A 57671-nucleotide genomic window follows, 5' to 3' on the forward strand; every position below is an offset into this window, starting at 1 on the left:
GTTTTGGAGCAGTGACAATCTGACTGGTAATCCAACTCTTTTTGAAACCAAAAATATCCGGGAGTAGTTTTGGAGCAGTGACAATCTGACTGGTAATTCAACTCTGTCGAGATTGAGGACGACGGAGATATCGTTTTGGAGCAGTGACAATCTGACTGGTAATTCAACATGATGCCGATAACTACCGTAAATACTGCGGTTTTGGAGCAGTGACAATCTGACTGGTAATCCAACTCGTTATAGGCATCATCGGTCTAGTGCTGGTGAGAAGGGAATGACGAACGGTGGAAAGAAGAGAAAAACCCCGCGTGACCTTGGACAGTTAGCGGGGTAGTTCTGTAATTACGCTGCCCGACCATGGCGGGGCATCGCGTTATGTGAAGGATTATAGCACGGTTGAGTTTCATAAGCCGTGGCTGTTGCGTTTTGGAGCAGTGACAATCTGACTGGTAATCCAACAAAATATTCGTTTGGAGTTAAACCTTCTTTATATGAATGCTCAACATCCATGCTCTCACCATTGTTCATTGGTGATTCCCCAATTTTATCAAACATTTGTGCAATTGAAGATCTGTTTCCACCTATTCCATAATCTGGAAGGTTGGCAAAATACATTTGTGTATTTATTACCTCTTGATCATAATCCTCATCTGAAAATGGCAAACCAAACATTGGAGCCGCTTTAAACCCAATTTCTGTAACTTGTTGCATTTGATCTGGGGTTAAACTATTTAAAACTTCATTTAAATTCTCTTCTGTTAATTTTATACCAACTATTGAATCCAGTTTAGAGGCTATTGAATCTATTTCATCTTGTGTTATCTCATGTGGTTCTTCATTCACATCTAATTCAACATTTTTTTGTTGTTTGGCGGTTCTGCTTAAAAATTCATCTGTTGTTTCGCCATCTTCAACTCGCTGGTGATCTACATGTGGGCAATTACCTTTGCCTCTTTTTTCTGGGGGTGCTGTGCACCATGTAACCTGTCCATCTTTGGTTACAGCCCAAGCACCTTCAGCCATGTATATCAACCTTTCATTGCGCCAACCCCGTGATCATCAAATCACATTCAATTGGATTGTAATCTTGTTTTGCTTCCAATTCATTTATTATATTGAAAACTTCGTTGAAGTATGGTTCTTTACCCATACCAAATGCTATAGCAAGCCTTTCATTTAAACTAGAGAAAGATCCACTTGCTTCCCATGAAAAGTTATTTGGTTCCCAATGAAAGTAGCCATTATTACACCAAAACCATGTTTCAGGTATATCCTTGCTTAAATCCGTATCAATGAGCATGATACTATATTTTAAGCCAAATTTTTTACAGATTTTAATGAGTAATTCTGGTGATAATTTGTTTATAACTCTCTGAGCTTGTTGATATACGACATTTTCGTAATCAGCAGAAAATTGAACCAATGCATCATAGAATTCTCTGTTAAATTGAATAATTTTACCATCAATTTGTTTCATTTTTAATCCTAAAAACGTAACAGCATCTATCATTTAACTATTTAAATATCAACTCCTTGGAATTGCAACTCATCTTCTCCAACCCAATCATGATATATTTCTTTCAAATTTCCATATGGTATGGAACATTTATAATGTATTTCGCTATTAGATGCTAATTCTTTAATCTCTTTTAAATGAAGAAAAACACCTTTAGCATCAATTATTAAGCCATTTTTAGTTAATATATAATGGTCTCTGTTAATAAAAACTAACAAATCATCATCAAGAGAAAGATAACATGGTATGTTGTATTTAACCATGAAATTAAAAATTTCATTTATATCACTAATAGAATCTCTAAGTATTACATTAATCAAAAGCTCCAATTTACCACGACATTGTGGAGCTTTATATTCTGGTGGATACATTAAAGTAATTTTATCAACAAACTTGTTATCCAACAATATTTTTTCAATACGTTTTAATTGATCGTCATCAAGTATAGTAGGTACTACCTTTATGTACATCTATTTCTCCTTTAGGTGCAACCCAAATTATTCTATTTCGATGTAGCTGTTTACTTTTATATAAAAAAGATAATATATTATTTATAAAAATTCTGACCAATCAACCGTTGGGATGCTCTCAACAGTGTTGTTTTTGTTCTTTTTATTATCCTTTTCTTCAATATTAACTTCAATTTCAATATTTTTCTTTGGATATTCCTCAGGCTCTTCTATATAAAAATCATTATATCCATTTGCATTTGTTTCTGCATTATTGACGTTAGCCATTTCTTTTTTATTTGATTTATAAACTGATGGACCAATAATACTTTAGACAAAGAAAGCTCATAGTATAGGCAATGGACGGAGTAAGAATATCAAGGCAAGCATCAAAGCATTTCAATGATGCCTTCAAACGTCAGATTGTAGAGCTTCATATGACAGGCAAATCTGTGATCGACATATGTAGAGAATACGACCTTAAAGATTCCACGGTTCACGGTTGGATAAAAAGATATAAGGATTGTGGAAGACCCTGTCACAAAGTGCTTGACACCCGGGCGTATAATCACCCTATGTCAAAACGAACGGGAAAAATAATCATCCAAGCAGGAGCGAACCCTTGGCCTCATGAACTCAAGTCGGCTGAGGCCTTATCTGCTGCTGGCTACGCCGTTGAGTTCATCAAGAAAAGTGAGATAGATTACGAACACACTGCGGATATGTTTCTCAACGGAGTGCTATGGGAGATGAAAGCACCGACGGCCTCGCAGCTGAAAGCAATCGAACGAAATATTCGTCGTGGTCTTGATCAATCGTTGAACATAGTTTTCGACTCTCGCCGAATGAAGGGTCTGCCAGACACAGCTATCGAACGCGAAGTCAGAGCATGTTCCGACGGTCGCATAAAAGGTCTTGCACATCTTATCTACATCAACCGTAAGGGTGTTGTCGTTGACATGAAATAGCGTTTGCGGTTATTATTTTTGGTACAAAAGCTCTTGCACGGTGAGTCATCACCTACCGCGAGGGCTTTCGTATTTTATCTGCCACCCAGCGGACGCGCATCTGCCATAAGCTACGGCGCTTGAGTCTAGCGAGTTGTCCGCCTACCCATGCCACGCGGCTTGCTGTGCGCAGAGCCGCTTCGCGTCACTCCAAGCCCGCTTCGCGTCTTTCGCGGGGCTATACCAAACACCAAACCAAGCCACCCGTATAATTGATTCCATGAACCACGCTAAAGAATTCGGAAGTGCCTTGCTTGCAAAACGCGTTTTCGTAGTCATATTTTGGATAGCTGTAGTGGCAATTCCAGTTATAAGCACGCTTGTTGCCATCTCTCAGTTTCCTCCCGGCATTGATATTCCAATGCATTGGAACGCTCATGGTCAAGTAGACAGATCTGGCTCACCTTGGGAAATGTTTCCTATCTCGTTCATCATGTCCGCTTGCAATATCCTGCTGGCTCTCAGCTATGCATTCAGCGATAAGCTTTACGATCTCGGCCTTGTGCACGGAATCAGCCGGAAAGCGACACGACCAATCCTTTGCGGAACGGCGGTATTCCTGCTTTTAGTGTGGCTTGGGATTCTGGTTTTCTGGATGCAGCAGATCAGTCAAACGACGTTAATGTAATCAAAACCAAGCGCGGGATAGCGCCTTAATACCGGGTTCAATATCTTCTTCTGGAATGGCGGAGAACCCTATAAGTATGCAACTGCGCATTGTTGAATGATCGAGCATGCAATACTTTTGCGTGTTATACACCCTTACATTCTCTTTCATTGCCAACTCTATCAGCTCTTCCGGCGTTCTGCCGTCCAGTACATCTATAAGCACGTGAAGTCCGGTGCCGTTCTCGCGCACCGCAATTCGCTGCCCCATACAGCGCCAAAGCGAATCAAGCAGCGTTTCGTATTTTCTCTTGTTTAGCGATTGTATGCGGCGAAGGTGCCTATCCCACTGCCCACTATGCATGAATCGCGCGAGAGTTTCCTGCATAAGCCACGGAACAGCAGAATAAGAGTTTCCGAATTCATCTTCCCATTTCTTTAACAACTCTAACGGCAGTACCAGATAATTCATGCGAAGTGTTGGTGAAAGCGTCTTTGAAAACGTACCCATATAAATAACGCGCCCTTGATGGTCTAGCGATGCAAACGGCGGAGCTGGTCTTTCGCGATATCGAAATTCACGACAGTAATCGTCCTCTAGGATATATGCATCATTTTCTAGCGCCCATTGCACCATCTTATTGCGCACATCAAGGGGCATGGCTTGACATGTAGGAAACTGACTAGAGGGAGTAACGTAAGCAAGTTTTGCACCACTTTGCATAACATCTGAAAGAAATGTTGTCGTGCCATTATCGACGCGGCATGGTTTCACTTCAAATCCACTACGTTGAAAAGCCTTACGCGTTCCGTCGTACCCGGGGTCTTCCATCAGCACCGTGTCGTGTTTGCGATCGAAAAGCGCCATCAGGTTCTGCACGCTGGGCTGAGTGCCGCCCTGTATTATCACTTGTTCGGGTATGCAATGGATATCGCGCGACGAATTAAGCCGAAACGCAATCTCGCGCCGCAAAGTTATTTCACCTAGTGGGTCTGTGTATTCATTTATTATTTGCTTTTCTATACTCATTAGCACATCATCTGTGAAGCTGCGCCAAGCTGAAGTGGGAAACGTGCCCTTTTGCAAATTGCCGTATGTGAAATCGTAGGCGTAGCATTTCTTTTCGGGGGTTTGATTGTCAGATGTATCCGATTTCGGAGTAGCGTGCAGTATAGAGGCATCTTGAACAATGTAACCTGAACCGCGCCGACTGATAGCATATCCTTCTTGAACCAGCATGCGATAAGCGCTTTCAACCGTATTGCGCGAACAATCTATTTGTGTAGCCAGTCCGCGAATCGAGGGTAATTTCTGCCCGGCAGAGATTGCATTATTTTCGATTACCTTGCGAAAATGGTCGAAAATTTGCATGTATAAAGGGGCTGTCGAATTTTCATCAAACTGCATCTAGTACCCTTTCGAGTTATCGGGAAGCGCTAGTTGAGCAATAGTAGCGCTGGTTGAGCGCCCACAGCGAAACTGTCATGGAAGACGGTCAATTGTCCTCCGGAAACTTTAATCGCTCTGTATGAAACTGTCCCCATAACTTACAAGAAAAGCATCCCTTTAGATTATAGCCAGTATTCCCTACCATCATAGTATGAAAATGGTCTAATTATGCGAACACGCATCCACTTGACCATAGCTAATTTAAGGAACGGGTGCAACGTTTGCCCGAGCCTTATTCAAAGGAGAGGAAAAGAGAGGGGAAGTTTTGAAGCTAGGTGGCGTAGCCGCCATATGTGCTGCTGGTATTGTTTCCGTAACGGCTGCTTTTAGTGCCGTGAATGCAGAAGCTAAGGCTTTGCATCCGCCGGGAGCATTGCCTGAAGGCGGGTTTAACTCTCTTTGTATCAAATGCGGAAAGTGTATTGAAGCTTGCCCGTACAAGGCTATTCATGCGGCATCGTTCGAATACGGATCCAGCGTCGGACAACCTGTCATTAATGCGCGTGAACAAGCGTGCCGTCTTTGCGAAGATTTCCCATGTATAGAGGCGTGTCCAACTGGAGCTCTTTCGCCTGTGGGAGGAAGGCAAGATGTACGCATGGGGCGCGCCGTAATAGACGAGCAGACATGTCTTTCTTTCAAGGGAATGCGCTGCGAGGTCTGCTATCGCGCATGTCCGCTAATCGACGTGGCAATTAGCATCGACTATGGTGCGCGCGAAGGCGATGACATACATGCGCTGTTCCGACCAGTCATTCAAGATGCTTGTGTCGGATGCGGGCTATGTGTTGAGCGGTGTGTTGTTAGTGACCCTGCGCCGGCAATAACAATAGATCCGAATTAGCCGACTAGTCTGCAAATCAGGTAAGGGTCGGCAGGGCAAAGAGCGAAGGGCAAGTGGCACTGAAAGGCGCAAATAGCATTATAAGAGGAACCATAAGCACTACCAATGAGGGAGAGCAAGAGGGAAGGCGATCAAGGGGGCAATAATGGAGATCTCACGCAGGGCATTCGTTAAAACGACAGCGGTTGCGCTAGCGAGTGCAGCGGCTGCGGGAACCATGTCGGCACTAGTGGGCTGTTCGGCACCGTCTGGAAGCGGAACAGGTCAAACGACAGTGGCTGACGCTACGCGTACCGTGGGCGTTTGCCGTTTCTGCGGCTGCGGTTGCGGCGTAATTGTAGAGTCAAAGGACGGAAAGATCGTTGCTGTTACGGGCGATCCCGACAATCAATCGAATAGGGGACTTAATTGCGTTAAAGGCTATTATCTAGCCAGCGTTTTATACGGCGAAGATCGTTTGACCGAGCCGCTAATTCGCGATGACAAGAGCACCAAGGGCACCGATGGGGGTCTTCGCAAGGCTACTTGGGATGAAGCTCTCGAACTGGTTTCCAGCAAACTAAAAGAAACGTGGAAAAAAGATAAGAGCCGTCTTGCGTTCTGGGGAAGTGGGCAGCAGCCCATTGTTGAGGGTTACTGTACTGCGAAATTCTGGAAGGCAGGTCTGCTTTCCAACAACATTGATCCTAACGCTCGTCTTTGTATGGCTAGTGCCGTTGTTGGTTTTATGAATATTTTCCAAACTGATGAGCCTGCTGGTTCTTATACCGACATCGACGAGACTGATACCTTTGTTACGTGGGGCGCAAATATGGCAGAGGCGCACCCCATGTTATATTCACGCTTAACTGCACGAAAGATTAACGGAACTGGCGTTAAGCACTACGATCTAACTACGCTGAAGACGCGCACTTCTGCTAGTGCCGATAAGGTGCTTATGTTTAAGCCGGGTTCCGATTTGGCAATTGCTAATGCCATTGCCAACTATCTTGTGCAAAACAACCTATACGATCAGGCTTTTGTAACCGATCATTTACAGTTCAAGCAGGGTACCGAGAATATCGGAAACGCTTTTGAAGATGGCTACGATGCAAGCGATGTTGGTAAATCGGTAGACGCTGTTCAAAGCATTAGCTTCGAAGAGTATGCTGCACGTCTTGCGCCTTACACGTTGGAATATGCCGAGCAAATTTCGGGTGTACCAGCTGCCGATATCAAAGAATTGGCAGAGGTATTTGCAGACAAGAGTCGCAAGGTGCTCTCGCTGTGGACTATGGGCGTGAATCAGCACAACCGCGGTACATGGATGAATCATTGTATCTACAACATTCACTTACTGACCGGGCGCTATGCGAAACCCGGTGACGGTGCATTTTCACTGACCGGTCAACCCACCGCTTGTGGTACAGCGCGTGAAGTTGGCACGTTTAGCCACCGCCTTCCAGCCGACCTGCTGGTAGCGCAAGAGCCGCATCGTCGCTACACAGAGGCTATCTGGAATCTTCCCGAGGGATATTTGGATGCCATCCAGAAGCCCGGCATGCATACTGTGAAAATCTTCCGCGAAATGTCGAAGGGCAACATTGACTTTTTGTGGACGGCGCACAACAACTGGGCTGTTTCAATGCCAAACTTAACGCGCTTCCTTGGTAGGGGCGACAAAAAGGGCATCAACGATACTTTCATTGTGGTAAGTGAGGTTTATCCGACGCTTTCAACGCAGTATGCCGATGTTGTACTTCCGGCTGCCATGTGGGTCGAGCGCGAGGGGCAGTTCGGAAATGCAGAGCGTCGTACTGCGGTGTTTGAGAAGGCGGTCGATCCGCCGGGTAATGCCAAGTGGGATCTCTGGATGCTTATGGAAATTGCTGCGCGTACGCTTGATGGCGAAAAAATTGGCAGCAAGGGCGCTTTCGAGGCGCTGTTCGGCGATTGGTACGATACCGAGACGCACGATTTCAAGGGTGACCAGCGCGAAGTGTCTCGTAACATTTGGGAGGAATATCGCACATTCTCAAATCCCGATCTAAACGAAAAAGCTGCACTTATCAATAAGGAAGCCAAGCTGAAAATGGAGAACAAGCAGCTTGCGCCCTATGATGCCTACATCAACGACCATGGCTTAACGTGGCCCGTTCGTGAAGTGGACGGCAAGTGGCTTGCCACAAAGTGGCGTTTCTGCGATGGCAAGCAAGAGGACGGCTTCGATGAAATAGGCATCCAACAGTATGGCAAGCAAGACTTAGCGGGCGGTGTCAGCTTCTACAAGAGTGGAAACGCTCGTCCGTCTGTAGTGTTCCGTCCCTACGAGCCGCCGGCTGAAATGCCTAGCGCTGAATACCCGTTTGTCTTCTGCACCGGTCGCTTGCTTGAGCATTGGCATACGGGCTCAATGTCGCGCCGCATAGCCGAACTTGATCGTGCACTTCCCGAAGCGTTGCTCGACATGAATCCTGAGGATTGCGCCGAGCTGGGCTTAAAGGATGGCGACATGGTTCGTTTAAGTTCGCGCTATGGCGAGTGTGAGATAAAGGTATCGACGGCAGGGCGTACAAGTCCGCCACGCGGTCTTGTGTTCGCGCCGTTCTTTGCAGAAGAAGCTCTTATCAATTTGGTGGTGCAGGATGTTTACTGCCCGCTTTCAAAAGAGCCAGATTATAAGAAGACATGCGTTGCTATCGAGAAGCTGTAGAGCCGATAAGGGGTAAGGGAAATGAAGAAGAAAACTATTATCGCGGCGCTTCTGGCAGCAGTTATGTCGGTAAGTGTCGTAGCGGGATGCTCTAGTGGCACACAAAGCGCTGCTAGCGTATTAGATGGTCAGCCAGCACCTATGCCTGCGAATCATAACGGGCGCTACACAGATCTTGGACCTGATGGCTGCTATGGCTGTCATGGCGCAAACGAGAAGGCGAATCCGCAGCTTGTTGGCGCTGTCATAGTTCCTGAAGACCACTATTCTCGGGGAATGTACGCAACTATGAAAATTGATGCCGGCTACAACCAATGCATCACATGTCACCCGCAAGGCTAGCAGTTTCAGCGAACAAGATACAACGATATGTGAAATGAGGGGCTGACATGGTGATCTCATCGCTTGTGATTGAGACTGAACCTAAGAAGACGCGTAGTGTGGAACATGCACTTTCCGCCATGAATGGCGTGGAGGTGCATGAAACACAAGGCGAAAAGCTGATAGTTACGATCGAGGCTGACAGTTCTAACGCATCGCATGAAATCGCAAGTTCATTCATTGGGGTTGATGGTGTAACTGGCATCAGCTTGGTGTACTTGAATTGCGAAGACGAAGCATTGGGTGCGCAGGAAAGCGTCTAGTGCGCGAAGGAGTAGGCTAAGAGTGGCAGAGCAAGAACAATCAAAGGTCGGCAAAAAGGCGAAAGCTAAGTGGACTATCGCACGTAGATGCGTGCAAGTTGCTATGCTTGTCGTATTTTGTCTACCGTTACTCATAGCTGGGTGGAGCCTTTTTGGTGGTTCCATAGGTGAAGATGTTGCGGTTTCAACCCCTGCTCAAGGCATCTTTTTTGGAAGTCTTGCCGCATCGGAGGTTGCTGGCATATCTATACTTGACCCATTTGCTACCTTGCAAGCAGCATTGGCTGCAAAAACGTTTTCATTGGGTATGCTGTTAGGTATTCTGCCTGTGCTAATCGTTTATGGCGTAGTGCGTGGTCGCGCATTTTGCGGCTGGGTGTGTCCTGTAAATCTTCTTTGCGAAGGCGTTGACTGGCTTCGCAACAAACTTGGCATCAGCGTTTCTGAGCGTGTAATTCCGCGGCAAGCGAAGATATATGTTGCTTTGGGCATTTTGGTGCTTTCTGCCATATTTGCGTTCCCTGTGTTTGAAGCATTCTCGCCCATTGCGGCAATCAACAGAGGGCTTCTATTCGGCTCACTTGCCGGAAGCTTTACGCTGATAGCCATCGTTATAGCTGAACTTTTCTGGGCTAAGCGTGTGTGGTGTCGTGCTATATGCCCTGTTGGAGGTCTTTATCAAGTTATCGGCAAAGTGGGGCTTGTAAACGTGCGTATCGATCATGAGAAGTGCATCGATTGCGACGTTTGCAAGAAGGCATGCCTCGCCGATCCCGTAATACTTAATCCGGCACTTGAAGGTGTAGATGTTATCGTGCGCGCGGGCGACTGTATGGCATGCGGTGCATGTGTGGATGCATGCCCTACAGGGGCGCTGCGTATGGGTGTTGGGCGTGCGCGTAAACCGCAAAGCAATCAGAAGGCTAAGCCTGAAGACAAGGCTTCTGATTTTGCGAACAAAGAGGTTATTGTCGAGACGATCGACGCTGCTTCCGTAGAGTGATGTTCTGCGTAGCAGCGTCGGTATGTCTTGATGACAATAGCAAGGAAGGGCTGCGGTTTTCCGCAGTCAGAAAAAGTGGATGAAAGGAGAGGAGGAAGCATGAGAAAGAGGAAGAAGGCAGGTTTGGCGATTGCATCTATTAGTGCGATCGCATTGGTGGTCGGACTTGCGGCATGTGCGCCGCAGGCTAACACGACTGGCTCCTTCGAATCCGAGAACATGCCAGCCGAAGATCAATTCGGTGTCGTTGAAGCGGCGGAATGGGCAGGGCTCTACCCCGATCAATACGACACGTACATGAAGAATCTCGAGAATTCGCCGCAGTCTGGGAAGCATAACTACCTAGAGCTGTATCCGGCGCTCAATACCATGTACAAAGGCTACGCATTTGCGCTCGGCTACGATGAGGCATCGTCGCATCTCTACACGTTAGAGAGCGTCAAGAACACGCCGCGTACCGTCAAAAAAGAGCAGCTTGCGAACTGCATTACGTGTAAGACACCGCAGTTCACAGCTCTTGTGAATGCTGATGGCGACGAGGTTTATAAGCAGAAGTTCAACGATTTGATTGGCGATTTTACCGAGCCGGTTAGTTGCTACAATTGTCACACAAACGATCCGAAGTCGCTCAGTCTGCCAAATAAGTACTGGACTAACAGTATTGGTAAAGACATCGACAGGATTCAGATGAGCGCGCAGGTTTGCGGTCAGTGCCACAACGAGTACTACTTCAATCCCGAGACGAAGGCAACGACAAACCCATACAGTGGGCTTGCGGGCATGACTCCCGACGCTATTCTGAAGTACTACGACGATATGGGCTTTACGGATTGGACACATCCCGAGACAGAAGCCAAGATGATCAAGGTGCAGCACCCCGAGTTCGAGACGAACTACGGTGGAAAAATGTCACCGATGGCAAAGCAGGGTTATGCGTGTGCCGATTGCCATATGGGCACATCGGTAGACGACACGGGAGCTACGTTCACGAACCACAATTGGACGAATCCTACCCAGAACCCCGAGCTAATAGAGTCCAACTGCTCGACATGCCATGATGACATTACTGCTAAGGTTAGTGCCATTCAAGCGCAGGAAGAAGAGCGCGTGACGGCAATCAGCGAGAAGATTGCGAAATACGTTGGCGAGCTGGCGGCAAAGAAGGGTTCGCTTGACGCTGCCACCCTTGAGCGTGCACAGTACATTCAACGTGCGGCACAGTTCTACTGGGATTTTGTGATGGTTGAAAACAGCGAAGGCGCACATAACTCCGAGCTAACATGGAGCACACTTGACAAGTCCGAGGCGCTCGTAGATGAGGGCCTCGCGCTCCTTGCGTAAGCGAAGCCGAAACGGACATCGATTACAGAAAGGAGGTAGCACATGAGCGAGGATAACAAGAAGGTGAACGAAGGCGTAAACGAGACATCGGAAGAGGCTGTGGCTAACACCGTTGTTGTAAATGAAGGTGCAGATGCTTCACCAGAGAACAAGACTGAAGCTGCTCCTGCAGCACCGAATTCTAAGGCTGCAAAGCGTCGCAAGCGCGGTATCACGATAGGTGTTATCTGTGCGATAGTTATAGTTGCTGGTGCAGGCTTTTGGGTGTGGCACGAGCAACCTAGCTTCTGCAATGCTATATGTCACTCGCCGATGGACCCGGCGCTTGAAACCTACGAGGGCAAAAGTGGCGAATCTGGCGTTGACAAATGGGGCAACTCAGTTGAGGACATGGGCACCCTTATGGTAGTTCAACATAAGGAAAGTGCTGACATGGTGTGCCTTGATTGCCATGTACCTACCATCGATCAGCAGATGGGTGAGGTGGTGCATTGGGTTGGTGGCACATACGACTACCCGCTTAACGAGTGCTCTTTGACCGACCTTAACGCATACAGGAAACTGCCGAATGCGGATGAGTTCTGTCTGAATGAAGGCTGCCACAACATGACGCGTGACGATTTAGCGCGCGCCACCGGCGGTCAGAAGTATAATCCGCATGTTACTATCGCGGATCACAGACAGCTTGAGTGCAGCGATTGTCACAAGGCTCATCGCCAGTCGGTAATGGCTTGCACGCGTTGTCACGATGAGGCGAAAGTTCCAGAAGGCTGGCTGTCGGCGGAGCAGTCCGCAGAGATTACCAGCGCGAACTTCAACTCTTAGTACGGAAGCTATTTTTAGCTTATTTGAAAAGGCGGCATCATTTTGGATGTCGCCTTTTTAGTGGTATGTCGGGCTTGGCAAAATTGTCATGCAAATTTCGATACAACTGTCGCTTTCCAATAGTCTTCGGGCTGGGTTAGTCTATCATGAAGGAAAAACATCCTTTCACGGGCATTTTTATGCAAGATTTGTATCGAATGAAGCCAATTCATCTATTTGAAAGTGGGCGTGATTCTGATTAACGCGAAGATGAAAAAACGTCTGATTGCTGTATCTGGCGTAGTTGTGATAGCCATTGTGTTGGCATTGGCATTTGTGGGTTCTGGTACTGCTGCAAAGACTATGTCAGTAGCCGAAGCTGCAGAGAATCCGCAGGCTGGTCAAAAGGTTCAAGTTTCGGGCAATGTTGTACCGAACTCTTACGACACTTCGAAAAACGTTCTAACATTCAAGATATACGATCCAAATGGTTCACCCGAACAGCAGTTATCCGTGCGTTATGAAGGTGCGGCTGCATCTACGTTCGGAAACGACGTGACTGCCATATGCACGGGGCGCATCGGCGATGACGGAACCCTGATGTGTACCGAGCTTGTGACGAAATGCCCATCCAAGTATGAAAATGCCGACAGTGCACTTACGGTAGAGCGCCTTTTAGAATACGGCAATGAGGTTACTGGTAAAGTTGTTAAGGTTGCTGGAGAAATCGAGCCAGATACGATGAAGGCTGCGGGGCAATCAGAACGTTTCTACATTAAAGGCAACGGAGACGCTCGCATTGCTGTGGTATTTGATGGACCGCTGTCTGATGAAATTGTCAGTGGTGCACGTGTCGTTTTAACAGGATCGGTTGACGAGTCTGGTAAATTCCAAGCGACTGATGTCGCATTAGAAGGTTAGGCGCTTTTATGTCTATAGTCGGTCTGCTCGGTATACTTGTAGCTTTCGCTGCTTGCGTGGTTTCCTTGCTGTGCTTGGGAATAGCGCATGTTCAACATTTACGCATAGGCAAAGCATCAGCTGGTTCAGCTGAAGCTGCGCGTGCGCGTTCCGCATCCGACACGCTGGCATTTGGAGGTCGCTTGGCAGCTATAGTGGCTGCTTGCGCACTCACTTTGTGCTGCGCCGTGCTTGTATGGTGCTTTTTCTCAGGCGATGTAACGCTTGATTACGTTGTTCGCAACCGTTCTGACGCTACAGGTGAGTTGGCTTGGCTTTTCAAGCTGGCTGGTCTTTGGGCTGGTCGTGCAGGTAGTTTGCTATTCTGGGCATGGCTTATCTCGGTGTTTGGTGTCATATTAGTATTTGCTACTCGCAAAAATATCCGCCCTCTCGACAACGGAGCACTTGCTATTGCGCAACTAGTGCTTGTGGCATTTGTAGGAGTGCTGCTGTTCTCGCCCGACAACATGCCGTTTGCGCTTCTCGACCCAGCATACTTCGACGAAAATGGTCAGCTTAAAGCTCAGGCATCTGTATTAGGTATGAATACGCTGCTTGAACATTGGGCTATGGCTATTCATCCGCCTACGCTATTTATCGGATATGCCGGTCTGACCATTCCATTTGCATACGCCATTTCTGCGCTTATAGTAAACGACGATTCCGATGCGTGGGTTTGCGCCTCTACGCCTTATCTCATGTTTTCGTGGCTACTGCTAGGAGCCGGAATAGGGCTTGGTGCGGTGTGGGCCTATGTTGTGCTCGGCTGGGGCGGCTATTGGGGCTGGGACCCGGTTGAGAACGCTAGTCTTCTGCCTTGGCTTGTCGGTGTGGCTTTAATCCATTCATTTACGGTTTATCGCCAGCGCGGTGCATTCAAGCGCTGGTCGGTTATGTGCGCTTGTATCACTTTTTCGTTTGTGGTGTTGGGAACGTTTATAACAAGAAGTGGCATCGTGCAATCAGTACATGCTTTTGAAGGCGATTCTGTATCGCTTGTGTTGTTTGCGGTGCTTATCGTGGCATCATTGGCTGCAGGCGCAGTTGGGCTTATTGTGCGGCACAAGAGTTTCGGTGTTTCGACAACTAATAAGTCTGACACTCTTAAAGCTGCCTCTGTCTCTGCTCCGATTAAGGAAGAGAAGGAAGATGATATAGAGTCGCTAGTCTCTCGCGATGCGGCATATTACGTAAACAATCTCGTTATGGTTGCATTCGCCGTTCTACTAGCCTACATGACAGTTTCATCTGCCCTTCCAGCATTTTTGCCATTTGGAGGTCAATCTTTATCGGCAGGAACATACAACGCTATTGCGCGTCCGCTTGGAGTACTCTACTGCGCGCTAATTGCTGTATGCCCTCTGCTCGGATGGAGGCGTACACAAGGCAAGGCATTCTTTAAGAATGCGCTTATTCCGGGTGTATGTGCGTTGGTTGTGTTCGCAGTTCTTATGGCATATTTCTGCACCTATTTACTCCCAAGCTACGAGGCTATATTGGCTGGTGGAGGAAGTGCTGCAGAAGGACTGCTTGAGCAAGGAGCGCCCGCATACTATAACGCTATAGCGGTAGTGGGGTTCTTAGTAGCCAGTTTGCTGTTCTTCAATTCGGTATTTATGCTTGTAAAAGCGCTTCGCAAAGGTAGTGCGCTGCGCCCTAGGCTTTCGCGCATTGGCGGAGCAATTGCACATGCAGCTATGGGTATTATTCTTGTCGGACTTATAGGCTCGTCCATGTACGTGACTGAGACTAATCAATATCTTCAGTACGATGCCGATACCAAATCTGCCGAAACGCTTAAAATACAGGATTTTGAACTTGTCTACACTGGTGAAGATGTTTTCGAATCTGACAATGGCGACGATGTTGACTATGTGGTACATTTTGATGTCTATAGAGGCGGACAATATGTTGGAAGTGTGTCACCTGCTGTGCAAATGGTGAAGTCAACGCAGCAACAGAAGCTTGAGGCTAGTGTTATAGGATTTCCTCTGGAAGACCTATTCGTGGTCTATCGCGGCATGAGTGCCGATGGCGAGTATGCGATGGATGTGCGAGTAAATCCGTTAATCAGCTTCGTGTGGGTTGGTTTTGGTCTTCTTATGTTGGGAAGTTTGCTGGCTCTTTTCGCTAGGCGCACACGTCGGGCAGAAGTGGATACAGCGCATGCCTGATGCTATCCGTGTAGAGGGCGTTTGTAAGACCTTCGGAACACGAAAGGCTGTCGATGATGTCAGCTTCGTGCTTCCCGAAGGTGCATTTCTTACTATTTTTGGACCGAACGGTGCGGGCAAAACCACTTTGCTATCTATGCTTTCCACTCTTTCGCGACCAAGTAAGGGCACAATTTATATATGCGGAATTGATGCGAAGGAGGAATCCGAATCTGTTCGCGCATCTATTGGTGTGGTTTCACATAGCTCTATGCTCTATCCCGATCTTACGGCAGAGGAAAACCTTGTGCTGTATGGTCGTCTTTATGGTGTGCCCGATGTGAAAAATCGCGCGGTCAACTTATTAGACGCGGTTGGGCTCAAACATAGAAGGCTAGATCAGGTGCGCACGTTTTCGCGCGGAATGATTCAGCGTGTATCTATTGCCCGTGCGCTAATGAACGACCCTAAGGTTGTGTTGTTTGACGAGCCTTATTCTGGGCTAGACCCGCACGCTACTCAGGTGTTTGACAACTTGATATCAGATGTTCGCAAAGACCGCACGTTTGTCATGGTTAGCCACGACCTAAAGAAGGGAATGCAGCTTGCCGATCATGTGCTCTTGATGGCGCGCGGGCGTGCAGTATGTTTTGGTCGTAAAGATAAGTTAGAGCCAGATGAACTTAACCATCTGTATGAGCAGACGATCGGGGGCGGTGTTGCATGAGCCGCACGACCGATACACCATCGAAGGTTGAACGTAAGCATCCGTCTTCTTTTTCGCAGTACAAGGTGCTGCTTACTAAGGATTTGCTTCGCGAGGTTCGCACGAAAGAAATGCTTGTGTCGATGGGTGTCTATGCTCTGCTCGTAATTGTTGTATTTGGCGTGGCGCTCGGATTCGCTGCCCCGGGAACCGATTTTCTGGAAGTCTCAGGCGGTCTTTTGTGGGTAATGGTAGTGTTCACTTCGCTGCTTGGTTTGAATCGTTCGTTTTCGGTCGAGAAAGAGTGTGGGTGTTTAGAAGGTCTGCTGCTTGCGCCGATGGATCGAGGTGTAATCTTTCTAGCAAAGGCTACTTCTAACCTAATCTTTTTGCTTATTGTTGAAGTTATTGCGGTGCCGCTTTTCTGGCTATTCTTCTCATCTGTTGCCTTGCCAGCAGAAACCGCGCCGCTAATCGCGCTTCCGCTGCTTGTGGGTTCGGTAGGTATTGCAGGCGTAGGAACGCTTTTGTCAACTATTACTACTAATGTTAAAGGCAAAGATGTAATGCTGGCGCTATTGTTTATCCCTGTAGTATTTCCGCTGCTGTATGCTTGTGTGGCTGCTACTGTGGCAGTTCTTGTTGGGGGCGACGTTATGGCTGAATCGTTTGCCACACCGCTTGCGCTGGCAGCATTATACGATGTGGTAATGATACTTATAAGTTGGTTCCTTTACGATTTCGTCGTGTCATAATCGGGCTGTTGTTGCTCGGGAGGGGTGGACTATGGCAGATTCGAAAAAGCGGACAGCACGCAAACTGCCTGAAGCTGGGCAGTGGCCAGATGCGCTTTCACCATGGGTGATTGTGGCTGGCATTATATTAACTACACTCGGGTTTCTTATGGCATTTTTCGTGGTGCCGCCCGTCAGTGGAGCTACAGTGAACGGAGCTGAACTTGTTGGTGACACGGTAGTTTCTAACAAGCTGCTCATGTCGCAGAAGATTTTCTATTTCCATATGCCGGTGGCTATAACGTCGTTTGCGGCACTTGCATTTGCAGCTTATTACTGCGTAAGGTTTCTTATTACGCGCGAACTCCGATTTGACACTTGTGCGCGCATTGCGATGGAAGTAGCGCTGCTATTTACTGTAATGACCATGATTACAGGCGAGATGTGGACGCGTTTCGAATGGGGAGTATGGTGGACATGGGATCCGCGCCTTACCACTTATCTTATCTTGATGTTAATTGTGATTGCCTACATTGTGCTTCGAAATATGGTCGATGATCCTATTAGGCGTGCCGCTTTCGCATCGGTTGTGGGTGTGATTGCATTTATAGACGTGCCAATTTGCTTTATGGTTACTCGTCTTATTCCGTCATCGGTGCATCCGGTGGTCACGCGCGCAGGTGGTATGACACCCGAGATGGGGCTTTGTATAGCACTTGTTGGAGTTGGCATGATGTGTGTGGCATTCGCTTTGTACAGGGCGCGCTTTCGGCAGGTGAGATTCGCGGAACGAGTGGATGCGCTGAAGGAAAGACTTGATGATTAGCTTGTATAAGTGGCAGCCTTTTGTTGAGAAAGGGAATACAAAATGAACCCCGTTTTGGAAGAAATATATAGCACGATAATTCCGTCCGCACCGTATCTGATTGCAGCTTATGCGCTGCTATGGGTTGCGCTGCTCGTCTACATTCTGATAATTGTGCGCGGTCAGAAGCGCGCCGAGAAACAGCTCGAACTCATTGAAGAAGATGTTAAGGGTCGGACGCTTTGAAATACTTTGTTTGTGTCGGATGTTAGGATTCGCCCTCTGATATGGGTTTTGTTGTTAAAATTCGTACAGCAATAACAGTGTTTAGCAACAAAAGAACGGAGCGATTATGAAGCAATTTATAGCAGAGGATTCATTCTGGGAACTTTTCCCCGATGCTCAAATTGGTATAGTCGTTGCGCATGGCATGAAGGCAGATAATAAGCTAACGGAAGATAAGAAAAAGGAATTGAGTAAGCTTCTTGCAGAGGCGAATCATAAAGCTGATCAGCATTTAGAATCCAATACGATCTCGCAGAATAAGGTGGTATCTGTTTGGCGAGATGCTTTTCAGAAGTTCAAAACCAAGAAAGGCGCTAGATGCTCAATTGAGAATCTTCTCAAGCGAGTATTAAAAGGCAATCCTGTTCAAAGTATCAACCCTGTTGTTGATGTATACAATACTGTATCTTTAACTTATGCCCTGCCAGTTGGCGGTGAAGATATCGATTCAATTGAGGGAAACCTCCGGTTGCGCATAACTGAAGGAGGCGATGCCTTCAAGCCTTTAGGGGAAGATGAAGATGCTCCAACTTTGGAAGGCGAGCTTTGCTATATGGACGATGCTGGCGCGGTTTGCCGTTGTTGGAACTGGCGGGATGGAGTACGCACCGCGCTTTCCGATGATTCCCAAAAAGCATTTCTAATCATAGAATCGGTAGATCCTTCTCGTGCAGCCGATCTTAGTGCCGCATTAGAACAGCTTGCAGATATGGTGAAAGAGTATTTAGATGCTGACATTTTCGCGAAAGAAATTATTACATCTAAGAACAGGAGCATGATAATAGACGATATGTCATCCTGATGAGTCATACATGCTGATATGCTGGGCAGATGAAAAAGGTTATAAGAAATATACTTATATCTGTGCTAGTAATTTGCGTTGTAGTTTTTGCTATCTTTTTCGTAATAAGTCAATACGTAGTGAATTCTACTCGCGACAATGTGCACACCATTGCTCAGATAGAAGAATCGGGAGAACATGTAGACGCCATTTTGGTGTTAGGTGCTAGCGTATATGTTGATGGCACTCCGTCTGATATTCTCGCAGATCGTCTAGAAGTGGCATGCGATCTTTATTTTGCTGATGTTGCTCCTGCAATAATCGTATCGGGAGACAACACAGATTCCCACTATAACGAATCGGATGCCATGAAAGATTACTGCGTGGAATTAGGAGTGCCTGCTGGCAACATTTATGTGGATCATGCGGGTTATGACACGTATGCTTCTGTCTGGCGCGCTAAGTATGTTTATGGGGCACAAAGCGTGGTTATAGTAACGCAGGCATATCATCTTTACAGAGCGCTTTCTATAGCTGAGGGGCTTGATATGCGGGCACTGGGAGTTGCGGCAGATAAGGGCGAATACAACAATCAAACAATGTACAGCATGCGCGAAAACGTGGCGCGTGTGAAAGATTTTTTCCAAACGCTTTTTCATGTTGAACCGGCGGATGTAGTTCAGCCTATAAAGCGCTAATGCAGCAATTTCGGCAATTTCGCCGTTTGGACGTTTGAACATTTGCAATAGCGAAATTTTTGCTGTTTGGTACCCGTTTTTCGCTCAAAAGTATAAACTCAAACAACTAAGTACGTCGAAAGGAATGTAATGTATAAAGTACATTGTCTGAATAATATTTCAGCAAAAGGGTTAGATCTTCTAACCGACGAATACGAGCTTGTGGACGATCCGACACAGGCTGATGTTTTCCTAGTACGTTCTGCGAATATGCACGAAATGGATATTCCGGCTAATTTGAAGGCTGTGGCGCGCGCGGGTGCTGGTGTTAACAACATTCCACTGGAAGCGCTGGCTGAAGCTGGTATTCCGGTATTCAATACCCCCGGTGCAAATGCCAATGCCGTAAAAGAGCTGGTGCTGGCAGGTATGCTTCTAGCAAGCCGTGACATTGTGGGTGGCATTGAGTGGGTGCGCGAAAATGCCGACGATCCGAATGTGGGCAAGGCAGCAGAAAAGGCTAAGAAAGCATTTGCAGGTGGCGAAATAAGCGGTAAAACGCTAGGTGTTATTGGTCTTGGCGCTATAGGAAAGCTAGTTGTTCCGGCTGCCCAAGCGCTAGGCATGAAAGTTGTTGGTTATGATCCGTTCATGGACGCACAAAAAGCAGCTGCAATTTCAGCTGATATGCGCTTCACTGCCGATTTGGACGATTTGCTGGGTGCATCTGACTTCGTAACTATTCATGTACCTGCTACTGATAGCACTCGCGGTATGATAGATGCGCATGCCATAAATCAGATGAAAGACGGTGCTGTATTCCTGAATTTCTCGCGCGATGTGTTGGTTGATGATGCTGCTATGGCGGAAGCTTTGCAGTCTGGCAAGATTCGTCACTACGTTACCGATTTCGCAAATCCGGCTGTGGTAAAAATGAAGAACGCTATTGTATTGCCGCATTTGGGTGCATCTACTGAGGAAGCAGAAGACAATTGTGCAATTATGGCAGTGCAAGAAATTATGGAATACCTATCAACTGGCAAGAAAACGCACTGTGTAAATATAAAGTAGAGCTAACAGTTTTAGGTATGCAAAGGTGTGCAGGCTGGTATGCAGGGTATGCGAACCGGTGTGCACACCTTTAATTTTGCGCTAGATTAGAATCCGTGATACAAGACTTCTTCTTCGAGATACGCAGCGTCTGCATCCATTTTTGATTCAGCTGTGCTAGAAGTTGTGTGCGGACGCGGTCTATCTTCCACCATAGTTAATAATTCTTGCTGTGTATGTATATTTAGCTTCTTATATATATGATTGATGTGCGTTTTTGCGGTGCTTTTTGATACGCACAACTTTTCCTCAATAAAGACTGCTTTATGACCCTTTGCCAGCAAGAACAGCACTTCCGTTTCGCGACGGCTTAGTAAATACTGGTCGGCAATTTGCGTGCATCGTTTGTAGAAACTGCCTTTTTGACGCTGAGGCTTCTTAGATGCAGCAGCTGTTTCATTAGATGAATTCAATGATTCGGATGAATCCAGATTATCTGTAGAACCTGTCGTTGCCAATTTAGTCTCGGAATCTTCCATGTCAAAATCGTCTGGATGATTTGGGTTGGCAGCATCGGCTTGCTCATCGGTGGTGGCAGTTCCGTGCGCTGCGGCGCTATCTAGTACCATCTGGTTCAGCTTTGTGGCATCTTCCACAAAGTCTGTGTTTAGCATTCGCAAAACATTGCGTTTGCGTGGCATAAATGCACCGGCAATCATCAGACAAATAATGGATGCCATAGCTAGCCCTGTCCATCGCAAGCTGGTCCATTCGTCGTATACCCCGATGCGCATCGTAATTAACGATCCAACAACTACACCTGCTATAAGAAGACCGCAGCCTATGCCAAACACAAAAATTGGCGACAGTCTAAATTCTTGCGCCATATCTGAAAACAACACCCAAAGCAGCGTAAGAAAAACACTAAACCCTAGCGCTAGTAGAAAAATGGCGCTCAATTGATAAGCGCTGTTAAACAGTGTAACTCCTAGCATTCCTATGCCCACAATAGGAAGCATAAAACGAAATAGGGTGTCCCAGTGTGCTTCATTTTTCAGAAGCCCTACTGCGGTGATAAAAAGAATAGCGCACAAGGCACATGCGGCTCCCACCAATAGATTGCCAGCCATATCCGGTGTGCAGAATGCGCTGTGTATGCATATGCTGCCAATAACCCATAGAGAAATGCCGAATATAAACATAGGAACGCCCAATTGCAGCAAAAATTTAAGTCGGCTTACGCGCAGCGCGTGGAATATAGGCATTTCGCGCCGTCTGTAATAGGGAATTGGTGTCAAATGCCACAGCACAATTGCGGTTATTAACACAAGTGCTATTTCAATTGAAATGGAAATTACGGCGGGTATCCAGTTAACAAGTGCAATTGAAATTACAAGACCTATTACCATGCCGAAAGCCGAATTCAAGGTAATGGTCGTAAATTCATACCTTGCAAATGCAGTACACCACAAGCAAGTTAATACACCCGACCCTATGCCGGCTAGTAGGCTTCCTAGGCAGGCGATAGTTGTGCTGGCGTTTGCTGTGTCTAACAGACCGCATAATGCCAACATTGCCGTACCGACAATGCATAGTATTCCCGACAATATAAGCACATTGCGACCAACGTAAAATCTTAGGAAATATTGATTAGTTAACCCCATCCATAGTAGGCAAATTGCAAGTGCGCATATATATGCAAGGTGGATGGCTATGGTTACATCGTTGGAAACAGAAGCTAAAAATGCGTTGTCGCGCATTAATAGCATGGGCATACCAAACGGTGCCGAAAAAACCCATGCAATGAAAGCAGCAAGCCCTACTCCTAGCGCTGAAAGATCACCAGAAGTTTCAGCGCTGTTAGAATTACGACCGAAACTTAAAGTTATATGTGGCAAGTTGAAAACCCCAATTCAACCTGAAGCATTAGTACCCAATAAAAGCATCTGAACAGGCATTATATAGTTGAACATCATAAAAATCAACCTGTCGGGTTGATGCTAAATTTTCGAAAAACAAATCAGAGGTACGACGTAAAAATCCATTCGTATATTAAGTTGATAGCAGCCGTTAACACGGTGTTTTATTTACGGCTTCAAGCGAATGCTTTTTAGCTAGGGATAAAAAGCATTAGTGTCTCAAGACATAGACCACTGTTAAGAGGCAGGCTTGTAGTTTTGGTTCCATTAAGTAATGGAGACGTGAGAAAGAAGGAAAGAATGGCATACGGTAAAGAATGGCGTGTCGAGCGTTCTGACGGCACCGTCGCTACCCGCTCCAACACTTGGTCGCCCCCGGGATCTCACCCGGTAGGGTATGGCGTTAAGGTTATTACCAAGGATGGCGAGCTTATCCGCATCGAGGGTGACGACGACAACCCAATTACTACGGGTCGTGTGAACGCTATGAATTTGGCGCTGCGCGAGTACACCTATGCGCCTTCACGCATCATTCACCCGATGAAGCGTGCTATTGAGGATCGCGGCAAGGATAAGTGGGAGCAGACCACTTGGGACGAAGCTATCGACACCATCTGCGAGAAGGTTCGTTACTTCCAGAACACCTATGGCCCCGAGTCCATCGTTTGCTTTGGCGGCACCGGTCGTGAAGCTTGCATCTTCTACTATGCTCTAACGTTCTCGGTTCTGCAGTCACCTAACTGCTGCTACACGCAGTCTGGTTGGTCTTGCTATGGTCCGCGTTGCTCTATCTCTGACTATGTGCTTGGCGCTGGCTATCCTGAGCTTGACTATGCTGGTCATCTGCCCGGCAGCTATCATGACCCGGCTTACACTCTGTCTAAGTGGGTTGTGGTTTGGGGTAAAGAGCCTCTGCCTTCCAACGGTGACGGCTTCTTTGGTCACTGCCTAGTTGACATGATGAAGCTTGGCACTCATATCATTTCTGTTGACCCGCGTATCACTTGGGTTGGCGCACATGATGGCAACATCAACCTGCAGGTTCGTCCTCAGACCGACACCGCTCTGGCTCTGGGCATCATGAACCTCATGTTCGAGAACGACGAGTACGACAAAGAATTCGCTGAGAAGTGGATTTATGGTCTTGATGAGATCAAGGCTCGTGCAGCTGAGTATCCGGTTGACAAGGTTGCTGCTATTACTACTGTTCCTGCTGAGGACATCAAGCGTGCTGCTCACATCATCGGCACCGAGCGTCCTATCGGTTGGGCATGGGGTCTAGCATTCGACCAGAACAAGAACGGCGTACAGCTGTCTCAGGCATTCATTGTTCTGGCTGCTCTGGCTGGCTCTATTGACCGTCCTGGTGGTCTAACTCTTGGTCCTCCGTCTGCTCTGCTTGGCAAGTGGCGTATGAACCAGCGTGGCGCTATGAGCGACGAAGTTTGGGAGAAGCGTATCGGCGCTGCTGCATGGCCCGGACTGTCCACTGGTATGGCTACAACTCAGCCTGACGAAACTCTGAACACCATGGAATCTGACGAGCCCTATGCTCTGAAGATGGGTTGGTTCAACAGCTCCAACTTCCTAACCCCAACCTGCTCCGCTCAGCCGAAGCGTTGGCACAAGGCTCTGCAGAAGCTAGAGTTTGTTGTTATCCAAGATCTAACCATGACCCCGACAGCTATGGCTGTTGGCGACTACTTCCTGCCGATGGCTACATGGGCAGAGCACACCGGTATCGTGCTTACCCACTATGGCCGCAACACCGTGTTCATGGGCCCCATGAACAAGGCTCTGCAGGTTGGCGAGTGCGTATCTGACGTTCAGATCTGCTTGCTGTTCGGTCAGCGTTTGAACCCCGAGTGGTATCCGTGGTACAAGCCGGCTGACGAGCATCATGTTGATTGGGATCTGCTCGAGCAGGCTACCCAAGACTTCTACAGCGATCAGCTGAAGGAACTTGGCTACGACTGGAATAGCTTCCAAGAGCTCGGCATTTATCAGCCTGGTGCACATGGCTTCGAGTATGAGAAGTATGAGAAGGGTCTGCTCCGCTTCGACGGTGAGCCCGGCTTTAACACCATTACTGGTCAAATCGAAGCTTACTCGATTCTTTATGAATCATGGGGCGAGGATCCGCTACCTTACTACGAGGAGCCCAACTACAGCCCCTACAGCGACCTGCGTACCGACGAAGAGAAGAAGCAATATCCGCTTATCACCACGTCTGGTTCTCGTCGCTACAGCTCGTTCCACTCAGAGCATCGTCATGTTCCGTCTCTACGTCAGATCGATCCGTGGCCGTGGGTACAGATCAATCCTGAGACTGCTAAGGAATATGACATCACTGAGGGCGACTGGGTTGAGGTCTACAACATGTTTGGTGAGGCTCGCTTCAAGGCAGAAATCACTCCAGTTATGAAGCCGGGCATTCTGAACTGTGCTCATGGTTGGTGGTTCCCTGAGCAGGACGGCGAAGAGCCCAACCTGTTCGGTGTTTGGAAGTCCAACTTCAACAGCCTTGTTCCTCACATGAATATCGGCAAGCTCGGCTTCGGCGCACCGTACAAGGGTGTTATGTGCAACGCTCGCCGTGTTCGCAGCCTCGACCAAGACTAACTCGAAAGGAAGTGAATTAAATGGCACAGAAATACGCTTTGCTAGTTGATTACACGTACTTCTCTGGCAATCATGCAGCCGAGATCGCTTGCAAAGAAGAGCTAGGCCTTCCTCTCGAGCAGTGGGGTATCAAAGAGGTTCAGGTCGGTCCTTTCAAGAAGGGTGAAGGGAACGACGGTGACGCTTGGGAATGGTTCTACATCCCTTGCCCAACCTCTATCTTCTCCGAGCACTGGGGAACTGACGGCGACAAAGCTGGTCAGCGTCCGTTAGCTGTTCAAGTTGAAGAGTCTGCCTCTATGTACTATGGTACGCTCGAGGAAATGCAGGCCAAGATGGCGGAATTCGACCGCCCGATGGTTCTGTTCCAGCTCTAAAGTTCTTTAGGCATTGTTTGGCACCTTCGGTTAGATTTTGAAATATAATTCGTAATCGAAGGTGCCGCATTGAGGACCGTAGGAGGTCAAGATGACCAAAGAAGAGTTTTTGGCGATGCCCGCAAATGAAGCCGCTGATAAGCTGAACGAGCTTATCGCTGGTGGCAAGTCTAAGGACGAGGCTCTGGCTGAATGTGGGGTTGCTGCTCCTGACCTGATGAAGGCTCAGATTTTTTGGGTAAAGGATAAGTATATTGCTCGCGCTTGGGGTGGCTACACTTCAACCAAGCGTACCGGCAACGAAGCTAATGACACTGGCATCGGTGTTGGCGATAGCGATCCTTCCAAGGGCTACGTTGGCGTGTAAGCGTTTTATTTAGCTCATTACTTTAGGGGTTCGTCTTTTGGCGAACCCCTTTTTTATAGACATTTAAGAATAGATAGTGAAATGCGTGGTAAATAGCTTTCTAGCTGGTATAATTTCAATAAAACGTGCACCGATACGGAGGTTTGTTTATGGCAACCGAGGAAGAAATTTTAGCTGAGATAGAAGAACTAGGTCGTCTAACTGAAGAGCAAGAAGACATCTTGTATAACATATCTTTGAAGCAGGATGAACTTGGTCGCGAGTCTACAAATATACTGTTGGAAAAAGTGGTCGATAACCCTGTTTATCAACCGATGATAGATCGTGAATATCTGACATACGATGTATTCAATCATGGCAGCAAACATGAAATAGCATGTCTTTATGTAACGCTTAAAGGTATTCGCTATTGCATCTTGCATGCCGATGAATTATCGCGGCGGCGCAAACTGAATCCTGCTGGTGCTCCTTGGGATAGCACTCCTGTTGCGTAACTAGTTTGTGGGGCGCACGACGGACGCGCTGCTTGGAAACATAACCAAACCCGACAGAAGGCAAGAAATGGGTGTTAGCCTAGGTGTCGATCTTAGCGACCTAGATGTTTGCTTTGGTGGTTTTTCGCCTACTTTAATGGGTGATGAAATACAGGCTCTAGCTAAAGCTGAAGAATCGGAGGAACGCCTTCGTAAGCGCAGGGCTGTGTTGGAACGTGCGGCTGCTGTAGAGGCTGCACGTGCGTCTGAAATGCGGGAATATGCCGATTCTCAGGGAAATGTCTGGAATTACGTTGTTTTAGACGGCACAGAAGTGCGGCTTGAACGCTGCATAAAGTTAGCAAACGCTAATCTGAAAGTGCCTGCAATCGTTGAAGAAAAACCCGTTGCGGCACTCGCAGATGACGTGTGCGCTAATCTTGCCAACTTGCATTCTGTAGAGTTGCCAGATTCTATAGTGTCTATTGGGTATTGCGCATTCAGGAATTGTGCCGAATTGCGCTGTGCAGTTCTGCCAACTGATGTAACTGAATACGACTCTGGATGGTTTAGAAACTGTCAGCGACTGGAAGACTTAACGCTGCCGGGTCGATTAGATCGCCTAAACCCCAATGTTTTCGATAACGCAAATATAAAACGTTTGCACATAGGTGTCGGTACTAGGGAAATATATCCCGGAACTTTCGGTAAAGGAAATTTATCTGAAATAGATATTGACACGCAAAATCCTTATTTGGAAACCGACGGCATAGCTATATATACGAAGAACAGGCTTGGACTTGTGGCGGTTGCGTTAAAAGTGCAAAGCTATGAAGTAGACGCAAATTGTGTGGCTATTGGGCGCAAAGCCATGAATGGAATGAGTGAACTGCGAAGTGTTCATTTGCCAGAAGGCATAAGCGCCATAGGTGAACATGCTTTTGCGCATACGCAGTTGCGTGAATTCGTGGCACCTAATGCACTTCGCGAAATACTAGAGCGTGCTTTTTTCGATTGTCCGGAATTGTACGAAGTTCGATTAAACGATGGTTTACAGCATATAGGGGAACATGCTTTTACAAGAACTGCAATTCGCGAATTGCAGCTTCCTGCGTCTATCGATCATATTGGGCATCCCATTACGGATGGGACGCATATAACCTATGCGGGTGAGCATGCCTCGTTTGGTATCAAAGCCGGCGCGAAGTTAAAAATAGATAAGCAGGGAGCACTTCTTCGCGAATGTGCTGATGGACTGCATTTAGAATGGCTGATAGACCCCGATGCGCATTATCTGAAAGTTCCAGAGGGCGTTGTTTGTATAGATGAACGGGCGCTTTTGAATCATAAATGTATTGAAGAGGTGGAACTGGCATCATCTGTGCGCGAAATAGGAAGTGCTGCGTTTAAGGGTTGCGCTAAGTTGCAACGCGTTGTGTTGCACGAAGGTTTGCAGCGTATAGGCAGCGATGCTTTTTTGGATACAGCAATAGAGTCTCTTTACATTCCTGAGACGCTGGAAAGTATAGGTACAATGGCGCTTGTAACGCAGAGTGCACATAGCGGCAGAGCGGCAACAAGTTTGCGAAAAGTTAGTGTTAGCGCTAAGAACCCGCATTTCCGCATAGAAAGCGGAATGCTTTTGACGGTATTAGGCGACGGAAAATGGCAAGTTGTGCACTATATGGACGAACAGCCTAATGTTGCCATTCCGCATTGCGTTGTAGAAATTGCTCCATATGCGTTTAGTGGGGCAAGCAATTTGTGCGAATTGCGCATGGATAGCAGCCTAGTAGATATCGGCATACGTGCTTTTGCTGTCAATTGTTTGGTTCGCTTACTTCATATAGACATGGCAGAAGCGTTAGAAGGGCACAGTTCATTCGAAATACGTTTCCCAGATACAGACCGCGGTCAGCACCAGCAATTTGTAGCTTTTACGTCTGTTGGCGGCTTTAGCATACCAACTTTGCTGGAGCATTACGATAATGCAATTGCGAATACCAGCAATTTTGACGCAGTACAAAGCGGCTATGGGCTTAGTCTTTATGAACAAGCCACGCGAATTTTAGAGCGCTTGCGCGACCCGGTGTTTTTAACGGATGTAAACAGGCAAATGCTAGAGCGCATTTTGCGGCAGCATCTTTTCGATATTTGCATTGCAGTTGCCAAGCATGATGACAGAGCGGCGATAGACGCATTGGTGGATTTAGGGTATCTGAATGCCAGCAATATAAGCGCGGCAATAGATAAAGTTGGTGCCGTGCAAGATGCCGCTATGACCGGATATATGCTAGAAGTACGGCGTTGCCGCTTTGGGCGCGCCGAACTAGATTTCGATTTGTAGAAATGTGGGGCGCTATGATAGATGCTGTTGACGAAAAGTTACGCCGTCGCGCAGAAGAAGACCGGCTAGCTGCAGACATACTGGAGGAATGTCGCGTTCAGCTGATGCTAAAGTTCCGCTTTCTAGATTTGGCGCTTTGGCGAATGTCGCTTCAGCCGGTGCGGGCTGGCGGTGCGTATCCGCTGGCTACGAACGGGCACATAGTGGCGCTTGAGGCTTTGCGTGTTATAGCCAGATTCAATCAGTCGTTCAATGAAGTTGTGCGCGACTACTTGCATATGGTTCTACACTGCATATTTAGGCATCCGTACAACGCCGACCATAAAGACCGCGAGGCGTGGAATTTAACTTGCGACATTATTGTTGAAAGTGTGGCTATGGATATGTGCGCTGGTCGCTTTTCCAGCGAAGACGATACGGCGCGCAAAGAGGCGCTAAGCAAGATTAGGCTAATGGCGGGCGACATGCTGCCGGGAAAAGTTTATTCGCTTGTTCATAATATGGTGCAAACTCCTGCGGGGCAGCAGTATCGCGGGCTTGGGCGTAGCACCTTAAATGAATGGCATGCGCTGTTTGAGCGCGACGAACATGCTGCTTGGCCCGCTATGGGCGATACGGACAATAAATCCGTTGAGAATGTTCCGGAAAAATATTCAGAGGATGAAAGCAGTAATAATGAACAAGCTGCATCTTCTATTGAAGAATTGCTAAATGCCGAGCAACTTCCTGAAAGTATGCGCGAGCAGATGCAAGACCTAGAAAGTCGCGGGGAAGACGAGGGAAGCGAAGGCGGTGGCGAAGACAACTCTGCTGAAGCCGAATTGGCTGCAGAGCAGATGTCTTATTCGCACGAAGACCAAGGCGCAGACCCTATGGGCAATTTCCAAGATAATGAAGAGCGAGAAGATGACGCAAAGGAATGGGAAGAAATAAGCAAGCAAATAGCGATGAATTTGGACACTTTTAGCAAGGAGTGGGGCGAAGAGACAAATAGCTTCATGCAAAATTTAGCGCTTGTTAACCGCAAACAGTACGACTACTCCGAATTTTTGCGGCAGTTTATGGTGCAAAACGAAGAAATACTAGTAAACCCCGATGAATTTGACTATGTCTATTACACCTATGGGATAGATTTGTATGGAAACATGCCGCTAATTGAGCCGCTGGAATATAAGGAAACCGACCGTATTCGCGATTTTGTTATAGCGATAGACACGTCGGAGTCGGTTAAGGGCGATTTGGTGCGTCGTTTCGTGCAACATACTTTCGACATTCTGAAAAGTTCGCAAGATTATGCGACCGATGTAAACATACATGTAATACAAAGCGATTCTCGCTTGCAGGAGGATATGGTTATACGCGATATGCGCGATGTTGATGCGCTGATGGAGCGCTTTAAGGTGCGCGGTTTTGGTGGAACCGATTTTCGCCCTGTGTTTGACTATGTGCAGGGTATGCGCGACTCCGGCAAGCTTACCGATATGCGCGGATTGATATATTTTACAGATGGGCTGGGCACATTCCCGGATGCTCCGCCCGATTTTGATGCAGCGTTTGTTTTTGTGGAAGATGAGGCGCGCGAAATTCCTGCCGTGCCGCCTTGGGCAATTAAGCTAGTTGTAAAGGAAGAGACGTTATGATGAACATCACTCAGGCGAAGCAGCAAATTAAAGATACGGTAGAGGCGTATTTGCAGCGCGATGAAGCTGGCGTTTTCGCCATAGCGCCTGTACATCAGCGTCCTGTGTTTTTGCTGGGTGCGCCGGGAATTGGTAAAACCGCCATTATGGAGCAAGTGGCGCGCGAACTGGGAATTGGTTTGGTGTCTTACTCTATGACGCACCACACGCGCCAAAGTGCTCTAGGTTTGCCGCGCATTGAGCGCCGCAGCTTTGAGGGCTTAGATTTTGAAGCATCGGAATATACGATGAGCGAAATAGTGGCTGCAATATACGACTATATGGAGCGTACTGGGCTTAGAAGCGGCATTCTGTTTTTGGATGAAATTAACTGCGTTTCCGAAACGCTGTATCCGTCTATGCTGCAATTTTTGCAATTCAAAACGTTTGGCAAGCATAAGGTGCCGGCGGGTTGGGTTGTTGTGTGCGCGGGCAATCCGCCGGAATACAACCGTAGTGTGCACGAATTTGACATAGTAACGCTTGACCGTCTTCGCGAAATAGATGTGCAACCCGACTATAGTGCGTGGCGCGAATATGCTGTGGGGCGGGGCTTGCATCCGGCTGTTACCACTTTTTTGGAAGCGAAGAAAGATTGCTTCTATAAGGTTGAGAGCAAGCCGGGCGGTGGTAAGTCGTTTGTGACGGCGCGTGGTTGGGAAGATTTAGCTGATCTTATTGCGCTGTACGAGCGCATGGAAAAGCCCGTCGATCGCGATTTGTTCGAGCAGTTCTTGCGCGATGATGAGGTATGCGACCAATTCAGTGTGTACTATGCGCTGTTCCAAAAGTATCGCAGCGATTATCAGGTAGATTCCATTTTGGCAGGCGAAGCTAGCGATACTATTCGCGCACGGGCGCGTGACGCTGCATTTGACGAGCGAGTAGCGCTTTTAGGTCTGCTGCTTGATGCGCTTGGCGACAGTTGTGCTGACACGTTGCAGCTGGAAGATGTTTGCATGCGTTTGCGAGATGTCCTGCGTGAAGCTAAGCCGGAACTGTTAGATGGGGCTTCCGCTGATGAGGCGCTTGGTGGGAGAATTGTGCATATTGAATCTGACCTTGCCCGTCGAGAAGATGCTGGCACGGTATCGATTTCTGAAATAAAGCGCGAGCGATTGGTTATAGGAATACTGAAGGCTTTTTTGGCTGAGTGCGTATTGCAGCAGACTCCAAGTGGTCAAGCAGCTTTTCGCACTATAGAGGCTGCATATAAAGCAGAAGTAGCGAAAGTTCAGCCGGCGATAAATGAAGCTAGCGCCAAGATGGATCGCGCTTTTGAATTTGTTGACGGCACAATGGGAAATCGCGAAATGCTGGTGTTTTTGGCAGAACTGACTACGTGGCGTGCTACTACTCAATTTGTATCGCACTACGGAAACGATATGTATTACAAGTTCAACGAAAACTTGCAGGTTGATGCTTCGCGCGCAGGGCTATATGACAGAGTAGAAAAATTAAACAATCTGGATGAGGGCGATGCTGAGGCTGCTAAGCCGGTTGCAGCCGCCGGGGCTACCACACAAGCGGTTTCCGCTTCTGTATCTAAATCTTCCACAGACACGGCTGCGCTGGCGGAGCACTACGCCAACAAAGAATTCGAATATGGCTTTGCGTCGGTATGTAAAATGCTGCTTCCCGCAAGCGAATTGAAAGGCAAGCGTGTGTTAGATGTAGGCAGTAGGCGCGGGCGCGGGGTGTACAAGCTAAGCAGCATGGTCGGCAACGAAGGTCATGCGATTGGCATAGATTGGAGTCCGTCTTATGTGCAGGAATCTATTGATGGCATGAACCGCGCTTGGCACGATAGCGGGCTTAAGGGCAACAATATGGAATTTCACGTGGCTTACCCGGAGGATTTAATTTCTGCGGGCATTGGCACGTCTACGATAGATGCTGTGTACATAAATAACGTTGTAACTCTGTTGTACGATCAGCAGCAGGCATTGCGTGAATTTGGGCGCGTGCTGAAGTCGGGCGGGCTGTTAATACTGGAAACGGTGTTTGCCGACCGCAGCCGCAATGAAGCTGTCGTGGAAGCCGCGCGTGAAATTGGCAACAGCATTCAGGCTGCACACACTGAAGCTGAAAACTTGGCATGGCTGGAAGCTGCTGGTTTTGACACGCCAAGTATTGAAGATGAATACGAGGTAGCTGCTAATTTAGGATACAAAGCAGGTGAAACTGTAGATACCGTTTTAGATGATGAAGACGTGCACTATAAAGCGGTAAGTTTATACGTGCGTAAAAAATAGACAGCAAAGATGACAGGGCGGGGAGGCAGCACTTAGTTTGAAAAGCGATTAAACATGTGCAATCCGAAAAACCAATTGCATAACGCCCGATTACGTACTTATGGAAGGCTTTTCCCACAAAAATGGTCAAAACTTCCAGCTTTTCACAGTCGGAAAGGGCAAATAGCTTTCATTGGTGCATCGCCAAATGCTGTTTGCCCAGTGTCCTCCACAATTCAGTTAAGCAATTCGGTCTTTCGACTGTGGAAAGTCGAATTTTTTGACCATTTTTGTCTATTTATTTTCCTCGCACGATTTAGGGGATGACATTAACTCCGCTGTCATCTCCCCTAAACAAGCTAGACGATTGAGATTCGCGTATATATGATGCAATGTAGCGATTTTTTGAGAAAAGAGGTGCCTGATGGGTTCGTATGAGAAAGAACAAGAGCTAATAGCCGAGGGTAAAGCGCAGCGTGGACAGACGGCGCTGGACTATTTTGCCGAATTGGATGCAGCGTTGCCCGAGGAAGCCTCGCGCCTGTCGCATCGCCCAGATTACAGCAAGACGCTGTTTGCGCCCGAAAACGATGATGTGTATCGCGAATTTTGCGCTTACGTCGATTTGTCCGAGCCGCGCTTTTTCGACGCAATAGAAAACCCTATGCAAGTAGATGGACACACAGCGGCTGAAATCTATTTCGCTATGAAAAGCAGCAATGATCGCATAATACAAATAGATGGTGCTGCCGTTTATAACATGATGATTAACTTACGCAATAAACCCGAAATATATAACAAGGTGCTTAAATTTCGCCCAACGTGCTATCAGGCAGGTTGTGGTGCAAAAGATGCAGCATTTGATGCCGGTTATTACGATTAACTTTAACTATGCAGCAGTCTTGTAATGCCTAATGATGGTATGTGTGAGATACTATCTTGAGCAGAAATTTTCAAGTTAGGAGCTGTTTTGCAGGTTAAGGATATTGCTCGAGAAGATGATGGCACCCAGCAAGAAGCGGTGCTTACTATAGTCGCGTCTGCCGATGAAGTGAAGGCGGCAACTGATGAATTCTTCAAACAGATAAGCCAGCGAGAAATACCGGGCTTTCGGAAAGGTAAAGCTCCTCGTGCGGTGCTAGAGCAGCAGGTAGGCGGGCACGCGAATGCTATGGGCGGCGTGGCTGAGGTTCTTATCAACGAGAATGCGTTTGCCGCAATTGATGGCACGGGTGTCATATTTTTGGACGAACCTTCGTTTAATGTTGATGAAGTACCCGAAGAAGGTGCGACTTTTACGTTCACCGTTTCGGGACCAGTTGCACCAGTAATGCAACTTACAAGTTATGATCCGGTTGCTATAGAAATGCCTTCCGAAGAAGTTACGGAAGACGATGTAGAGCAGCAAATAAAACAGATACAAGACCACTATCATACATTCCAAGATATAGAAGATGCTGATCATACTGCTGAAATGGGCGACTATGTGCGAGCAGTTATGACTATATCGAAGAACGCTGATGGCAGATTGGTGTCGGGTATACGCAATACCAAGCGCATGATTGGCTTGGGCGAGGGTACGATGCCAAAATCCTTTGACGAAAAACTGATCGGTGCGAAAGTTGGCGACGATTTAGAGTTCGATTTTGAGGCGAAGAATGCGGACGGCACATCCGACTATGGCGATGGCGACCTTCATGCAGAAGTGCATATAGAGGGCTTTCGCAAGATGGTTCTTCCCGAATTGGATGATGCGTTTGCGGCAAAGTTGGGTTGCGCCGACATGGAAGACCTGCGTAAGCAAATGCGCACAAATATAGGCATGCAGAAGGCACAAGAGCTTCCCAAACTAAAGGTTGACCGCGCTATTGATGCAGCCACACAGCGCTTAGATGGCGAGGTGCCTGATTATTTTGTAGATTTCGTTCGTCAGGATGTCGGGCATGAATTCATGCAGAATTTGAAAGAGCAAGGGGTAGATCTGCAACAGTGGATGCTGCAGAACTCTGTAGATGGCGACGCTATGAAAGAAGATATTGCACGCGAAGCCGAGCGTAGAGCCGCTATAGACTGCACGCTAGAGGCTATATTTGCGCACAATAACTGGGAAATAACCGATGCCGATATAGATGAATTATTCGAAGGCGAGAAGGATGCACAGGCTACGCGCAAATCTTGGGAGGATGCGAATCGCACAGCTGATTTGTACAAGATGGCACGCAGATCTAAGGCGGCTCAATGGCTTGCCGATACAGCAGAGGTAACAGTTGTTGAATAGCCCTAGCGGATATTTGCTAAGCGATCATACAAAGGAGAAATGAACATGCAGATAGGGTCTACAGTAACACTTATTTATACAGGCAAAACTGACGAAGGCGAAGTGTTTGGTTACGCCGATGCTGAAAATCCGATGAAATTCCAAACCGGAATGGATATGGTTATAGATGGCTTTGAGCGCGAAATTCTAGCTATGGAAGGCATTGCTGGCGAAAAAAAGACTTTCACAGTTGACCAATATGATGCCTATGGTGAATATTTAGACAATTTTGTACAACAGGTTCCGCTAGAGCAAGTGCCTAGAGGCAATGTGAAAGTTGGTCAGCGCATATGGATGTCTTCTAGCGATGATGGTGTACCTATGCCCGTTACGGTGCAAGCTGTAGAGAACGGCGTGGTAACGTTTGATATGAATCATCCGCTTGCGGGGAAAGATTTAACTTTCGAAATTGAGATTATCGAAATAGAGGATGCGCCGGAAAACTTTGTAAGCGCCAAGGAAAAAGCTGAACATATGAAACAGCAAAGCAAACTGCTAGGCGGCGATCAAGGCAACGACTTTAGATAAAGATAAAAGAAGGGAATTCTGTTACAGTCCCTTTGGAAGAGCTGGCTATTTTGAGGCGGCTGAGCGTTCTTCTCTATTCCCAATTTTTACTATTTTTTGAGATTTTGGGAATAGAGATTCGGATTCTCGCATGAAGTCCTATTTCGAGAAACGAAAGTAATTCAAAACGTGAAATAGCGCCTGCGTCGATCTACTTCTTCTGAGAAATGAAGAAACCCTTTATCACGAGAAGGGCGAAGCAGACAATTCCTGCATACGGTTGTCTAGAGGCAATGAATGCCACAACACTCACGATTGAGAGAGCCATGCCTGCAGCAAGCAGGTGTCTGCTCCATGTTGGCTTGCCTAAGTTGGTTGCGAGCAGCTCGAACGCACCTTCCAGAACCGTGACACAGACAAGCGCCACGAACACGGCTTTAAGCCAAGAGCTGACACCTGTAAGGTCAAGTAATGCCACCGCAGCGGTAGAATCCGCGCCGTTGCCGAAGATGGGTATGAATAAAAGTACAACAAGGAGCACATCGAGCGCACCGCAAATGAGGGAACGATACCTGCTGGCAAATTCCTTCTTCTCTTCTTCTGCTGCCACGATGATCTCGTTTGGACATATGAGCTCGTCTATCGACACGCAGAAGAATCGGGAAAGTTCCTTGAGCGAATCGATGCTAGGGTAGCCTCTGCCGGATTCCCATTTCGATACCGCCGTTCTGGAAACGTAAAGGGCGCAGGCGAGTTCCTCCTGCGTGAGCGATTTGCTCTTCCTTAGCTCTTGCAGTTTCTCGCTGAACTCCATCTTTATACCTCCGTATCCGGCTTGACCTTTCTGCGATCTGCGAATGTAACAGCCGACAGGTACATCATGAACAACCCGACTGCCAGCAGAATAGCCCCAACGATATCCGTTGCCCAATGAACGCCTGCGACCAGCCGCCCGAACACCATGAGAACCGAAAATGTAGCTGTAAATACCGTTGTGACACCCCTAAGAACCGAGCTTTTCGCCCTACGGTCAACTTGGTACTTCAGCGTCGGCATGACGCTTAGAACCAAAAGCGTTGTAGAAGAAGGATACGATGCCTCCATCATTGAGTCTATGGGTATGGGACGATAATTAATGGGAATCATCTCGAAGACCACGTATCCAAAGATGACGAGGATGTAATAGACGCCCAGCAAAAGAAGATCTGCATCTACTTGAAACAGACTCTTGCGCCTGATCAACCGCACGGCACCCAGCGCCCCGAAGCACAAACATACCGCGATTGGCACGATGCCAAGCCAATCCGTGATCAGGTAAACAAGCATATGCACACCCGTCAGTTCATGAAACCACGTATTGAACGTTGCGAAGCCGATGTTTGTCCCGTTCTGACCAATAGGCTGCACGTCTACACATTGGATCAGCGCGGTCCATAGCGCGAAGGCAACCAGCAGCGCCAGCCCTGCAAGTAATTCTCTTCTTCCTTGTGTTTTATTTGACATGCGTGCCACTTCCTTTTGTCAGATTTTGCTATGGGACTGAAGGTAGTAGGCATTGGGGGGACCGAAAAGAGCCGCAATGTCACATTGTCGACACGTTCTGTGTCGTGCGCTGGGACCGGGCAGCGGGCACCGTAGTGGCAGCGAGCAGCTGTGCGGGCAACGGAGAACCGCATGGTAGTTGGGCTTTGTTGTATCTATGTCATCTCGACATGACATCTAAGATGCTGATATTCCATCTTAGAATGGTAGTGGTCGCGAGAATGCAGGAATAAACTTTTCTTAGAGGTATGAAAGATATGATTGATCAGAACATTCTTTCGCTTGAGGTATTGCGCTTCAACGTGTCGAGGATGCCGTTGCGCAGCCTGAAAGGTTTGGGCGTGCGGTTAGCGAAAGGGTTCCGACCGATCCTGAGTGAGAGGATTTTGACTGTGGGATGTTGCAGCGTTTGTGGAACTGAACTGGAGAAAGGGTACCTTTTCAGCACGAAGGATGGCGCTTTCAGCTTTGCCGACGAGGTGCCGGGTGCGTTGAATAACGCGCGAAACGCCCCGGGATTCACGGAAGTGACCAGCCACAAGGTTGGTGGGCGCACCTCCGTACCCGCAGAGATATGCCGGAAATGCGGAACGCTTCTGATCAGGTGTTAGAAGGGATGCGTCAATTCGACACGCTGCTAAGCGCCGAAAGCAGGACCTTGTACATACCCTTGCTTGGCAAGGCAAGCACCAGCAAACAGGGAATCATTCTAGACGATAAGAAGGCTGAGGAAATCTGTGATTTGTTCGGTCTTTCCCTCCCCGCAAGTTCGAGGTCAAAGTGGCTTTCCTACTATATGGCTATGAGGGCGAAGGTGTTCGACGACTGGGTGAGCGATCAGCTTCGTCGTTTTCCAGAGGCTCTTGTGGTGCAGATTGGGTGCGGATTGGATAGTCGATGTCTCCGGGTTGCCGAGCAACGCAGAAAGTGGATTGACTGCGATTTGGCTGGCGTCATACAGGAGCGGAGGCGGTTCTATGACGAGTCCGACACCTACTCGCTTTGGGTGCTCGACGCGACAGAGCCCGATGATTTACTCGGGCTTCCGGTTTCAGATTGCGCTATAGTCGCGCTGGAGGGCCTCAGCATGTATCTCAATCAGAACGAATTGACCATGCTTCTTTCCATTATGCGTGAGAAGTACCCATCGATTCGAGTTCTGATGGATATATACACTAAGTTCGGGGCTCGAGCGTCTCGCATCAAGAATCCGGTGAAAGATGTTGGCGTAGATCGTGTCTACGGCGTGGATGATATCGATGCGCTTGTCAAGAAGGCAGGATACAAGGGACTCAAAGAGGTCAGCATGACACCTGCGAAACTAGTTAATGAACTGAAGACGCCGGACAGGCAGATGTTTGCCGTGCTCTTCTCAGGGAAATTCGCCAGAAGCGCCTATCGCCTCTACGAATTCGGGTCATAATTGGCGTTTTGCTAAGAGCGATAGAGAGTGCGAACCGCCAAGCTTCGCGTACATCCACTTCACGTCATCCTGCATCCCCTTGAGCATTAACCCTAGGGATAGACTTCCGGGTTTTGTCTTCAGGATTGATAATAAAGCTATTGCGTGATACAAATTCAGGCATATAGGCAGAAAAGTGTGTAAGGTTCAGTCCATCGCAAAAGGGTAAGAAGCGCTGTGATGGAACTCTGACCAAACCAGACCGTGTGTTGCCTTCGTCACTTTTTAGGCGAAAAATGGTCAAAACTTCCGACTTTCCACAGTCTATAATGCCAAATTACGCCAATTACTAATCAAAATAGAATTGAAGAACCCTGTTTGCCCAGTGTTCTCCATAATTCAAGTTAGCCATGTGGCGCTATGACCATGGAAAGCCGGAAGTTTTGACCATTTTTCTAACTTTTTTTGAACTAGTACGCGGATAAGTTGAATCGTAATCTAGCGTCAACTTTGAGAGAGTTTACCCAAAAGCCATCTTGCAGAGGTATCGTTTCTCCTAACACTAGAGCCTCCGCATAAGCTACATCTCCACCTCTGCCTTCCGGCTTTAGTGAATTTGTTCTTTGACATTTTGCTGCCGCAAATGCTGCATTTTGAGATAGATACCGCTCACCCCTGTTCATAACTGACTTTTTCTTAGAAAAAGCTTGCCTGAACAGGGGTGTCAAGTCAGAATCCCACACACTTTTCTGCCTATATGCCGAATTCTTAATCTGAGCACCCATCCATATTGCGATTGCAATCAATCTCGTTAAGTTGCGAAGTTTCAAATGCGTAGCGAGAGAAATAAATTGACAAAAATGGTCAAAACTTTCGACTTTCCATGGTCGGATTGCCGTATAGCTGGCTTGAATTGTGGAGAACACTGGGCAAACAGTATTTGGTAGTGCATCTATAGGGGCTATTCTGTGCTTTTCACAGTGGAAAGCTGTAAGTTTTGACCATTTTTCCGTAAAAAACTTTCTGCAGGTTCATAATCGGGTGTTATGTGAGTAATTGTTCGCATTGCGTATGCCTAATTCTCTTTCAAACTAGGCGCAACCTTTTGCAGTTACTCTAGGAAGAATTGCAGTTGGGTTGCAGTTAAGTCGAGAAGTGACTAATTTGCAGCAAATGGCTATTCGGGTGATAACAATGGTGCAAACCGAGTGGTACGTGCGTTGCAATCGTTAGCCCAAACAGGCGATCTTAATGCACCCGTGTTGACGCTTTTGCTTGGTGTGGCGTTTGCGGGCATAGGCGCTGCAGTATTGTATGCATCGAAGCGCCGCCGCGAAAATGATATGTGATCGCAAAAAAGAAAAGGGGCTGTAACAAAAGTCTTGAATGGTTATCTTGAACCGCTATATATTGAAATGAAATGCAAGAAACCCACCACATATTGTAGCGGGTTTCTTATTGATGGGACTTTTGTTACAGCCCCTTTCTATATATGAATGCGCCTATAGCGTTACGAATGCCTCGGGGAATTGCTTGTTAGCGTCTAACACATCGGCGCTGGTGTCTCCATAGCGCAGCCACTCAGGGTCGGTTTCCCTGCGCTTAATCATGGCGTTTTCCATAATTTCTTTTAGCGCCTTTGTCTTTAACGCATACGCTTCCATTTGCTCTAAGCGCCCATCTAGCTCTATCTGGCGGCGCTTTTCAGCTTTCTCTTCAATGCTATTACCGGGAATAATGGCATAAAAGTCTTCCGCTTCTAGCGTAAGACCAGCATGCGTGGCATATGCCTCTAGCGCAGAGTCTTCTTTCAAGCTTTCAATTGTGCGCTCGCGCACATCGACATAAACCTGCTCCACCGATATGCCGCGCTGATTTGCAAATTGCTCTACCGTCATACCTTGGCGCGTTACCATATCTTCTAGGCGATAATTCGCAGCATATATAGACTCTTCCAGAATTTCCGGAGGAATTTCTTCTACAAGACGTGTGGCAAGTTCGCGGCAGATTGCATCTTGGTCTGCCAATTCCTGAACCTCGCGGTTGTCTTTGTACATGTTGTAACGGATGAAGATTAGTAGCTCTTCAACGGTTTTGAAATCGTCAGTGTGCTCTGCTACCCATTTATCGGTTAACTTAGCAGTTTGTCCCTCTTTCGCCACGTTTAATTGCAGCCAACGCAGAGCTGTTTGCTTTACTACATCTTCAGGAATACGCACTTCTTCACATACTGCGTAAACCGGTTCGTATGACGTAAGCGTAAAGCGCGGAGTTGCCATTTTATCGCCCCCAAAATATCGCGAATAACTAAGCAGCTATTGTACAATAGCTGCGACATACCAACGACGGAGAAATGCCTGTCACGTCGTTTCTTCGAGCAATGTTAGGAGGCGCTTTGACCTCGGAAGTTACTACTCAGCTGGTGCAGCGCAGACAATGGATTCGAGATCAGCTGGATAAATGTGTGGCTTTTTGGTTAGAACACGGTATTGATAGCGAAAATGGCGGTGTGTACACCTGCTTAGATCGCAAAGGCGAAATTTATTCCACCGATAAAAGTGTATGGATGCAGGGGCGTTGTGCTTGGACGTTTTCGTATCTATGTCATGTGTATGGCAGCAAACCTGAATGGTTGCACGCGGCGAAAAGCTGTTTAGATTTTCTTGAGGACTACTGCATTAACCGAGATGCGGGTGGCAGGTTGTATTTCACTGTTACTGCCGAAGGGAAGCCGCTTCGTCAGCGTCGCTATAACTTCTCGGAAGGTTTTTATTGCATTGGTAATGCCGAATACTATGGCGTTACTGGCGAAGTAGAGCATCTTCAGCGGGCACGGCGTGCATACAAGCTAATTTACGATTTGAATAACGGTTTAATTGCCGATCCAACAGGTATGGGTCCGAAAACTATTGCCGAAACCCGCGCGGGGCGCTCTCTTGGCGATTCGATGATATTCCTGAACATAATAGGCATAATGCGCCGTGTAGACCCTGCGAATACTGCTGAATACGACCGTCATGCGTGCGAATGCACCGAGCGTATTGTGAAAGAACACTACAGACCAGAACTTGGGTGTACGCTTGAAAGTGTGAACCTAGATGGACAGCCCGAACTGTGGTACACGGCGGGGCGCGTGGTAAATCCCGGGCACGATATAGAGTGCAGTTGGTTTATGATGGATGAGGCGAATTATCGTGGTGATAAGCAGCTGCACAAAACGGCAGAAGATATTTTCCGTTTGGCGATAGAAGCCGGCTGGGATAAGGAATTTGGCGGACTTCTCTACTTTATCGACGCGAAAGGTTTGCCGCCCGAGGCATATGAACACGATATGAAGCTTTGGTGGCCGCATAACGAGATTATGATAGCTTCTTCCAAGGCTTATCGCGATACGGGCGATGAATACTATCTGAACTGGTTGTTCCGCACGCTAGACTATTGCAAAGAGTATTTTGCCGATGACGAATATGGCGAATGGTACGGATATTTACGTCGCGATGGACAACCGACTATGCCTCCTACGAAAGGGTCTACATTCAAAGGACCGTTTCATGTTCCACGCGCGCTATGTATGACCGAGCAGATCTTAACCGAGATAATAGGAGACTAGAATGAATTACTTGGGAATAGATTACGAGATTAAAAATGTTCCAGTGCTCGACAAAGATTTCATTCCGTTTGGCGTTTGGATGCGCGAATACTTGAAAGGTGCCAAGCATCCAATTGCCATAGCGGTAGAGCGCGAAGATGGACTTATTTCGGTGCGTGAGAGTTTTATTCGCGGACAGGAATTTGCCGATGCAAATTTGCGCTATGTTGAGCGCCTTATAAAGTTTGAACTGTGGAGCATAGGTGGCTTCAAGGTGTATGTATGCGGATGCGACGACATTGCGCAGCAGCTTGCCGAAATGTATTCGCCTGACGGCGAGCGTAAGTTTGATTACGGCTTTGTGGGCGATGTGTACGAAAAACCGCTGCAGGTTGTGGCGGTGTCGAAGGAAGACTTCCCTGCGGCTAATGAATCGGCTAAGCAGATAGGCGGACATATGGATGGGTGCCGCATTGGGTTTGATGCGGGCGGTTCCGATCGCAAAGTGTCGGCTGTGGTAGATGGCGAGGCTATCTATTCTGAGGAAGTTGTATGGTTTCCAAAGGTAACGGAAGACCCTGAGTATCACTTTAACGAAATAGTTACTGCCTTCAAGACGGCAGCTTCTAAAATGCCGCGCGTAGATGCGATAGGCGTGTCTTCTGCTGGTACTTTTGTGGGGAACAGCCCTATGGTGGCATCATTGTTTATTAAGGTGCCGCGCGATCGTCGCGAAGAGGTAAAAAGCATTTACGACCGCGCCGGTGAGGAAATAGGTAACGTGCCCCTAGTGGTGGCAAACGATGGCGACGTTACAGCGCTTGCTGGTTTTATGAGTACCGGTCAAGGCTCAATTTTGGGCATTGCTATGGGTACGTCTGAAGCAGTTGGATATGTTAACGCTGAAGGCAATGTGTTAGGGTGGATAAACGAGCTAGCTTTTGCGCCTGTGGATTTGTCGCCTAAAGCCATGCAAGATGAATGGTCTACCGACTTTGGTGTGGGTTGCAAATATTTCAGCCAAGATGCAGTTATTAAGCTGGCACCGGCTGCGAATATAGTGCTTGATCCGGAACTGTCACCTGCTGAGAAGCTAAAAGTGGTTCAGGCGCTAGCGAACGAAGGAAATCAGGATGCTCTTGATATCTATCGTTCAATCGGTTGCTATTTGGCTCATACGCTGGTGCTGTACAGTCAATTCTACGAGATAAAAACTTTGCTGGTGTTGGGTCGTGTGGCTTCAGGCGATGGCGGCGATTTGCTAATAAGCGAATGCAATCGCATTTTGGCTGAGGAATATCCCGAGCTTGATGCCCAGATAACTGTAACGCTTCCAGACGAAAAGATGCGTCGTGTAGGTCAATCGGTAGCGGCTGCTAGTTTGCCCGAGCTGTAAGTTAGCAAAGTTCGGCGTTACTGCTTGGCGCTGCTTGTTTGGTAGCTGGCTGCTAGGGCTGCTAAGGCTGCTAAGGCTGCTAGTTGGCTTTTGCTGTTCTATATATTGCCGCTACCATTCGCCATCTTCTAGGCGAACGCGGTCGGGCACTTCCAGAATAGCCAGTATGATTCCTGCGCCGCCGCATACTATGGCAGCTATTAAATTGAACATCATTAATGGCGCATTCGAAAGAAAAACATTTGCTATGCTGCCGCCTATAATTAGGGCGGCAGCTGCGCATGCGCCCAGTATGTCGAACATTTTTGTACCCCGGCGACATAGAAGCGAGAAAGCGCCTGCTGCGGCAATCCAGCTAACCGCTACAAGCCATGTTGCGGGGTTTGATACGGTTAACAGTAATGTTTGAGTTATGGTGTTTCCGGCAATGTCGGCGTTTGCTGCTGTCAGTACGCTTGTCATTACATCCCACATTCCAAGGTCGCCCGTTCCAAGGGCTGCAAAAGCTATAGCACTAACTACTGCAAATCCTGCTGCTGCCAGCGCTTCCCGAACATCCAACATAACGGCTGCCATAATAGGTGATATGGCAGCAAAGCCTACCGCGCCAAACAGTGGCTGCAGCATTGTGGCAAGACACATTTCATCGCTGCTTCTTCCGAACAGCCACCACCAAGCGCCGGTAACTACAAGCATGATAAATCCTAGTGCCCATGCGTGATTAAAAAGCAGCATTATGCTAAATGCAGCATAAGTGACGGGCATGCCAAAGCGCGGTTTCCATGCGCATAATCCTGTTAGTACAACAAGAATTGCCCAGAAGGCTGGGGCGATACTGCTTAGAAGCCCAAGCGAATCCGATATGCTAAAACGGCAATTTAGAAGCGAAACCACGCCCATCATAGCGCCTGCTAGCCCTGCGAAAGCATGCATTAGAATAGAAGATCCGCGCTTTCCTAGTTTGTCTATCAGGGGCACGCCGTCGCCAAAAGCCTCGCGCTCGCTATCTGCGGCCTCTTCTGCCGCGTTTTCGCCTTCTATCACTTTAGCTAGCTGTTTTTTGCCCGCTTTAGCATCGCCGAGAAGCGCAGACATGCCACTTGCGAACTGTTTTACCGTGTCGAAACGTCCTTCTGGTTCTGGGTCTAGCGCTTGGAAGATCATATCGTCCACCGCCTCATCTATGTCAGCCCAACACTGTGATGGCAATACAAGCTCGGCGTTTTCTATTGCGGCTTCGGCTTCGCGTAGTGTTTTGGCGCGGAAGGGGTTTTGACCCGAAAGCATTTCGTAGGTAAGGCTGGCAAGTGCCCATTCGTCGGTGCGAACATCCAGCGCGCGGCGGCGCATTTGTTCTAGTGGCATATAGCCTATTGTGCCGCCACCAGTAGTGCCGTGCCCTCCTGAATCCATTAGGGCAGACAGACCGAAGTCGGCTACTTTAATGGCACCTTTTTTGCTGATTATTACATTTTCAGGTTTTATATCTAAATGCAACAGTTTCGCGCTATGTGCTACTTCCAATGCGTGGGATACCGCTTCAAATACGGCTGCAATTATATCTAGCGTTATATCGTTTTGCAGGTCGTTCATTATGTGGGCAAGCGTTTTGCCTTCTACGTATTCCATAATTACATAGACGAAATCGCCGTCAACCACGCAGTCGTACACGGTGACAATATTGGGGTCGTTCAGGTGTGCGGCAGAGCGCGCTTCGGTAAGACCCGGTATGTTGTCGTAGAAAGCAGGGTCTAGGCTGTTAGCCTCGGGCGCGGCAGCATTGTGTTCGTTGCGAAAGTTTGCGCCGCCTGTTGCTCGCCGTTTTCCGCGCTTGTTTTGCGTGCCGATAACTGGCAATACGGGCGATTCCGTGCCATCTACAATATTAATTACCGGTAGGTTTTTATCAGATTGACGCGGTTCTACAGGAACCAAATCGTCCAAGTCTATCTTCACGCCGTTGCCATCTACTGCATCTATTTTTGCGTTGCCTGCGCCGTTTATTACACCGGGAAGCTGCTCGGCTAGTGCGGCTACATCATTGTCGGCTGCATTTCCTATTGGCGAAAAGATAGCGCGCTTTGTTTCTGTTCTTGCCGCACGTGTGGCGCTTGGCGTGCGCGTGCGTTTCGCTTTGCGCTTGTCGCGCTTGTCTAAGAAAGATGGGTCTTCGGGAAGATCGGCGCTGCTTGTTACCTGTAAATCGTCTGGAAGTATGGCACCCGGGCGCACTTTCATGCTAGCTTGAGCGCGTGCACGTTCCAAATCGTCTGCTGATATTTCAATTTTCTTGATAGCTACATCGCGCTTTAACAGAGTGTCGTATGCGTGAAAAACCGTAGCGTAACCACCACGACCTGCGCGTTCAATTACTCGATACCTATCTAAGATGACTTGCTGGTTTAGCATTCAATCCTGCCGCTGTAGTGTGTTTTACCTGTATTTAGTGGCTGTTTCAAAGTATATGCTACCATAGCCGCCGCTCTATGGAAAAGTACAGCAGCCGCATAGGAATCAAGGAATGGCGGCGGCGTTGCGATATACTAGGTCGGTTAACTATTTTAAGGAGTTTAGCATGCTGGATGTGAAGTTTGTTCGCGATAACTTAGATGCCGTATGTACTGCGATGAAAAACCGCAATACGTCTTTTGATGCAGATTTGTTTAGTGCGCTAGATTCCAAGCGTCGAGAAGCCATTGCCAAAGAGGAGTCGTTGCAGGCTGAACGCAATGCCATATCAAAGCAAATCGGCGGCATGATGAAGGAAGGGCGCACTGACGAAGCTGAGCAGGCGAAAGAGCGCGTGCGCGTTATAAATGAAGAACTCGACCGGGCGGCTGAAGTCCGCGAACAAATAGATGCCGATTTGCGTAACTTGCTGCTAGCCACTCCTAATATGCCCGATGCCACAACACCTATCGGTGCAGATGAAAACGATAACCCGGAGGTGCGTCGTTGGGGCACGCCTCGCAACTTCGATTTCGACTATAAGCCACACTGGGATTTGGGAAGCGATTTGAACATAATCGATTTCGAGCGCGGTGTGAAGCTTGCGGAAAGCCGCTTTTATGTATTGGGTGGTGCGGGCGCTAGGCTTGAGCGCGCATTGATTAGCTTCATGCTTGATCAGCATACAAGCCGCGGATATAAAGAATGGTGGGTGCCGGCGCTGGCAAACAAAGATACGCTTACAGGCACCGCGCAGCTTCCGAAGTTTGAAGAGGATCTGTATAAGACAACCGAGGGGCTATATCTAATCCCCACAGCTGAAGTGCAGCTAACAAATTTGCATGCTGGGGAAATCTTAGATGCTAAGCAGTTGCCGCTGCGCTACTGCGCATTCACGCCATGCTTCCGCGAAGAAGCTGGCAGCGCGGGGCGTGATACGCGCGGCATAATACGTGTTCACCAGTTCAGCAAAGTGGAAATGGTGAAGTATGCTACTCCTGAACAAGGGTGGGACGAACTTGAAAGCATGGTAGCCGATGCCGAGAATATTCTTCAGACGCTAGAGTTGCCGTATCGTGTTATAACGCTGTGCACAGGCGATATAGGATTCTCAGCCGCAAAAACTTACGATGTTGAAGTATGGATGCCAAGTTACAACGGCTACAAAGAGATCTCTAGCTGCTCTTGTTGTACCGATTTCCAGGCGCGTCGCGCGAATATCCGCTATCGCGATCCGGAGAATTTCAAGGGAACACGTCTTGCGTATACACTAAACGGCAGCGGTCTTGCTGTGGGTAGGTGCATGGCGGCAATTATAGAAAATTATCAAAACGCCGACGGTACAATAACTGTACCAAAAGCGTTGGTGCCCTACATGGGCGGCTTAGAGGTTATAAAGTCTGAATAGAAATGCTAGCCTCCACGCGAACAAACGCGGAGCAACCCAAAGATGCCGTCGATCAAACTTCGGTTATGGCGGCGTTGGAAGAAGATGCGGGCGACATAGGTGATTTGCCGCCCGATGTTGGCGCCGATGAAGAGCAGTCGGAAGATTCTCAGGGTTCTTTGCCGCTAAATCCTGAGAAGCGCAAAGAACACATAGACCGCCTAAATCAGATAGAGCGCAGCCGCAAAAAGCGCCATCGCAAAAAAATAATACGCCGCATCATGTGGGTCATAGTGTTTGCGCTAATAGCTGCTTTGGTGGCATCTGTGGCTCTGTTTAGCGTTTTTCGTTGGTACACATTTGATGATGCTGCTGATATGGTGGGCACATGGCAGCTTGAAGGCAGCGGAATGCAGGTGGAAATTAGCGACACAACAATACGCTTGAATGAAGATGTGGCGTATAAGTATTCAATTAATCCTACAGACAAAACGATATCTTTTAAGTTTGGCAATATGGCAGGACAGGGGCGATATCGTTTTTCGCTAGACCGCCAACAGCTTTCTATAACCGATGGCGAATTCGATTTTTGGAGCACGCTTTTCGAGGACATTCCATGGACGGTGGCTGCGTTGTTTAGCGAATGGTTTGGAATGGGGCAACTTACGCCCGGTATTGGCGATGGTGTTACAGCCCTTACGAAGCCGATGGATGTGCCGGCGAATGATTCTGCAGCGAATGGCACCGGTGCGTTAGATCCTACATTAGACGGTCAAAATTCGGGACAAGAAAATGGTGCCTCAGATGCGACGAATGCTAGCGATGCGGATGGGGCAGGTGGTTCATCAGATGCTGATAGAGCAGCTAATCCCGATGAAAAAGGCGACGGATCGCATTCTGAATCTTCCGATGATTCGGCTAGTTCTAATGTGCGCGATGTTGACGCATTAGATGTTCCCTCCGATGTGAGCGCATAGGCGCACAATGTTAGGCTGCTAGCGGTGGAAGATTTCGTCAACATTGAATCTGTGGTAGTTGGTGAAGGTCGGTTGTCTTTAGAAGTTGTGCTGGCACCGGGCATTCCTCATACTACTGATGCTCGCATGGCGAAGATGGCATGTTGCCGCTGTTCGGCGCTGCCGATTCACACATGCATAAACAAAGCGGGTCCAACATTTGGCAGCGTTATTGACAGCACGTCGCTTCCGCATCTGTTAGAGCATTTAATCATAGATGCGCAAGTGCACAATTCTTGCACTAAGCCTTCACAAAGATTTGTGGGAACTACAAATTGGGTTGATGAGGGGGCAGGGCGCGCTCATATTGAAGTAAACTTCTATGATGACCTAATAGCATTGCGTGCTGTGAAGGATGCGGTCGCGGTTTTGAACGATATACTTTCTGAATACGGAACAATAAGAGGCGGTAGATAATGACTGCGCATTTGGAATTTGACAGATCAGATGACAAGGTTGCTAATCGCATACATAAGATGCGCTCGTCTCCGGTGCGCGACTTGTTTAGTGCCGCTACGCGCGACGACGTTATTTCGCTTTCGGGTGGCATGCCCGATGTGCGCTTGTTGCCGGTTGAAGAAGTTGACCGCGCCATTGAAGCGGCAATGCACAGTCCAAAAGACCGCGCAGAGGCGCTGCAGTATGGCTCGACCGAGGGGCGCCCCGGCATGCGCAGCGTGGTATGCGACTTAGTTCGCGATGTAGGCATACGCTGTAAACCTGAGAATGTGCTGCTAACTTCTGGTGCGCAAGAAGCGCTAGATTTAATAGGTAAAACATTTATTGACGCGGGCGACATAATTATTACGGAAGGACCTACGTATTTAACCGCTTTGCAGGCATTTTCAGCATACGAGCCTGAAGTTCACTTTGTGGAATGCGACGAAGATGGCATGCGTATGGATTTACTGGAAGCCGAACTTGAGCGCATAGGACACAATAATCCTAGGCTGAAATTTGCGTATGTAATTCCCAATTTCCAGAACCCTAGTGGCGTTACTATGACACCCGAGCGCCGTCGGCGTTTGGTTGAACTTTCGCACGAATACAACTTCATAATTGTGGAAGACGATCCTTACGGGCGCATTCGTTTTGAAGGCGGTCATCAAATTCCATGCAAAGCTTTAGATGATGAAGTTGTGTATCTGGGCACCATTTCAAAGATATTTGCACCCGGATTGCGTGTGGGCTGGGTAGTTGCACCGCGGCATGTGTTGTCAAAGCTGTCGTTGGTAAAGCAGGGGACCGACTTGTGCGGTAGTTCAATTGACCAGTCAATTGTGCAGCATTATTTCACCGACACGCCATGGCAGCGCGTGCTGCAGAAGTTTATTAGCGTGTATACCGAACGCCGCGATGCTATGCTGGCGGCGCTGGAAGAATATTTTCCGCCCGAAGCTACTTGGACGCATCCGGAGGGCGGTCTGTTTATTTGGGTAACGCTGCCAGAATACGTAGATACGGGCAGCATGCTTGCCGAGGCGCTGGACGCAGGCGTTACATATGTGCCGGGCGATTCGTTCTATCCGAAGGCTAGTGGCGGCAAGAATTGCATGCGTATTAATTTTAGTTACGAAAGCCCGGAGAATTTGACCGAGGCTATTCGTCGCTTGGCAGAGGTTATAGAGCGCAGGCTAGAGCTATACCGCGTGTTTATAGATGCCGGCGCTATAGATCCTAGTCGCGCGCCCATCAATGTTCATATGCGTTAACAATAGCAATCAAGTTAACTGTTATTGCTTTGCTTTTGGCTAATGCTTAATAGTTCGCTATTAATTTACGAAAAAGGTGCACGCGCAATTTGCCGAGAGATATTTGAGCTAGAATGAAGAAAGAAACACCGATAAACTCGATTTGAGAAAAGGGTGCTGGTATGGGTTTGAAGGTTGCGGTTCTGATGGGCGGAAGCTCTTTCGAGCGGAAATTTTCGCTGGAAAGTGGCAAGCGCGTGTGCGATGCGCTTGAAGAAGCGGGGCATAAGGTTATTCCGCTAGACACGGTTCCCGATTTAGTTCCCACGCTTCGCAGCGAAAAACCCGATGTTGTGTATAACGCGCTTCACGGCAAGCACGGCGAAGATGGCACAGTACAAAGCTTGTTGGAATTTTTGGGTATTCCATTTGTGGGTTCGCCTGCAAGTGTTTGTCATCGTGCATACAATAAAGATGCGCTTCATTCCAGCGTGCAAAAATATCGCGACATAACAGGGGATACAGGTGTGGCAAGCTGGCCTCAGGGTATCTTTGTGGCGCGCGATGCTTTTAAGGATATGGGTGCGGCTACGGCGCTAGATTTGGTACCAGAGCGTGTTGCTGGTGGTTTTCCTGTGGTGGTGAAGCCGGCTCATGGTGGAAGTGCACTTGGCGTGCATAAAGTGCACGATCAAGAGCATTTAGGCGAAGCTGTTTTGGATGCGCTTTCCTACGATGATGCGGTCAATATCGAGCAATGGGTCGATGGCGTAGAAGTGTCGGTATCTATTTTGGGAAGCGGCTGGGATGCTCATGCTTTGCCGCCTGTGGAAATAGTGGCACATGGTGAATTTTACGATGCCGAAGCGCGCCTGAACGATGAATTGGTCGATTTCCACTGTCCGGTGCGGCTGGAATCGCTTTCGCCTAATCTTGAACAGGCGCAGGCTATCCGTGCCGAAATTGAGCGTGCGGCACTTGAGGTATATCGCGCTTACAGTGTGCGCGATTTAGGGCGTATCGACCTTATTTGGGATGGTGCGCAAGCGAAATGCTTTGAAGTGGACGTGTCGCCCGGCATGACTTCTCATTCGCTGTTCCCAACATCTTGCGAAGCGGCAGGTTTGTCGCTTACAGCTGTTATGGATGAATTGGTGAATGTGGCTGTAAGTAGAGCTCCTCTTTTCTAACTGGAACTTTACGAATAAGTTTCCAACAGATGTTTTAGGTACATTGAGGCGTTTTGATAGGGTTCTAGTACGTATAATGCGGGCACGGTTCGAAAATGCTAGGAGGCAGCAATGAACAAGTTTATGTATTTCATAGTTGGTGGAGCTATCGGTGCTGTTGGCGCGCTACTATTTGCGCCGCGTACTGGCGAAGAAACGCGCAATATGGTAGCCGATTATGCTGGTAGTGTTGCAAATGACGCTCAGGCTCTTGGAGCTAAAGCAGCTGAAAGTATTCAAAGTGGCGTACAGCAGGTGACTGAAAAGGGTCAAGAAGCATTCGATAATGTACAGAATGCTGCTGGCAATGCTGCAAATGCTGCGGTTGATAAAAACGATGAACTTCGCGCCAAGATTGAGGCAGCGCGCGATCGTATTGCTGCTCAGGTAAAACAGAATGCACAGGAAAGTGCTGCTGCTGTTGAAGGTGAAGCTCCCAAAATTGCCGACAAAGCTAAGCAGGCTGTAGACAATGCTAAGGCTGCTGCCGCTGGTGCTTTAGGTAATGCGGCTGATGCTGTAAAAGGCGCTGTGGATAAAGTTAGTGCCACGGCTCAAGATGGCGCTAAAAAAGTTGATGAAAAAATTGAAGAAGCTGAAGAGAAATCTAAGAAATAGCCTAGTCTTATGAACAAACAGCTTGAAAGCGGCTTACAAAGCGTTAGTGCGCTTACAGGTAAGCATGTATGGATGGGTCGTCTGAAACAGGGCGATTCAGATGCCATAAAGAAGGTGGGCAGAGTACGCGCGTGCGTATTCCATCCAAAACAGAAGCGCTGCGTTGGGTTGCTCGTGAAGCGTCCCGATGTGGCGCTTATGTTTCATAGAGCTGATATGTTTGTGGCGTACAACGGTTTCGATGTGGTCGATGGAAACATAGTAGTACGCGAGGGGTCGCAGAATACCGACAAAGGTGCATGTAAAAGGCTGGGTGTGAACCTAGACGATTGTGTGCTGTGGCTTGGTCTTGCGGTCATGTGCGAAGACGGCACAGATTTTGGCATAGTAGGCGATGTGCTGTTTCACCCGGAAACCGGCGCTATAGAAACGCTGGTGGTTAGCAAGGGCGCAACGGCTAATACATTGCTAGGTCAACGAAACATACCCGCAAGCGCTATTCGTGGTTTTAAGCGCGGTATGGGTACTCAGCTATACGTCTCAGATGACGATGATTCTTCGGCGCTCGGGTGCATTTTGGTAGACGATTCCGTGAAAGAAATTGATGTCGGCGGTGGCGTTGCGGAGAAAGCCGGAGCGGCAACTGCTGTAGCTGCCGACAAGGCACAGCGCGTAGTGAAAAAAGTTAAGCCAAAGGCACAAGAGGCAATTGACAAGGCAAAGCCTACTGTAAAAAAGGCATCAAAAGCTGCCGGTGCTGCGGTCGATAAGGGTGCATATGTTACAGGCAGGCAGTTTGGTCGTGCCACTGGCATGTTTGGTGCCTTCAAAGACGAATTCGACAAGGCACTACATTCCGACGAATAGTACAATGTTGGCGTAGGAAATCACCTAAAGAGGAGGCATAATGCCTAAGATTACTGCTGCTGACGTTCGCGTCCCTATGGATGTTCCCGCGGAATCGCGCGATGCGTACATCTCGAACTTCCTAAAGGCTACCCGCAATACCGGACGACTAATGTTGTTTGCGTGCGACCAAAAGGTCGAACACATGAACAAAGATTTTTATGGTGAAGGTATTGATGAAGCCGATGCCAAGCCCGAGCATCTATTCCAAATAGGGAATGAAGGTGTTATAGGTATTTTGGCAGGTCAGCGCGGTCTTGTTGCGCAATATGCGGCTGATTATCCAGATATCAACTATCTAATAAAGATGAACAGCAAGACTAATTTGGTTAGCACCAAGCAGGAAGATCCCTATTCGCCGCAACTGACCGATTTAGAAGCAGTACTTCAGATGCGCGAAAACGGCGTAAACATTGTTGGCTTGGGATACACAATTTATTTGGGTAGCGAATACGAGGCAACTATGATGGCAGAGGCTGGGCAACTTATTGCTCAGGCGCACGAGCAAGGGCTTCTTGTAGTGCTTTGGATTTATCCGCGCGGCAAAGCAGTAACTGCTGAAAAAGATCCAGATCTTATTGCTGGTGCCGCTGGTGTGGCGCTATGCTTAGGTGCCGATTTTGTAAAGGTGAACCCGCCAAAGCCAGAAGACGGACGCACTCCGGCACAGGCTTTGCATGTTGCCAGCATGGCAGCTGGGCGCACCGGCTTGGTTTGTGCAGGCGGTTCTACTGTAGATGCAGAAACATTCCTAACACAGCTGCATGACCAGATTCATGTAGGTGGCGCATGCGGTAACGCAACAGGACGCAACATTCACCAGCGCAGTTTAGATGAGGCTACTCGCTTAACCAAGGCTATCAGCGCAATTACGCTGGCTGATTACAGTGTTGAAGATGCTCTGGAAGTTTTCGAAGGCAAAAAGCAATTCAGCTATAGCGACATTTAAGCTAAATAGCGCTAAATCATACAAGAATCAGAAGGGGTTACGTTCAGAAGCTACGCAGCTTTCACGTCGCCCCTTCTGGTTCTTTTTTGACGCAATATGTATGCCCGACGTATGAAACCGGAAGGACTACGTTCAGAAGCCTTCGCAGCTTTCATTCCGCTTCCCCGCATCACCAGAATCTGCGTGAGAACTGTGTCTTTTCGATTAGAGTATTTACTCATTATTTACAAAATTTTCGGCAAACCACTTTTCCCCATTGCATAGAAATTCGCTAATCAGACGTATGTTTTCGGCGCGATCCTTCATGCGCTCAAAATGATTTATAAGGTCTTATTAGTAATTTGGCTACTGGTTATACATCAGAAGACTTCGCTAAAGTAAAATTGCAAGTTCTTGTTCACTCGTCGATTCTTTGGATGCGGATTGCGCAGAAGATAGGGTTGCCTTCATCGTTAATACTTATATCCGTGTATGGCAATAATTTACAGTACAACGCATATAATATGCTAGGTCTGTAATAATATAGATATGAGATACATAACAGACATACATGCATTAAATCTGCCTTGTTCTCTTGGAACCACTGGAGATTGGCATCGCTTTGGTATTCAATGGAAAGAACCCCGTATGCTTGCTACAGAAGATTTGCCTTGGGGTACATGGGGCATCGAGTGCGACAGCGATTCCAACATACCTGAACACGAAAACAAAAGATTCAGTGTTGCCAATCATGTGCGCGCTATAGCAGACATGATTGCACTTGGAAGATTTTCTGTGGCGCAAGGTTCAAGCGAAGATTATCTGGATGGACACGATTACGACGAAGAAATCGTAACCCATATAGCTATGCTGAAAGATACAGACAACTGGGATGATATTTCTCGATTCATGGAGCAAGAATACGGCGAAACTTGGACGCGGGTAAAAAGCGTATAGCTATTCAGGAACACATCAGTATGTAACATGAATCTGAATGCCGATTGAATTCTTAATCTGAACACCCGTCCAGATTAAGAATATGCATGTCTATATTGCGACTGCAATCAGCCCGAAAATCACGCCTATCTAAACAACCTCGATATCGAAAAGTGGCATGGCGGTTTTGTACATAGGTATTTACAGCATAGAAACATCATTCACCTGATGCGCGGTCAGGTGAATGATATTGGCGATCATACATTCTTTAATCGATGCGCTGAAAACGCTGCAGAGCCTTTAGAAGTGGCATCCCAAGCACATATATAACCAGCGCTTCTCCTATACCAGTTGCTATAAGACCGAATAAATACATTGGTAAATATGCGCCGTCTAAAGCAATATTAGTAAATGGGATGGTGTAAAAACCTAATCCCTGCAAAAGCAACGGCAAATACGCAGGCACTATAAGCGCATTGGTAAGCACAAAGCACCCTATTGCCAAAGCCGGACGCTGACGTAATTTCCAGCATAATGCAGCGCCAATAAGCGTAGCGGTACTACCAAAGACAACATCCAATAAACCCAATGCACCGGTTCCACTTACCACCATATTCACCAAATTGGCTATTACGCACCCTACTGTAAGCCCGGGAATAGCGGCTGGGGTTAGCACCGCAACCACACAAACAGCCTCAGAAATACGAAATTGCACCGGACCCCAAGCTAGCCCCTGTAACAGCAACATGCAGATTAAAGTTGCAGCAGCATAGAGCGCTGCGATCATGCCGGCTTGCGCAATATAGCGCGACCTAGGCATATTTGCGATCTTGGTTTTGGGCATAGTTAAAGAATCGTTCATGATAACTTCCTTTCCACGCGGCAAAGCCGGGGCTATGGGCAACTAATAAAATCGTGCAAGCAGGGCCCATCGGTGCAAGCACGTTTGGCATTATAAAATAAAAAGACCTCCGGGAACGAACCGAATCCCTGACTGCTGCCCAAGACAGCAAGAATATCGGTGCAGTACCTGTAAATCAGATCAGTACCTCCTGCAAGCTCCACCTTGATCTATTGTCCATAGTCGCCTGCAATTAACTGCAAAAGTAGGCGATTATATATCTAGGACGACTCATGCTGCTCACGTACAAAGAAGCGAATGCCCAAAGCGGCGGTCAATATGGCTTAAGGCAAGCTGTTAAGTCAGGAAAGATTAGACACCTTGCAAGGAATCTCTATGCGACTGAGGCATCTGATAGCATCTTGGGCTCTCTTGCCAAGCTCTATCCTGATGCAATAGTGACGGGTTCTACGGCGCTGTACCTCCATGATCTTATAGATCTTCCGCCTGAAAGCATCGACGTGGTCACGAAGCGCGGCGGCACCAAGATCACAAATCCGGCGATCCGGCAAAGCTACATTCCCCAAGAATGGCTGCAGGTAGGGGCTACTACCATTACCTATGATGGGGTTGAGGTGAATGTGTTCGATCTTGAAAGAACGCTCCTTGAGCTCATGAGATCGCGCAATAAACTACCCTACAAGATCTATAGAGAAGCGGTTAACTCGTATCGCAAGCTTATAAATCGGTTAGATGTCTACAAACTGGAAGAATATGCTGACCTCATTCCGCGAGGGCAATCATATTTCAACCGGGTGCTAGAAGAGGTGTTTTAATGAATCTGAGCGAGATAAGGCGCGAATACGAGAGCGCCGGTTATAGCGAATTCAACTCATCCGCATATTAGTTCAAAAAAGTTAGAAAAATGGTCAAAACTTCCAGCTTTCCATGGTCATAGCGCCACATAGTTAACTTGAATTGTGGAGAACACTGGGCAAACAGGGTTCTTCAATTCTATTTTGATTCGTAATTGGCGTAATTTGGCATTATAGACTGTGGAAAGTCGGAAGTTTTGACCATTTTTCGCCTAAAAAGTGACGAAGGCAACACACGGTCTGGTTTGGTCAGAGTTCCACAACAGCACTTCTTACCCCTTTGCGATGGACTGAGCCTTACACACTTTTCTGCCTATATGCCCCAAGATGTCATTCTAGGTAGGATATCAAGATCTCCGATAAGCAGAAGAGTTACGATAAAGGGCGGCGTTCTCATATGTGCTATCTCTGGCAATCAGAGACGTGCAACGCAGGATATCGATCTCGATTTCATACGTCAGGCATACATATTGCGCCAAAAGAATCAGAAGGGGCGGAGTGAAAGCTGCGCAGCTTCTGAACGTAACCCCTTCTGATTCTTGTATATCTTATTAGCTCGAACGAACTATATTAATAGCTTCCTGCACTTCTGGTGCTATATCTTTGTCATCGACGGAAACGGATTTGCCGGCAGCTATGGCTTCTGCCTCTTGTGCGGCAATTTCGGCTTCAAATTCCCTGTCTGATGCCGACAGGCGCGAAGGCGGATCAATTGGAAATTCTTCAGCAGGAGTAATTAGGCTTACTAATGGCACAACTATAAGAGACAGTATCATGCATAGTGCGCCGCAATTGATAGGGCTGGCAATAAGGGGCGTACCCGCAAAGCCCATTATCATGTTCACGGCTGTAAGACCTACGCCAATAATGAACGAGCACCATACTGCTGCCTTTGAAACCTTCTTCTTGTATAGTCCCCACAAAAATGGCCCCAAGAAGGCGCCAGCCAGTGCGCCCCATGAATATCCCATCAGCTGAGCAATAAATACAATAGAGGAATGGTACTGCAAAAGCGCAATGCCCGCAGACACAGCAATAAACACAACCAGCAATGCGCGCATGCTAATCAGCTGCTTTTTTTCGTTCATATCTTTTACGAAATTGTCTTTTATAAGGTCGATTGTAAGTGTGGATGACGAAGTTAATACAAGCGAACTAAGGGTAGACATACTAGCGGAAAGCACAAGCACAATAACCAAGCCAATAAGGATATCGGGCAGAGTGGATAACATAGTAGGAATAACCGAGTCATAAATTGGCGTTCCATTGGCTGCGTATTCAATTTGGCTTTCATATAAGCGCCCAAAGCCGCCTAGGAAGTAGCTTCCTCCCGCTACGACAAAAGCAAATAGCGTAGAAATAATAGCACCTTGTTTTACCGCTGGACCGCTTTTAATAGCGTAGAATTTTTGCACCATTTGCGGCAAGCCCCATGTGCCAAGCGATGTAAGAATAACCACACCTAGCAGGTTAAACAAATCGGGACCGAAGAAACTAACGAATGGTCCTTGCATG

At 47.8% G+C, this 57671-nt stretch carries 55 protein-coding genes and 1 CRISPR repeat array (1 of these 56 running past the window's edge); of the genes, 43 read left to right on the forward strand and 12 right to left on the reverse strand.

All coding sequences use genetic code 11. The features are described from left to right. Positions 1–229: direct repeats of the CRISPR family, unit length 31 nt; unit sequence GTTTTGGAGCAGTGACAATCTGACTGGTAAT. A 113-nt stretch (positions 230–342) separates the two neighbouring features. The 4 genes from G7Y37_RS03270 to G7Y37_RS03285 form a co-directional block, all read right to left on the reverse strand. Then, positions 343–1023, reverse strand: coding sequence for a hypothetical protein (locus tag G7Y37_RS03270; protein ID WP_165061745.1), 681 nt, complete (start codon positions 1021–1023; stop codon positions 343–345). 13 nt (positions 1024–1036) lie between these two features. Then, entirely contained in the window at positions 1037–1477 is a 441-nt protein-coding gene (locus G7Y37_RS03275) for a hypothetical protein (protein WP_165061748.1), read from the reverse strand. 41 nt (positions 1478–1518) lie between these two features. Beyond that, positions 1519–1986: a hypothetical protein gene (locus tag G7Y37_RS03280; RefSeq protein ID WP_165061751.1), complete on the reverse strand. Its 468-nt coding sequence runs from the start codon at positions 1984–1986 to the stop codon at positions 1519–1521. 81 nt (positions 1987–2067) lie between these two features. Continuing rightward, the gene (locus G7Y37_RS03285) at positions 2068–2253 is read right to left on the reverse strand and encodes a hypothetical protein (RefSeq protein WP_165061754.1); all 186 of its coding nucleotides are present in this window, start codon (positions 2251–2253) and stop codon (positions 2068–2070) included. A 71-nt stretch (positions 2254–2324) separates the two neighbouring features. Between G7Y37_RS03285 and G7Y37_RS03290 the strand changes: the two genes are divergently transcribed. Then, on the forward strand, positions 2325–2933 hold the full coding sequence (locus G7Y37_RS03290) for a helix-turn-helix domain-containing protein (RefSeq protein WP_165061774.1): 609 nt from the start codon (positions 2325–2327) through the stop codon (positions 2931–2933). Between the two features lie 334 nt (positions 2934–3267). Beyond that, a complete protein-coding gene (locus G7Y37_RS09105; RefSeq protein ID WP_165251984.1) occupies positions 3268–3600 on the forward strand; it encodes a DUF1648 domain-containing protein in 333 nt (110 codons plus the stop codon). On the opposite strand, the gene G7Y37_RS03300 is transcribed toward G7Y37_RS09105, so the two are convergent. Next, entirely contained in the window at positions 3601–4986 is a 1386-nt protein-coding gene (locus G7Y37_RS03300) for a PLP-dependent aminotransferase family protein (protein ID WP_165061780.1), read from the reverse strand. It lies immediately after the preceding gene. A 307-nt stretch (positions 4987–5293) separates the two neighbouring features. Here G7Y37_RS03300 and G7Y37_RS03305 point away from each other — a divergent pair, with 307 nt between their 5' ends. The 16 genes from G7Y37_RS03305 to G7Y37_RS03380 all read left to right on the forward strand — a co-directional run bounded on the left by G7Y37_RS03305 (position 5294) and on the right by G7Y37_RS03380 (position 20531). After that, positions 5294–5872, forward strand: coding sequence for a 4Fe-4S dicluster domain-containing protein (locus G7Y37_RS03305; protein WP_165061782.1), 579 nt, complete (start codon positions 5294–5296; stop codon positions 5870–5872). A gap of 145 nt (positions 5873–6017) precedes the next feature. Continuing rightward, positions 6018–8564 carry a molybdopterin-dependent oxidoreductase gene (locus G7Y37_RS03310; protein ID WP_165061785.1) on the forward strand — a complete coding sequence of 849 codons (2547 nt, stop codon included), beginning with the start codon at positions 6018–6020 and terminating at the stop codon, positions 8562–8564. Positions 8565–8585: 21 nt separating this feature from the next. Next, positions 8586–8906 (forward strand): hypothetical protein, encoded by a 321-nt coding sequence (locus G7Y37_RS03315; protein WP_165061788.1) that lies wholly within the window; start codon positions 8586–8588, stop codon positions 8904–8906. 47 nt (positions 8907–8953) lie between these two features. Further along, positions 8954–9208 (forward strand): chaperone NapD, encoded by a 255-nt coding sequence (locus G7Y37_RS03320; protein ID WP_165061791.1) that lies wholly within the window; start codon positions 8954–8956, stop codon positions 9206–9208. Positions 9209–9230: 22 nt separating this feature from the next. Next, on the forward strand, positions 9231–10211 hold the full coding sequence (locus G7Y37_RS03325; RefSeq protein ID WP_241155987.1) for a 4Fe-4S binding protein: 981 nt from the start codon (positions 9231–9233) through the stop codon (positions 10209–10211). Between the two features lie 99 nt (positions 10212–10310). Continuing rightward, a complete protein-coding gene (locus G7Y37_RS03330) occupies positions 10311–11552 on the forward strand; it encodes an ammonia-forming cytochrome c nitrite reductase subunit c552 (RefSeq protein ID WP_165061794.1) in 1242 nt (413 codons plus the stop codon). Between the two features lie 42 nt (positions 11553–11594). Continuing rightward, entirely contained in the window at positions 11595–12377 is a 783-nt protein-coding gene (locus tag G7Y37_RS03335) for a cytochrome c3 family protein (protein ID WP_241155988.1), read from the forward strand. Positions 12378–12605: 228 nt separating this feature from the next. Then, a complete protein-coding gene (locus G7Y37_RS03340; protein WP_241155989.1) occupies positions 12606–13277 on the forward strand; it encodes a cytochrome c maturation protein CcmE in 672 nt (223 codons plus the stop codon). 8 nt (positions 13278–13285) lie between these two features. After that, positions 13286–15493: a heme lyase CcmF/NrfE family subunit gene (locus G7Y37_RS03345; RefSeq protein WP_165061810.1), complete on the forward strand. Its 2208-nt coding sequence runs from the start codon at positions 13286–13288 to the stop codon at positions 15491–15493. Further along, entirely contained in the window at positions 15486–16199 is a 714-nt protein-coding gene (locus G7Y37_RS03350) for an ABC transporter ATP-binding protein (RefSeq protein ID WP_165061813.1), read from the forward strand. The genes G7Y37_RS03345 and G7Y37_RS03350 overlap by 8 nt, the downstream gene beginning before the upstream one ends. Continuing rightward, positions 16196–16933 (forward strand): heme exporter protein CcmB, encoded by a 738-nt coding sequence (locus G7Y37_RS03355; protein WP_165061816.1) that lies wholly within the window; start codon positions 16196–16198, stop codon positions 16931–16933. Before G7Y37_RS03350 ends, G7Y37_RS03355 begins: the two co-directional genes overlap by 4 nt. Before the next feature lie 31 nt (positions 16934–16964). After that, complete coding sequence (gene ccsA / locus G7Y37_RS03360; protein WP_165061836.1) at positions 16965–17738, forward strand: cytochrome c biogenesis protein CcsA; 774 nt, start codon at positions 16965–16967, stop codon at positions 17736–17738. Between the two features lie 42 nt (positions 17739–17780). Then, complete coding sequence (locus tag G7Y37_RS03365) at positions 17781–17963, forward strand: CcmD family protein (protein WP_165061839.1); 183 nt, start codon at positions 17781–17783, stop codon at positions 17961–17963. A 106-nt stretch (positions 17964–18069) separates the two neighbouring features. Next, positions 18070–18804 carry a B3/4 domain-containing protein gene (locus G7Y37_RS03370; RefSeq protein ID WP_165061842.1) on the forward strand — a complete coding sequence of 245 codons (735 nt, stop codon included), beginning with the start codon at positions 18070–18072 and terminating at the stop codon, positions 18802–18804. A gap of 29 nt (positions 18805–18833) precedes the next feature. Beyond that, positions 18834–19481 carry a vancomycin high temperature exclusion protein gene (locus G7Y37_RS03375; RefSeq protein ID WP_165061845.1) on the forward strand — a complete coding sequence of 216 codons (648 nt, stop codon included), beginning with the start codon at positions 18834–18836 and terminating at the stop codon, positions 19479–19481. A 129-nt stretch (positions 19482–19610) separates the two neighbouring features. Beyond that, the gene (locus G7Y37_RS03380) at positions 19611–20531 is read left to right on the forward strand and encodes a 3-phosphoglycerate dehydrogenase (RefSeq protein WP_165061847.1); all 921 of its coding nucleotides are present in this window, start codon (positions 19611–19613) and stop codon (positions 20529–20531) included. Positions 20532–20617: 86 nt separating this feature from the next. Here G7Y37_RS03380 and G7Y37_RS03385 read toward each other — a convergent pair whose 3' ends face one another. Beyond that, on the reverse strand, positions 20618–22408 hold the full coding sequence (locus G7Y37_RS03385; RefSeq protein ID WP_165061850.1) for a LuxR family transcriptional regulator: 1791 nt from the start codon (positions 22406–22408) through the stop codon (positions 20618–20620). A 321-nt stretch (positions 22409–22729) separates the two neighbouring features. On the opposite strand from G7Y37_RS03385, the gene G7Y37_RS03390 reads away from it, so the two are divergent. The 10 genes from G7Y37_RS03390 (at position 22730) to G7Y37_RS03435 (ending at position 35373) form a co-directional block, all read left to right on the forward strand. Beyond that, positions 22730–25051, forward strand: coding sequence for a molybdopterin-dependent oxidoreductase (locus tag G7Y37_RS03390; RefSeq protein WP_165061853.1), 2322 nt, complete (start codon positions 22730–22732; stop codon positions 25049–25051). A 20-nt stretch (positions 25052–25071) separates the two neighbouring features. Next, positions 25072–25428: an oxidoreductase gene (locus G7Y37_RS03395; protein WP_165061856.1), complete on the forward strand. Its 357-nt coding sequence runs from the start codon at positions 25072–25074 to the stop codon at positions 25426–25428. 91 nt (positions 25429–25519) lie between these two features. Then, the gene (locus tag G7Y37_RS03400) at positions 25520–25795 is read left to right on the forward strand and encodes a hypothetical protein (protein ID WP_165061859.1); all 276 of its coding nucleotides are present in this window, start codon (positions 25520–25522) and stop codon (positions 25793–25795) included. A gap of 149 nt (positions 25796–25944) precedes the next feature. Next, positions 25945–26289 (forward strand): hypothetical protein, encoded by a 345-nt coding sequence (locus tag G7Y37_RS03405; protein WP_165061862.1) that lies wholly within the window; start codon positions 25945–25947, stop codon positions 26287–26289. A 67-nt stretch (positions 26290–26356) separates the two neighbouring features. Next, a complete protein-coding gene (locus G7Y37_RS03410; RefSeq protein WP_165061865.1) occupies positions 26357–28615 on the forward strand; it encodes a leucine-rich repeat domain-containing protein in 2259 nt (752 codons plus the stop codon). 14 nt (positions 28616–28629) lie between these two features. Further along, positions 28630–30255 carry a VWA-like domain-containing protein gene (locus tag G7Y37_RS03415; RefSeq protein ID WP_165061868.1) on the forward strand — a complete coding sequence of 542 codons (1626 nt, stop codon included), beginning with the start codon at positions 28630–28632 and terminating at the stop codon, positions 30253–30255. Beyond that, positions 30252–32549, forward strand: coding sequence for a methyltransferase domain-containing protein (locus tag G7Y37_RS03420; RefSeq protein WP_165061871.1), 2298 nt, complete (start codon positions 30252–30254; stop codon positions 32547–32549). The genes G7Y37_RS03415 and G7Y37_RS03420 overlap by 4 nt, the downstream gene beginning before the upstream one ends. Before the next feature lie 403 nt (positions 32550–32952). Next, on the forward strand, positions 32953–33411 hold the full coding sequence (locus G7Y37_RS03425) for a hypothetical protein (protein WP_165061873.1): 459 nt from the start codon (positions 32953–32955) through the stop codon (positions 33409–33411). Positions 33412–33498: 87 nt separating this feature from the next. Next, positions 33499–34806, forward strand: a complete 1308-nt coding sequence (tig, locus tag G7Y37_RS03430) for a trigger factor (protein WP_165061876.1) — start codon at positions 33499–33501, stop codon at positions 34804–34806. Between the two features lie 45 nt (positions 34807–34851). Next, positions 34852–35373: a peptidylprolyl isomerase gene (locus G7Y37_RS03435; RefSeq protein ID WP_165061879.1), complete on the forward strand. Its 522-nt coding sequence runs from the start codon at positions 34852–34854 to the stop codon at positions 35371–35373. A 190-nt stretch (positions 35374–35563) separates the two neighbouring features. Here the strand turns inward: G7Y37_RS03435 and G7Y37_RS03440 are convergent, their stop codons facing one another. Both G7Y37_RS03440 and G7Y37_RS03445 read right to left on the reverse strand, forming a co-directional pair. Next, positions 35564–36166 carry a helix-turn-helix domain-containing protein gene (locus G7Y37_RS03440; protein ID WP_165061882.1) on the reverse strand — a complete coding sequence of 201 codons (603 nt, stop codon included), beginning with the start codon at positions 36164–36166 and terminating at the stop codon, positions 35564–35566. Positions 36167–36168: 2 nt separating this feature from the next. Beyond that, entirely contained in the window at positions 36169–36855 is a 687-nt protein-coding gene (locus tag G7Y37_RS03445; protein WP_165061884.1) for a phosphatase PAP2 family protein, read from the reverse strand. Between the two features lie 296 nt (positions 36856–37151). Between G7Y37_RS03445 and G7Y37_RS09110 the strand changes: the two genes are divergently transcribed. The 3 genes from G7Y37_RS09110 (at position 37152) to G7Y37_RS03460 (ending at position 39645) form a co-directional block, all read left to right on the forward strand. Beyond that, entirely contained in the window at positions 37152–37505 is a 354-nt protein-coding gene (locus G7Y37_RS09110) for a PF20097 family protein (protein WP_206214079.1), read from the forward strand. 5 nt (positions 37506–37510) lie between these two features. Continuing rightward, positions 37511–38317, forward strand: coding sequence for a class I SAM-dependent methyltransferase (locus G7Y37_RS03455; protein ID WP_165061887.1), 807 nt, complete (start codon positions 37511–37513; stop codon positions 38315–38317). A gap of 1187 nt (positions 38318–39504) precedes the next feature. Beyond that, on the forward strand, positions 39505–39645 hold the full coding sequence (locus G7Y37_RS03460) for an LPXTG cell wall anchor domain-containing protein (RefSeq protein ID WP_165061890.1): 141 nt from the start codon (positions 39505–39507) through the stop codon (positions 39643–39645). Positions 39646–39798: 153 nt separating this feature from the next. On the opposite strand, the gene G7Y37_RS03465 is transcribed toward G7Y37_RS03460, so the two are convergent. Beyond that, positions 39799–40575: a hypothetical protein gene (locus G7Y37_RS03465; RefSeq protein WP_165061893.1), complete on the reverse strand. Its 777-nt coding sequence runs from the start codon at positions 40573–40575 to the stop codon at positions 39799–39801. Positions 40576–40691: 116 nt separating this feature from the next. Between G7Y37_RS03465 and G7Y37_RS03470 the strand changes: the two genes are divergently transcribed. Both G7Y37_RS03470 and G7Y37_RS03475 read left to right on the forward strand, forming a co-directional pair. Then, positions 40692–41906, forward strand: coding sequence for an AGE family epimerase/isomerase (locus G7Y37_RS03470; RefSeq protein ID WP_206214080.1), 1215 nt, complete (start codon positions 40692–40694; stop codon positions 41904–41906). 1 nt (position 41907) lies between these two features. Continuing rightward, positions 41908–43281: an ROK family protein gene (locus G7Y37_RS03475; protein WP_165061895.1), complete on the forward strand. Its 1374-nt coding sequence runs from the start codon at positions 41908–41910 to the stop codon at positions 43279–43281. Between the two features lie 111 nt (positions 43282–43392). Here the strand turns inward: G7Y37_RS03475 and G7Y37_RS03480 are convergent, their stop codons facing one another. Then, positions 43393–45690, reverse strand: coding sequence for a protein kinase (locus G7Y37_RS03480; RefSeq protein ID WP_165061898.1), 2298 nt, complete (start codon positions 45688–45690; stop codon positions 43393–43395). 166 nt (positions 45691–45856) lie between these two features. Between G7Y37_RS03480 and serS the strand changes: the two genes are divergently transcribed. The 9 genes from serS (at position 45857) to G7Y37_RS03525 (ending at position 54461) form a co-directional block, all read left to right on the forward strand. Then, complete coding sequence (serS, locus tag G7Y37_RS03485; RefSeq protein ID WP_165061901.1) at positions 45857–47137, forward strand: serine--tRNA ligase; 1281 nt, start codon at positions 45857–45859, stop codon at positions 47135–47137. A gap of 2 nt (positions 47138–47139) precedes the next feature. Continuing rightward, positions 47140–48093: a hypothetical protein gene (locus G7Y37_RS03490; protein ID WP_165061904.1), complete on the forward strand. Its 954-nt coding sequence runs from the start codon at positions 47140–47142 to the stop codon at positions 48091–48093. Between the two features lie 24 nt (positions 48094–48117). Then, positions 48118–48549, forward strand: coding sequence for a hypothetical protein (locus G7Y37_RS03495; protein WP_165061907.1), 432 nt, complete (start codon positions 48118–48120; stop codon positions 48547–48549). After that, positions 48549–49844: a PLP-dependent aminotransferase family protein gene (locus G7Y37_RS03500; protein ID WP_241155990.1), complete on the forward strand. Its 1296-nt coding sequence runs from the start codon at positions 48549–48551 to the stop codon at positions 49842–49844. Before G7Y37_RS03495 ends, G7Y37_RS03500 begins: the two co-directional genes overlap by 1 nt. A 161-nt stretch (positions 49845–50005) precedes the next feature. Continuing rightward, a complete protein-coding gene (locus tag G7Y37_RS03505) occupies positions 50006–51013 on the forward strand; it encodes a D-alanine--D-alanine ligase (RefSeq protein ID WP_206214081.1) in 1008 nt (335 codons plus the stop codon). 111 nt (positions 51014–51124) lie between these two features. Then, positions 51125–51670, forward strand: a complete 546-nt coding sequence (locus G7Y37_RS03510; protein ID WP_165061909.1) for a YtxH domain-containing protein — start codon at positions 51125–51127, stop codon at positions 51668–51670. A gap of 9 nt (positions 51671–51679) precedes the next feature. Beyond that, positions 51680–52537: a PRC-barrel domain protein gene (locus G7Y37_RS03515; RefSeq protein WP_165061912.1), complete on the forward strand. Its 858-nt coding sequence runs from the start codon at positions 51680–51682 to the stop codon at positions 52535–52537. Between the two features lie 40 nt (positions 52538–52577). Then, a complete protein-coding gene (locus tag G7Y37_RS03520; protein WP_165061915.1) occupies positions 52578–53525 on the forward strand; it encodes an aldolase in 948 nt (315 codons plus the stop codon). A 627-nt stretch (positions 53526–54152) separates the two neighbouring features. Beyond that, complete coding sequence (locus G7Y37_RS03525) at positions 54153–54461, forward strand: hypothetical protein (protein WP_165061918.1); 309 nt, start codon at positions 54153–54155, stop codon at positions 54459–54461. 247 nt (positions 54462–54708) lie between these two features. Here G7Y37_RS03525 and G7Y37_RS03530 read toward each other — a convergent pair whose 3' ends face one another. Next, the gene (locus G7Y37_RS03530; protein ID WP_241155991.1) at positions 54709–55302 is read right to left on the reverse strand and encodes a QueT transporter family protein; all 594 of its coding nucleotides are present in this window, start codon (positions 55300–55302) and stop codon (positions 54709–54711) included. Positions 55303–55574: 272 nt separating this feature from the next. Between G7Y37_RS03530 and G7Y37_RS03535 the strand changes: the two genes are divergently transcribed. Then, positions 55575–56117, forward strand: coding sequence for a hypothetical protein (locus G7Y37_RS03535; RefSeq protein WP_165061921.1), 543 nt, complete (start codon positions 55575–55577; stop codon positions 56115–56117). A 590-nt stretch (positions 56118–56707) separates the two neighbouring features. Here the strand turns inward: G7Y37_RS03535 and G7Y37_RS03540 are convergent. After that, a protein-coding gene (locus tag G7Y37_RS03540; RefSeq protein ID WP_165061924.1) for a sodium:solute symporter crosses the window boundary here: on the reverse strand, positions 56708–57671 show its 3' portion. Its footprint extends 671 nt past the window's final position; the window shows 964 of its 1635 coding nt (coding positions 672–1635); its start codon lies beyond the right edge, outside the window — the gene reads right to left on this strand; the stop codon is at positions 56708–56710.

Origin of the sequence: Adlercreutzia sp. ZJ154 (assembly GCF_011039055.1) — a bacterium.
Taxonomy (GTDB): domain Bacteria; phylum Actinomycetota; class Coriobacteriia; order Coriobacteriales; family Eggerthellaceae; genus Adlercreutzia_A.

Bases quoted from the DNA above. Each gene is read 5' to 3' on its own strand.
- G7Y37_RS03270 (WP_165061745.1), bottom strand. From the start codon at position 1,023: ATGGCTGAAGGTGCTTGGGCTGTAACCAAAGATGGACAGGTTACATGG.
- G7Y37_RS03275 (WP_165061748.1), bottom strand. From the start codon at position 1,477: ATGAAACAAATTGATGGTAAAATTATTCAATTTAACAGAGAATTCTAT.
- G7Y37_RS03280 (WP_165061751.1), bottom strand. From the start codon at position 1,986: ATGTACATAAAGGTAGTACCTACTATACTTGATGACGATCAATTAAAA.
- G7Y37_RS03285 (WP_165061754.1), bottom strand. From the start codon at position 2,253: ATGGCTAACGTCAATAATGCAGAAACAAATGCAAATGGATATAATGAT.
- G7Y37_RS03290 (WP_165061774.1), top strand. From the start codon at position 2,325: ATGGACGGAGTAAGAATATCAAGGCAAGCATCAAAGCATTTCAATGAT.
- G7Y37_RS03300 (WP_165061780.1), bottom strand. From the start codon at position 4,986: ATGCAGTTTGATGAAAATTCGACAGCCCCTTTATACATGCAAATTTTC.
- G7Y37_RS03310 (WP_165061785.1), top strand. From the start codon at position 6,018: ATGGAGATCTCACGCAGGGCATTCGTTAAAACGACAGCGGTTGCGCTA.
- G7Y37_RS03315 (WP_165061788.1), top strand. From the start codon at position 8,586: ATGAAGAAGAAAACTATTATCGCGGCGCTTCTGGCAGCAGTTATGTCG.
- G7Y37_RS03320 (WP_165061791.1), top strand. From the start codon at position 8,954: ATGGTGATCTCATCGCTTGTGATTGAGACTGAACCTAAGAAGACGCGT.
- G7Y37_RS03330 (WP_165061794.1), top strand. From the start codon at position 10,311: ATGAGAAAGAGGAAGAAGGCAGGTTTGGCGATTGCATCTATTAGTGCG.
- G7Y37_RS03335 (WP_241155988.1), top strand. From the start codon at position 11,595: ATGAGCGAGGATAACAAGAAGGTGAACGAAGGCGTAAACGAGACATCG.
- G7Y37_RS03345 (WP_165061810.1), top strand. From the start codon at position 13,286: ATGTCTATAGTCGGTCTGCTCGGTATACTTGTAGCTTTCGCTGCTTGC.
- G7Y37_RS03350 (WP_165061813.1), top strand. From the start codon at position 15,486: ATGCCTGATGCTATCCGTGTAGAGGGCGTTTGTAAGACCTTCGGAACA.
- G7Y37_RS03355 (WP_165061816.1), top strand. From the start codon at position 16,196: ATGAGCCGCACGACCGATACACCATCGAAGGTTGAACGTAAGCATCCG.
- ccsA (WP_165061836.1), top strand. From the start codon at position 16,965: ATGGCAGATTCGAAAAAGCGGACAGCACGCAAACTGCCTGAAGCTGGG.
- G7Y37_RS03365 (WP_165061839.1), top strand. From the start codon at position 17,781: ATGAACCCCGTTTTGGAAGAAATATATAGCACGATAATTCCGTCCGCA.
- G7Y37_RS03370 (WP_165061842.1), top strand. From the start codon at position 18,070: ATGAAGCAATTTATAGCAGAGGATTCATTCTGGGAACTTTTCCCCGAT.
- G7Y37_RS03375 (WP_165061845.1), top strand. From the start codon at position 18,834: ATGAAAAAGGTTATAAGAAATATACTTATATCTGTGCTAGTAATTTGC.
- G7Y37_RS03380 (WP_165061847.1), top strand. From the start codon at position 19,611: ATGTATAAAGTACATTGTCTGAATAATATTTCAGCAAAAGGGTTAGAT.
- G7Y37_RS03390 (WP_165061853.1), top strand. From the start codon at position 22,730: ATGGCATACGGTAAAGAATGGCGTGTCGAGCGTTCTGACGGCACCGTC.
- G7Y37_RS03395 (WP_165061856.1), top strand. From the start codon at position 25,072: ATGGCACAGAAATACGCTTTGCTAGTTGATTACACGTACTTCTCTGGC.
- G7Y37_RS03400 (WP_165061859.1), top strand. From the start codon at position 25,520: ATGACCAAAGAAGAGTTTTTGGCGATGCCCGCAAATGAAGCCGCTGAT.
- G7Y37_RS03405 (WP_165061862.1), top strand. From the start codon at position 25,945: ATGGCAACCGAGGAAGAAATTTTAGCTGAGATAGAAGAACTAGGTCGT.
- G7Y37_RS03410 (WP_165061865.1), top strand. From the start codon at position 26,357: ATGGGTGTTAGCCTAGGTGTCGATCTTAGCGACCTAGATGTTTGCTTT.
- G7Y37_RS03415 (WP_165061868.1), top strand. From the start codon at position 28,630: ATGATAGATGCTGTTGACGAAAAGTTACGCCGTCGCGCAGAAGAAGAC.
- G7Y37_RS03420 (WP_165061871.1), top strand. From the start codon at position 30,252: ATGATGAACATCACTCAGGCGAAGCAGCAAATTAAAGATACGGTAGAG.
- G7Y37_RS03425 (WP_165061873.1), top strand. From the start codon at position 32,953: ATGGGTTCGTATGAGAAAGAACAAGAGCTAATAGCCGAGGGTAAAGCG.
- G7Y37_RS03435 (WP_165061879.1), top strand. From the start codon at position 34,852: ATGCAGATAGGGTCTACAGTAACACTTATTTATACAGGCAAAACTGAC.
- G7Y37_RS03440 (WP_165061882.1), bottom strand. From the start codon at position 36,166: ATGGAGTTCAGCGAGAAACTGCAAGAGCTAAGGAAGAGCAAATCGCTC.
- G7Y37_RS03445 (WP_165061884.1), bottom strand. From the start codon at position 36,855: ATGTCAAATAAAACACAAGGAAGAAGAGAATTACTTGCAGGGCTGGCG.
- G7Y37_RS09110 (WP_206214079.1), top strand. From the start codon at position 37,152: ATGATTGATCAGAACATTCTTTCGCTTGAGGTATTGCGCTTCAACGTG.
- G7Y37_RS03455 (WP_165061887.1), top strand. From the start codon at position 37,511: ATGCGTCAATTCGACACGCTGCTAAGCGCCGAAAGCAGGACCTTGTAC.
- G7Y37_RS03465 (WP_165061893.1), bottom strand. From the start codon at position 40,575: ATGGCAACTCCGCGCTTTACGCTTACGTCATACGAACCGGTTTACGCA.
- G7Y37_RS03475 (WP_165061895.1), top strand. From the start codon at position 41,908: ATGAATTACTTGGGAATAGATTACGAGATTAAAAATGTTCCAGTGCTC.
- G7Y37_RS03480 (WP_165061898.1), bottom strand. From the start codon at position 45,690: ATGCTAAACCAGCAAGTCATCTTAGATAGGTATCGAGTAATTGAACGC.
- serS (WP_165061901.1), top strand. From the start codon at position 45,857: ATGCTGGATGTGAAGTTTGTTCGCGATAACTTAGATGCCGTATGTACT.
- G7Y37_RS03490 (WP_165061904.1), top strand. From the start codon at position 47,140: ATGCTAGCCTCCACGCGAACAAACGCGGAGCAACCCAAAGATGCCGTC.
- G7Y37_RS03500 (WP_241155990.1), top strand. From the start codon at position 48,549: ATGACTGCGCATTTGGAATTTGACAGATCAGATGACAAGGTTGCTAAT.
- G7Y37_RS03505 (WP_206214081.1), top strand. From the start codon at position 50,006: ATGGGTTTGAAGGTTGCGGTTCTGATGGGCGGAAGCTCTTTCGAGCGG.
- G7Y37_RS03510 (WP_165061909.1), top strand. From the start codon at position 51,125: ATGAACAAGTTTATGTATTTCATAGTTGGTGGAGCTATCGGTGCTGTT.
- G7Y37_RS03515 (WP_165061912.1), top strand. From the start codon at position 51,680: ATGAACAAACAGCTTGAAAGCGGCTTACAAAGCGTTAGTGCGCTTACA.
- G7Y37_RS03520 (WP_165061915.1), top strand. From the start codon at position 52,578: ATGCCTAAGATTACTGCTGCTGACGTTCGCGTCCCTATGGATGTTCCC.
- G7Y37_RS03525 (WP_165061918.1), top strand. From the start codon at position 54,153: ATGCTTGCTACAGAAGATTTGCCTTGGGGTACATGGGGCATCGAGTGC.
- G7Y37_RS03530 (WP_241155991.1), bottom strand. From the start codon at position 55,302: ATGAACGATTCTTTAACTATGCCCAAAACCAAGATCGCAAATATGCCT.
- G7Y37_RS03535 (WP_165061921.1), top strand. From the start codon at position 55,575: ATGCTGCTCACGTACAAAGAAGCGAATGCCCAAAGCGGCGGTCAATAT.